The organism is Aeromonas sp. R2-4, from assembly GCF_040908365.1.
GTDB classification, from domain to species: Bacteria; Pseudomonadota; Gammaproteobacteria; order Enterobacterales; family Aeromonadaceae; genus Aeromonas; species Aeromonas veronii.
Map to the genome: position 1 here is coordinate 1 of NZ_JBFODO010000042.1, position 44,403 is coordinate 44,403.

Annotated in this window: 40 protein-coding genes and 1 pseudogene; 17 read left to right on the plus strand and 24 right to left on the minus strand. The window is 57.0% G+C overall.

Going from position 1 to position 44,403, the window contains the following annotated elements:
- Positions 1–112: PT domain-containing protein (locus AB5Z05_RS16165; protein ID WP_368152224.1), on the minus strand; the 112-nt coding region annotated here is incomplete at its 3' end.
- A 92-nt stretch (positions 113–204) separates the two neighbouring features.
- On the minus strand, positions 205–2,871 hold the full coding sequence (gene adhE, locus AB5Z05_RS16170) for a bifunctional acetaldehyde-CoA/alcohol dehydrogenase (RefSeq protein ID WP_368152207.1): 2,667 nt from the start codon (positions 2,869–2,871) through the stop codon (positions 205–207).
- A gap of 840 nt (positions 2,872–3,711) precedes the next feature.
- On the opposite strand from adhE, the gene AB5Z05_RS16175 reads away from it, so the two are divergent.
- The 7 genes from AB5Z05_RS16175 (at position 3,712) to AB5Z05_RS16205 (ending at position 11,469) form a co-directional block, all read left to right on the plus strand.
- Positions 3,712–4,347, plus strand: coding sequence for a YchE family NAAT transporter (locus tag AB5Z05_RS16175; RefSeq protein WP_005337678.1), 636 nt, complete (start codon positions 3,712–3,714; stop codon positions 4,345–4,347).
- A gap of 279 nt (positions 4,348–4,626) precedes the next feature.
- Complete coding sequence (locus tag AB5Z05_RS16180; protein ID WP_042083894.1) at positions 4,627–6,246, plus strand: ABC transporter substrate-binding protein; 1,620 nt, start codon at positions 4,627–4,629, stop codon at positions 6,244–6,246.
- Between the two features lie 98 nt (positions 6,247–6,344).
- A complete protein-coding gene (oppB, locus tag AB5Z05_RS16185; RefSeq protein WP_005337672.1) occupies positions 6,345–7,265 on the plus strand; it encodes an oligopeptide ABC transporter permease OppB in 921 nt (306 codons plus the stop codon).
- A 14-nt stretch (positions 7,266–7,279) separates the two neighbouring features.
- A complete protein-coding gene (oppC, locus tag AB5Z05_RS16190; RefSeq protein WP_219264117.1) occupies positions 7,280–8,191 on the plus strand; it encodes an oligopeptide ABC transporter permease OppC in 912 nt (303 codons plus the stop codon).
- A gap of 54 nt (positions 8,192–8,245) precedes the next feature.
- Complete coding sequence (locus tag AB5Z05_RS16195) at positions 8,246–9,226, plus strand: ABC transporter ATP-binding protein (RefSeq protein WP_005337668.1); 981 nt, start codon at positions 8,246–8,248, stop codon at positions 9,224–9,226.
- Positions 9,227–10,222, plus strand: coding sequence for a murein tripeptide/oligopeptide ABC transporter ATP binding protein OppF (oppF, locus tag AB5Z05_RS16200; RefSeq protein WP_005337666.1), 996 nt, complete (start codon positions 9,227–9,229; stop codon positions 10,220–10,222).
- Positions 10,223–10,524: 302 nt separating this feature from the next.
- Complete coding sequence (locus AB5Z05_RS16205) at positions 10,525–11,469, plus strand: TerC family protein (RefSeq protein ID WP_368152208.1); 945 nt, start codon at positions 10,525–10,527, stop codon at positions 11,467–11,469.
- A 65-nt stretch (positions 11,470–11,534) separates the two neighbouring features.
- Here the strand turns inward: AB5Z05_RS16205 and alr are convergent, their stop codons facing one another.
- Entirely contained in the window at positions 11,535–12,761 is a 1,227-nt protein-coding gene (gene alr, locus AB5Z05_RS16210; protein WP_021230622.1) for an alanine racemase, read from the minus strand.
- Positions 12,762–12,934: 173 nt separating this feature from the next.
- On the opposite strand from alr, the gene AB5Z05_RS16215 reads away from it, so the two are divergent.
- A complete protein-coding gene (locus tag AB5Z05_RS16215) occupies positions 12,935–13,384 on the plus strand; it encodes an isoprenylcysteine carboxylmethyltransferase family protein (RefSeq protein WP_042056515.1) in 450 nt (149 codons plus the stop codon).
- A gap of 94 nt (positions 13,385–13,478) precedes the next feature.
- Here AB5Z05_RS16215 and tapW read toward each other — a convergent pair whose 3' ends face one another.
- Both tapW and AB5Z05_RS16225 read right to left on the minus strand, forming a co-directional pair.
- Positions 13,479–14,618, minus strand: coding sequence for a type IVa pilus ATPase TapW (gene tapW / locus AB5Z05_RS16220; RefSeq protein WP_368152210.1), 1,140 nt, complete (start codon positions 14,616–14,618; stop codon positions 13,479–13,481).
- A 58-nt stretch (positions 14,619–14,676) separates the two neighbouring features.
- Complete coding sequence (locus tag AB5Z05_RS16225; RefSeq protein ID WP_005337656.1) at positions 14,677–15,033, minus strand: DMT family protein; 357 nt, start codon at positions 15,031–15,033, stop codon at positions 14,677–14,679.
- 112 nt (positions 15,034–15,145) lie between these two features.
- Here AB5Z05_RS16225 and AB5Z05_RS16230 point away from each other — a divergent pair, with 112 nt between their 5' ends.
- From AB5Z05_RS16230 to AB5Z05_RS16240, 3 genes are all read left to right on the plus strand, one after another.
- A complete protein-coding gene (locus tag AB5Z05_RS16230) occupies positions 15,146–15,877 on the plus strand; it encodes an ABC transporter substrate-binding protein (RefSeq protein WP_043825634.1) in 732 nt (243 codons plus the stop codon).
- 97 nt (positions 15,878–15,974) lie between these two features.
- The gene (btuC, locus tag AB5Z05_RS16235) at positions 15,975–16,982 is read left to right on the plus strand and encodes a vitamin B12 ABC transporter permease BtuC (protein ID WP_368152211.1); all 1,008 of its coding nucleotides are present in this window, start codon (positions 15,975–15,977) and stop codon (positions 16,980–16,982) included.
- A 65-nt stretch (positions 16,983–17,047) separates the two neighbouring features.
- On the plus strand, positions 17,048–17,845 hold the full coding sequence (locus AB5Z05_RS16240; protein ID WP_368152225.1) for an ATP-binding cassette domain-containing protein: 798 nt from the start codon (positions 17,048–17,050) through the stop codon (positions 17,843–17,845).
- A 116-nt stretch (positions 17,846–17,961) separates the two neighbouring features.
- Here AB5Z05_RS16240 and AB5Z05_RS16245 read toward each other — a convergent pair whose 3' ends face one another.
- On the minus strand, positions 17,962–19,023 hold the full coding sequence (locus AB5Z05_RS16245; protein ID WP_064336455.1) for a 3-deoxy-7-phosphoheptulonate synthase: 1,062 nt from the start codon (positions 19,021–19,023) through the stop codon (positions 17,962–17,964).
- 144 nt (positions 19,024–19,167) lie between these two features.
- Between AB5Z05_RS16245 and AB5Z05_RS16250 the strand changes: the two genes are divergently transcribed.
- Positions 19,168–19,548 (plus strand): diacylglycerol kinase, encoded by a 381-nt coding sequence (locus AB5Z05_RS16250; protein WP_005337641.1) that lies wholly within the window; start codon positions 19,168–19,170, stop codon positions 19,546–19,548.
- An 83-nt stretch (positions 19,549–19,631) separates the two neighbouring features.
- On the opposite strand, the gene serA is transcribed toward AB5Z05_RS16250, so the two are convergent.
- The 5 genes from serA to AB5Z05_RS16275 form a co-directional block, all read right to left on the minus strand.
- The gene (gene serA, locus AB5Z05_RS16255; protein ID WP_005337639.1) at positions 19,632–20,864 is read right to left on the minus strand and encodes a phosphoglycerate dehydrogenase; all 1,233 of its coding nucleotides are present in this window, start codon (positions 20,862–20,864) and stop codon (positions 19,632–19,634) included.
- A gap of 324 nt (positions 20,865–21,188) precedes the next feature.
- Entirely contained in the window at positions 21,189–21,842 is a 654-nt protein-coding gene (rpiA, locus tag AB5Z05_RS16260; RefSeq protein ID WP_257123296.1) for a ribose-5-phosphate isomerase RpiA, read from the minus strand.
- A gap of 161 nt (positions 21,843–22,003) precedes the next feature.
- Positions 22,004–22,600 (minus strand): 5-formyltetrahydrofolate cyclo-ligase, encoded by a 597-nt coding sequence (locus AB5Z05_RS16265; protein WP_058059524.1) that lies wholly within the window; start codon positions 22,598–22,600, stop codon positions 22,004–22,006.
- A 212-nt stretch (positions 22,601–22,812) separates the two neighbouring features.
- Positions 22,813–24,147, minus strand: a complete 1,335-nt coding sequence (locus tag AB5Z05_RS16270; RefSeq protein ID WP_368152214.1) for a Na+/H+ antiporter NhaC family protein — start codon at positions 24,145–24,147, stop codon at positions 22,813–22,815.
- Between the two features lie 423 nt (positions 24,148–24,570).
- Positions 24,571–25,551, minus strand: a complete 981-nt coding sequence (locus AB5Z05_RS16275; RefSeq protein WP_368152215.1) for an alpha/beta hydrolase — start codon at positions 25,549–25,551, stop codon at positions 24,571–24,573.
- Positions 25,552–25,824: 273 nt separating this feature from the next.
- Between AB5Z05_RS16275 and dapB the strand changes: the two genes are divergently transcribed.
- Positions 25,825–26,637 (plus strand): 4-hydroxy-tetrahydrodipicolinate reductase, encoded by an 813-nt coding sequence (dapB, locus tag AB5Z05_RS16280; RefSeq protein ID WP_005347132.1) that lies wholly within the window; start codon positions 25,825–25,827, stop codon positions 26,635–26,637.
- A gap of 325 nt (positions 26,638–26,962) precedes the next feature.
- Here dapB and AB5Z05_RS16285 read toward each other — a convergent pair whose 3' ends face one another.
- A complete protein-coding gene (locus AB5Z05_RS16285; RefSeq protein WP_182963593.1) occupies positions 26,963–27,316 on the minus strand; it encodes a hypothetical protein in 354 nt (117 codons plus the stop codon).
- Between AB5Z05_RS16285 and carA the strand changes: the two genes are divergently transcribed.
- The 3 genes from carA (at position 27,308) to AB5Z05_RS16300 (ending at position 33,142) form a co-directional block, all read left to right on the plus strand.
- Positions 27,308–28,444, plus strand: coding sequence for a glutamine-hydrolyzing carbamoyl-phosphate synthase small subunit (gene carA / locus AB5Z05_RS16290; protein WP_368152216.1), 1,137 nt, complete (start codon positions 27,308–27,310; stop codon positions 28,442–28,444). The genes AB5Z05_RS16285 and carA overlap by 9 nt on opposite strands.
- Before the next feature lie 20 nt (positions 28,445–28,464).
- Positions 28,465–31,689, plus strand: coding sequence for a carbamoyl-phosphate synthase large subunit (gene carB, locus AB5Z05_RS16295; protein WP_005337626.1), 3,225 nt, complete (start codon positions 28,465–28,467; stop codon positions 31,687–31,689).
- A 301-nt stretch (positions 31,690–31,990) separates the two neighbouring features.
- The gene (locus AB5Z05_RS16300) at positions 31,991–33,142 is read left to right on the plus strand and encodes a DUF1615 domain-containing protein (protein WP_368152217.1); all 1,152 of its coding nucleotides are present in this window, start codon (positions 31,991–31,993) and stop codon (positions 33,140–33,142) included.
- A 99-nt stretch (positions 33,143–33,241) separates the two neighbouring features.
- On the opposite strand, the gene AB5Z05_RS16305 is transcribed toward AB5Z05_RS16300, so the two are convergent.
- The 6 genes from AB5Z05_RS16305 to AB5Z05_RS16330 all read right to left on the minus strand — a co-directional run bounded on the left by AB5Z05_RS16305 (position 33,242) and on the right by AB5Z05_RS16330 (position 39,043).
- Positions 33,242–34,054: a hypothetical protein gene (locus AB5Z05_RS16305; protein WP_368152218.1), complete on the minus strand. Its 813-nt coding sequence runs from the start codon at positions 34,052–34,054 to the stop codon at positions 33,242–33,244.
- A complete protein-coding gene (locus AB5Z05_RS16310; RefSeq protein ID WP_368152219.1) occupies positions 34,030–34,923 on the minus strand; it encodes a hypothetical protein in 894 nt (297 codons plus the stop codon). The genes AB5Z05_RS16305 and AB5Z05_RS16310 overlap by 25 nt, the downstream gene beginning before the upstream one ends.
- 42 nt (positions 34,924–34,965) lie before the next feature.
- The gene (locus tag AB5Z05_RS16315) at positions 34,966–35,829 is read right to left on the minus strand and encodes an NERD domain-containing protein (protein ID WP_368152220.1); all 864 of its coding nucleotides are present in this window, start codon (positions 35,827–35,829) and stop codon (positions 34,966–34,968) included.
- A 611-nt stretch (positions 35,830–36,440) separates the two neighbouring features.
- Positions 36,441–36,824, minus strand: a complete 384-nt coding sequence (locus tag AB5Z05_RS16320) for a hypothetical protein (RefSeq protein ID WP_123173323.1) — start codon at positions 36,822–36,824, stop codon at positions 36,441–36,443.
- 90 nt (positions 36,825–36,914) lie between these two features.
- Positions 36,915–37,454, minus strand: a complete 540-nt coding sequence (locus tag AB5Z05_RS16325) for a hypothetical protein (protein ID WP_005337614.1) — start codon at positions 37,452–37,454, stop codon at positions 36,915–36,917.
- Between the two features lie 623 nt (positions 37,455–38,077).
- Positions 38,078–39,043, minus strand: coding sequence for an autotransporter domain-containing protein (locus AB5Z05_RS16330; RefSeq protein ID WP_323936021.1), 966 nt, complete (start codon positions 39,041–39,043; stop codon positions 38,078–38,080).
- Positions 39,044–39,250: 207 nt separating this feature from the next.
- Here AB5Z05_RS16330 and AB5Z05_RS16335 point away from each other — a divergent pair, with 207 nt between their 5' ends.
- On the plus strand, positions 39,251–40,126 hold the full coding sequence (locus tag AB5Z05_RS16335) for an OmpA family protein (protein WP_005337611.1): 876 nt from the start codon (positions 39,251–39,253) through the stop codon (positions 40,124–40,126).
- 84 nt (positions 40,127–40,210) lie between these two features.
- Here AB5Z05_RS16335 and gloA read toward each other — a convergent pair whose 3' ends face one another.
- The 6 genes and pseudogenes from gloA to AB5Z05_RS16365 all read right to left on the minus strand — a co-directional run.
- Positions 40,211–40,624 carry a lactoylglutathione lyase gene (gene gloA / locus AB5Z05_RS16340; RefSeq protein WP_005347113.1) on the minus strand — a complete coding sequence of 138 codons (414 nt, stop codon included), beginning with the start codon at positions 40,622–40,624 and terminating at the stop codon, positions 40,211–40,213.
- A 56-nt stretch (positions 40,625–40,680) separates the two neighbouring features.
- The gene (gene nth / locus AB5Z05_RS16345) at positions 40,681–41,322 is read right to left on the minus strand and encodes an endonuclease III (protein WP_368152222.1); all 642 of its coding nucleotides are present in this window, start codon (positions 41,320–41,322) and stop codon (positions 40,681–40,683) included.
- A 13-nt stretch (positions 41,323–41,335) separates the two neighbouring features.
- Positions 41,336–42,088: an electron transport complex subunit E gene (locus AB5Z05_RS16350; protein WP_041202329.1), complete on the minus strand. Its 753-nt coding sequence runs from the start codon at positions 42,086–42,088 to the stop codon at positions 41,336–41,338.
- A 24-nt stretch (positions 42,089–42,112) separates the two neighbouring features.
- Positions 42,113–42,745, minus strand: a complete 633-nt coding sequence (gene rsxG / locus AB5Z05_RS16355) for an electron transport complex subunit RsxG (protein WP_005359614.1) — start codon at positions 42,743–42,745, stop codon at positions 42,113–42,115.
- A gap of 153 nt (positions 42,746–42,898) precedes the next feature.
- A complete protein-coding gene (gene rsxD / locus AB5Z05_RS16360; protein WP_368152223.1) occupies positions 42,899–43,951 on the minus strand; it encodes an electron transport complex subunit RsxD in 1,053 nt (350 codons plus the stop codon).
- 11 nt (positions 43,952–43,962) lie between these two features.
- Positions 43,963–44,403: pseudogene (locus tag AB5Z05_RS16365) on the minus strand (electron transport complex subunit RsxC); the annotation flags it as partial.

Genomic DNA, 44,403 nt, shown 5'->3' on the forward strand with positions numbered 1-44,403 from the left:
TGGTTGGTTGGTTGGTTGGTTGGTTGGTTGGTTGGTTGGTTGGTTGGTTGGTTGGTTGGTTGGTTGGTTGGTTGGTTGGTTGGTTGGTTGGTTGGGAAGTTAGGCGCTGCACTACCGCAATCGGCTGGAGTGAGGAGCGCTGTGATAAGTGGCAGATAAAAAAAGCCCGCGCAGTGCGCGGGCTTGTTATCTCAGGACTGGTTATCAGGCCTTGGATTTCTTCTTGCCTTCAACCTTGGCTTCAAACGGGGCAGCAGTTACCGGAGCGGCTTCGGTGAACGGACGACCGTAGTAGGAGTCCAGCAGAACCTGCTTCAGCTCGCTGATCAGCGGGTAGCGCGGGTTGGCGCCGGTGCACTGGTCATCGAAGGCTTCGATAGCCAGCTGGTCAACCTTGGCCAGGAAGTCAGCTTCAGTCACGCCAGCTTCGCGGATAGAGGCCGGGATACCCAGGGTAGCCTTCAGCTCGTCCAGCCAGGTCAGCAGCTTCTCGATCTTGGCGGCGGTGCGGTCACCGGCAGCAGTCAGACCCAGGTGGTCAGCGACTTCGGCGTAACGACGACGAGCCTGCGGACGGTCGTACTGGGAGAACGCAGTCTGCTTGGTCGGGTTGTCGTTCGCGTTGTAGCGGATGACGTTGCTGATCAGCAGGGCGTTAGCCAGACCGTGCGGAATGTGGAACTCGGCACCCAGTTTGTGAGCCATGGAGTGGCACACACCCAGGAAGGCGTTGGCGAACGCGATACCGGCGATGGTGGCTGCATTGTGCACTTTCTCACGAGCGATCGGGTCGTTGGCACCGTTCTGGTAGCTGGACGGCAGGTACTCTTTCAGCATTTTCAGGGCTTGCAGCGCCTGGCCGTCGGAGTACTCGTTGGCCAGTACGGAAACATAGGCTTCCATGGCGTGAGTCACGGCATCGATACCGCCGAAGGCACACAGGGACTTCGGCATACCCATGACCAGGTTGGCATCAACGATGGCCATGTTCGGGGTCAGCTCGTAGTCAGCCAGCGGATACTTCTGACCAGACACTTCATCGGTTACTACTGCAAACGGAGTGACTTCAGAGCCGGTACCGGAAGTGGTGGTGATACAGACCAGTTCGGCCTTCACGCCCATTTTCGGGAACTTGTAGATACGCTTGCGGATGTCCATGAAGCGCATGGCCAGGTCTTCGAACGCAGTGTTCGGGTGCTCGTACATCACCCACATGATCTTGGCTGCATCCATCGGTGAACCACCGCCCAGTGCCAGGATAACGTCCGGTTTGAAGGAGTTGGCCATCTCGGCACCCTTGCGAACCACAGCCAGGGTCGGGTCAGCTTCTACTTCGTAGAACACTTCCACTTCCATATTCTGTGCTTTCAGCAGGCTGACCAGCTCATCGGCGTAGCCGTTGTTGAACAGGAAGCGGTCAGTTACGACCATGGCACGCTTTTTACCTTCCAGGTCGCTCAGAGCGATCGGCAGGGAACCACGACGGAAGTAGATGGATTTCGGAAGTTTGTGCCACAGCATGTTTTCTGCCCGTTTTGCGACTGTCTTCTTGTTGATCAGGTGCTTCGGACCCACGTTTTCGGAGATGGAGTTACCGCTCCAGGAGCCGCAACCCAGGGTCAGGGACGGTGCCATTGCGAAGTTGTACAGGTCACCGATACCGCCTTGGGTAGACGGAGTGTTGATCAGGATACGCGCGGTCTTCATCTTGTCGCCGAAGTACTTGATGCGGTCAGCGTTGCGGTCCTGGTCGGTGTACAGACCTGAGGTGTGGCCGATACCACCGATGTTGACCATGTCACAGGCCATATCAACGGCGTTTTCGAAGCTGCTTGCACGGAACATACCGAGCAGCGGGGACAATTTCTCGTGAGCAAACTCATCTTCTGCACACAGCTTGACGCCTTCACCGATCAGGATCTTGGTATCAGCCGGTACAGTCACGCCTGCCATCTCGGCAATCTTGGTGGCTGGCTGACCGACGATGTTGGCATTCAGGGCACCGTTGATCAGGATGACTTTACGTACCTTGTCAGCATCTTCTTTGGAGAGCACGTGGCCCTTGTGGGATGCAAAGCGCTCTTTAACCTGGTCGTAGATGGCATCAACAACGATGACTGCCTGCTCGGAAGCACAGACCACGCCGTTATCGAAAGTCTTGGACATCAGGATGGAGGCAACGGCACGCTTCACGTCGGCGGTTTCGTCGATAACGATAGGTACGTTACCGGCACCCACACCGATAGCAGGCTTACCGGAGGAGTAGGCTGCTTTCACCATGCCCGGGCCACCGGTGGCCAGGATCAGGTTGATGTCTTCGTGCTTCATCAGGGCGTTGGAGAGCTCAACAGACGGTTGGTCGATCCAGCCGATGATGTCTTTCGGTGCACCAGCGGCAACAGCGGCATCCAGTACCAGCTTGGCAGCGGTATTGGTGGAGTTCTTGGCACGGGGGTGCGGGGAGAAGATGATGGCGTTGCGGGTCTTGAGCGCGATCATGGATTTGAAGATCGCAGTAGAGGTCGGGTTGGTGGTCGGAACGATACCACAGATGATACCTACCGGCTCGGCGATGGTGATGGTACCCATCTGATCATCTTCGCTCAGAATGCCGCAGGTCTTCTCGTCTTTGTACTTGTTGTAGATGTATTCGGAGGCGAAGTGGTTCTTGATAACCTTGTCTTCGATGATACCCATACCGGATTCTTCCACGGCCATCTGGGCCAGGGGGATACGGGCGTTGTTGGCGGCCAGGGCGGCGGCACGGAAGATCTTGTCTACCTGCTCTTGAGAGAAGCTGGCGAATTCACGCTGGGCTTCCTTAACGCGGGCGACCAGTGCATCCAGTTCAGCCAAATTGGTTACTGCCATGTTTATCTCCTGATTATTTGAAAACTGTTTAGTAAGACGTTGGCAATGCCCGGCAATTATAGTCGCCCTGTCAAGACGGTATCGTTGCAACAGCTTTTTCACATGCCTTACTAAATCGCTTTCTGAGTCGATTATAGAGCGGGGCTGACTCAGAAAAACTTGATCTGGATCATGTGTAACAAAAGAACAAAAGAAATTTTATTTCACAATCCTTGTTTGACTGATGTTATCGGAATGTGCATCAAAGGGAAAGATGAGAGACTTGTTAATGCAGGGTAATAAACCACATTTATCAAGTGGTTAATTGCACGCAGCCATAGTATTACAGAGCTATTTTGGCGGTATAGGTTAGCGAATATGAGTGAATTGGTTTCAAAATCACCGACAAACGCACTTTATTCCAGCGTTTGTTGCAAAAATGATTGTTGTTTTAATCCATGACTAATCCGCTTTATTCCCCAAGGGGGCCATTTCTGCCCCCTTTCCCGGTTTTTGCATTGTGGCTATCTTGCCGAGTCAATGAAGTGATGTCTGGCCTGAAATAGTAGGAAGGCAAAGCTTGGATTCTCTCGAGTCGCTTGGTCATTCGGTCAGTCATCGTCGGACTCTCTGGTCATGATTAAGCAGGCTTGCGCTCACTTTTCTGGCGCGTGTCGGGCGGTAGAAAGGGCTTTTGGCATCGGTTTATGCCAGTTAGCGCGGATGCATTAGATGAACTAACTAAAAAACCCTCAAAATGGTGAGATTATTTGATTGGTACCCACTCTGGCTATGATGTAAATTTACGCACGAAATTAATGGACTGGCCCGCTGGGCCCGAAACTCTATTGGAAGGCGCCTATGGCAGCAATTGACGTCTCGTTGTATCTGAAGTTTTTTGTCGGTTTGTTCGCAATTATCAACCCGCTTGGTTTGTTGCCGGTGTTTGTCAGCCTGACCAGCCACCATACCCAGGCCGAGCGGATGAAAACCAATACCACCGCCAATATCGCGGTGATGGTGATCCTGCTGGTCTCCATGTATATGGGGCAACTGATCCTCGATGGGTTTGGCATCTCGCTGGCATCGTTCCGGATCGCCGGTGGGTCGCTGATTACCCTGATTGCCTGGTCGATGCTGCAGGGCAAGCTGGGCGAGGTAAAGCACAACAAACAGGAAAAGGGCGAACTGGCGGTGCGCGAGTCTATCGCCGTGGTACCGCTGGCGCTGCCGCTGATGGCGGGCCCCGGTGCCATCTCCTCGGTGATTGTCTATGCCAGCCAGAGCCACTGGCAGCAGCTGCTCGGCATGTCAGTTGTTGTCGTGGTCTTCTCCTTCTGCTCCTGGCTCATCTTTCGCGCCGCGCCGCTGCTGTTCAAGATCATGGGCAACACAGGCATCAACGTGGTGACCCGTATCATGGGTCTTATCATGATGTCGCTGGGTATCGAGATCATGGTGGCCGGCATCAAGGGGGTTTTCCCCAGCCTGATGTGAGCCAGCTCCGCTTTATGAAAGCCGGTCCTCGTGACCGGCTTTTTATTGGTTGCTTTTTGCCCGGTCTTTTCTAGAATCGGTCGTTTGTGTGAAAAACGAGCGCTTTGCCGGTGTTTTAATACTGAAAAAGCGCACGTCAGCTGATTTTTTGACCAGAAAATGACGATTACCCTGACAATATCTGTTGCATTATCGGAATTGGCAGGGAATTATGCTGGGAGCGGGTTTTAACCCCGTCACTTTAAAAAATGCATGGAATGTTCTTGTTGGAGTAGGGAAATGACTCATAAAAAAACAATGATTAACACATTGCTGGTGGCTGCACTGTTTGGTGGCGTCAATGTGGCTCAGGCTGCCGATGTCCCGGCGGGAACCAAGCTGGCTGAAGTCCAGCAACTGGTAAAAGGCAACGGCTCCGAGCCTGCGACCCTTGACCCGCACAAGACCGAAGGAACGGTCGAATCCAATATCCTGCGCGACCTGTTCGAAGGTCTCGTTGCATCCGGCCCGAAAGGGGAAATTCTCCCAGCGGTGGCTGAATCCTGGGAAACCAAGGATAACAAGCACTACGTCTTCCACCTGCGCAAAGATGCCAAGTGGTCCAACGGTGACCCAGTCACTGCCCACGATTTCGTTTTTGCTTTCCAGCGTGCCGTTGATCCGAAAACCGCCTCTCCTTACTCCTGGTATCTGGAGATCCCGACCATTGCCAATGCCTCCGAGATCATCGCAGGTAAAAAGCCGGCTGATACGCTGGGCGTGAAGGCGACCGACGACTACACCTTCGAAGTGCAGCTCGAGAAAGCGATCCCTTACTTCGTCAGCATGCTCTCCCACACCACCACCTATCCGGTACCGAAGAAGGTGATCGAGAAGTTCGGTGACAAGTGGACCCAGCCGGAAAATATGGTATCCAACGGTGCCTATACCCTGAAGAACTGGGTGGTGAACGAGCGCGTCGAAGTGGAGCGCAATAAGCACTACTGGAACGATGGCAAGACCGTTATCAACAAGGTGGTCTATCTGCCCATCCAGTCTACCAACGCCGACCTGAGCCGCTATCTGGCGGGCGAAGTGGACATCACCTATCAGATGCCCATCGAGCGCTTCAAGCAGATGAAGAAAGAGAAGCCGGACGAGCTGAAAGTGACCGGTTATGTTGGTACTTACTACTACCAGTACAACGTCAAGAAGAAGCCGTTTGACGATGTGCGCGTCCGTACTGCGCTCTCCTATGCCATCGATCGCAACGTGATCGCCGACAAGGTGATGGGTCAGGGTCAGACGCCGGGTTACACCCTGGTGCCGGACTTCGTCGATGGCTTCAAGCCGGTAGCGCCCGAGTGGTCGAAGATGACCCAGGCCGAGCGTGATGCCAAGGCCAAGGCGCTGCTGCAAGAGGCCGGTTTCGATGCCAGCAAGCCGCTGAAGTTCGAGCTGCTCTACAACACCGACGACAACCACAAGAAAGTGGCTGTGGCCGTGGCCTCCATGTGGAAGAAGCTGGGCGTGCAGGTGAGCCTGGTCAACCAGGAGTGGAAAACTTACCTGGAAACCAAGAAACAGGGTCAGTTTGACGTAGGTCGTGCCGGCTGGATCGCCGACTACAACGAAGCCTCCTCCATGCTGGATCTGATGCAGACCACCCACGGTAACAACGACGGCAAGTACTCCAATCCGGAGTTCGACAAGCTGATGGATTCATCCCGTGATCAGGTCGATGTGGCGGCCCGTAACAAGCTCTACGTCCAGGCTGAAGAGATCCTGGCCAAAGACATGCCGATCGCCCCCATCTACCAGTACGTGACTGCCCGTATGGTCAAACCCTATGTAGGCGGCTACCCGGCCAACCCGCTGGATAACCTCTACAGCAAAGATATGTACATCATTGCTCACTGATTTAAAGCAACAAGTCGCATAACAAGCAGGGCCCGCCGGACGGCGGGCCTTTATTACAACCGCGACCATTTGGAAGCAGTACAGGACAGGAAATGTCTATGTTGAAATTCATTTTTAAACGGCTATTGGAAGCGATCCCGACTCTGCTGGTCTTGATCACCGTCTCTTTCTTCATGATGCGTTTCGCCCCGGGTAACCCCTTTACCAGCGAGCGTTCACTGCCCCCCGAAGTCATCGCCAATATCGAGGCCAAATACGGGCTCGACAAACCCATTGGCATGCAATATCTCACCTACCTGGGCAACCTGGTGCAGGGTGATTTGGGCCCCTCTTTCAAATACAAGGATTTCACCGTCAATGATCTGGTGAGTCAGGCGCTGCCTGTTTCCGCCAAGATCGGGACCACGGCCTTCTTCTTCGCCGTGCTGCTGGGGGTCACCTTCGGCACCATAGCGGCACTGAAACAGAACACCATCATCGACTATCTGCTGATGTCGTCGGCCATGGCCGGGGTGGTGATCCCGGGCTTTGTGCTGGCGCCCTTGCTGGTGCTGTTTTTCAGTATTCATCTGGGTTGGTTCCCTGCTGGTGGCTGGCAGGGCGGTGGCATCCAGTTTATGGTGCTGCCGGTGTTCGGCATGATGATGTACTACATCTCTGCCATCTCGCGGATCATGCGGGGCAGCATGATCGAGACCATGAACTCCAACTTCATCCGTACCGCCCGTGCCAAGGGCTTGCCGCTGCGCCACATCATCCTGAAACACGCGCTGCGTCCGGCTATGCTGCCAGTGGTCTCCTATCTGGGCCCGGCCTTTGTCGGCATCATCACAGGTTCCGTGGTGATCGAGACCATCTTCGGCCTGCCGGGGATCGGTCAGCTGTTCGTCAACGGTGCCCTTAACCGTGATTACTCCATGGTGCTCGGTCTGACCATTCTGGTCGGCGCCCTCACCATCACCTTTAACGCTGTGGTCGATATTCTCTACGCCTTTATCGATCCCAAGATCCGTTACTAATTCGGGAGTTCATCATGGTTGTTTCAACTGAAAAACGCGATGCCATCGAGGCGTTCGCGCAAAAAGTGGAAGTGGTGGAGGGACGCTCCCTGTGGAAGGATGCCCGTCGCCGTTTCCTGCGCAACAAGGCGGCACTGACCAGCCTGATCATTCTGACCATCATCGGTCTGGCGGTCATCTTTGGCCCCCATTTGTCCCAATACACCTTTGACGATCCGGACTGGGGCGCCATGCAGTCGCCGCCCGATATGGAAGCGGGTCACTACTTCGGTACCGACAGCCTGGGGCGCGATCTGTTCGTGCGCACCCTGCTGGGCGGTCGCATCTCCCTGATGGTCGGCATCATGGGCGCCATGGTGGCGGTCATCATCGGTACTTTGTATGGCGCTGCCTCCGGTTTTATCGGCGGGCGGGTCGACAGCCTGATGATGCGGGTACTGGAGATCCTCAACGCTTTCCCCTTCATGTTCTTTGTCATCATGCTGGTCACCTTCTTTGGCCGCAATCTGGCACTCATCTTTATCGCCATCGGGGCGGTGAGCTGGCTCGACATGGCGCGGATCGTGCGCGGCCAGACTCTCAGCCTCAAGAGCAAGGAGTTTATCGAGGCGGCCCACGTCTGTGGCGTCTCCAAGTGGAAGATCATCACCCGTCACATCGTACCGAACGTACTCGGTATCGTGGCCGTCTACGCCACCTTGCTGGTGCCGGGGATGATCATGTTTGAATCCTTCCTGAGTTTCCTGGGCCTTGGGGTTCAGGAACCGATGACCAGCTGGGGTGCCCTGCTGGATGAAGGCTCCAAGTCGATGGAAGTGGCCATCTGGCAACTGCTGTTCCCCGCCAGCTTTATGGTGGTGACCCTGTTTTGCTTCAACTTCCTCGGGGATGGTCTGCGTGACGCCCTCGATCCGAAAGATCGTTAATCGAGCATCGGGTCGACAGGAAAGCATCACGAAAGATCGATAAGGAGTTTTTATATGAAGTTACTGGATGTGAAAGATCTGCGGGTCGAGTTCAAGACCCCGGACGGCAATGTGGTGGCGGTCAACGACCTCAACTTTTCTCTCTCTGCGGGTGAAACTCTGGGGATCGTCGGCGAGTCCGGCTCCGGCAAATCCCAGACGGCCTTTGCCATCATGGGGCTGTTGGCCAAAAACGGCATTATTACCGGTTCCGCCAAGTTTCAGGGTGAGGAGATCCTCAACCTGCCGGAGTCCAAGCTCAACAAGATCCGCTCCGAGAAGATCGCCATGATCTTCCAGGACCCCATGACCTCGCTCAACCCCTACATGAAGGTGCAGGATCAGCTGATGGAAGTGCTGATGTTGCATAAGGGCGTCAGCAAGGCGGAAGCGTTCGAAGAGTCGGTACGGATGCTTGATGCGGTGAAGATCCCCGAAGCACGCAAGCGGATGGGCATGTATCCCCACGAGTTTTCCGGCGGCATGCGCCAGCGGGTGATGATCGCCATGGCGCTGCTCTGCCGGCCGCAACTGCTGATCGCTGACGAACCGACTACCGCACTCGACGTGACCGTACAGGCCCAGATCATGACCCTGATGAACGAGCTCAAGCGCGAGTTCAACACCGCCATCATCATGATCACCCATGACCTTGGCGTGGTCGCCGGTATCTGCAACAAGGTGCTGGTGATGTATGCCGGTCGTACCATGGAGTACGGCAAGGTAGACGATATCTTCTATCGCCCGAGCCACCCCTACACCGAAGGCCTGCTGCGCGCCATTCCTCGTCTCGATACCGAAGGGGAAGTGCTGCCCACCATCCCGGGCAATCCGCCCAACCTGCTGCGTCTGCCGACCGGCTGCCCCTTCCAGGAGCGTTGCCACCGGGTCAGCGAGATTTGCGGCCAGCAGTCACCGATCCTGACTCCGTTCAACGACGGTCGGGAGCGTGCTTGTCACTGGGTTTCGGATGCCATGAACAAGGGGGCCAACTAAATGGGTGCCGACAAAAAATTGCTGTTGGAAGTGTCTGACCTCAAGGTCCACTTCAGTATCAAGAGTGGCAAGGCGTGGCCTTGGGCCAAGCCATCCGATTTGAAGGCGGTCGATGGCGTTACCCTGCGCCTCTACGAAGGGGAAACCCTCGGCGTGGTGGGTGAATCCGGCTGCGGCAAATCGACCTTTGCCCGCGCCATCATCGGTCTGGTACCGGCCACCGATGGCAAGGTGGTGTGGCTGGGTGACGATCTCACCAAGCTCGACCAGAATGCCCTGCGCGAGAAGCGCAAAGAGATCCAGATGATCTTCCAGGACCCGCTGGCTTCTCTGAACCCGCGCATGACCATTGGCGACATCATCGCCGAGCCGCTCATCACCTTCTACCCCAACCTGCCGCGGGAAGAGGTGAAGGAGAAGGTGCGCGCCATGATGAGCAAGGTGGGGTTGTTGCCCAACCTGGTCAACCGCTATCCGCACGAGTTCTCCGGTGGCCAGTGCCAGCGGATCGGGATTGCCCGGGCGCTGATCCTCGAGCCCAAGATGATCATCTGCGACGAGCCGGTGTCGGCGCTCGACGTCTCTATCCAGGCGCAGGTGGTCAACCTGCTCAAATCCCTGCAAAAGGAGATGGGGCTGTCGCTCATCTTCATCGCCCACGACCTGTCGGTGGTCAAGCATATCTCCGATCGGGTGCTGGTGATGTATCTGGGCAACGCCGTTGAGCTGGGGACCCGCAAGGAGATCTTTGCCAACCCGTTGCATCCCTACACCAAGGCGCTGATGTCAGCGGTGCCAATCCCGGACCCTGAGCTGGAGCGCAACAAGGTGATCCAGATCCTGGAGGGGGACTTGCCATCGCCGATGAATCCACCGTCAGGCTGCGTGTTCCGCACCCGCTGCCCGGTGGCTGGCCCCGAGTGTGCCAAGACCCGCCCAGTGCTGGAGGGGAACTTCGATCACGCCGTCTCCTGCCTCAAGGTCGACCCGCTCTGATGGGGATGTGTTGAACCTGCTTGCGGGGCTCCTTGATGGGGCCCCGATTTATTTTTGACGGCAGTGAAGATGCCTCTTGGCGTTATCATTTACCGCTGCTACTATCCGCGCAACAAGGGGAGTAACTTCTCGCCGGTTTGTCGTCATTACGGTGCACCCATATCCTGCAGTGCACCCGGCAGCCGGGCAGTCGATGCAAATCAGCTGTAAGTGAGACCTTGCCGAGAGGCAAGGTGTATCTGCTCCAAACGCAAACCCACGCCTCTCGGTCGTGGGTTTTGTCGTTTTTGGGAGAAGTGAACATGGGTGAATGGTGGATGTGGGCCGGTTTCTTCAGCATAGTGCTGGTCCTGTTATGGATAGACATACGCTTTGTCGGTGGCGGCAAGTCACACAAGGTGTCCCTCAAAGAGGCGGGCGTCTGGTCCCTCATCTGGGTCAGCGTGGCGCTGCTCTTCAACCTGGCTATCTGGCTCTGGCTGGATCACAGCGCGGGCCGTGAAATCGCCAATCAGAAGGGGCTGGAGTTCCTTACCGGCTACCTCATCGAGAAAGCGCTGGCAGTGGACAACGTCTTCGTCTGGCTGATGCTGTTCGGCTACTTTGCCATTCCAGCCGAGCTGCAGCGCCGGGTGCTGCTGTACGGGGTACTGGGTGCCATCGTGATGCGTGCCGGTATGGTGTTCGCGGGCAGCTGGCTCATCGAGCAGTTCCACTGGATCCTCTATCTGTTTGGCGCTTTCCTGCTGCTGACCGGTGCCAAGATGCTGTGGGCGGCCGACAAGGAGCCTGATCTCGCCAACAACCCGCTGCTGGGCTGGATGCGCCGTCGCTTCAAGGTGACCGAGACCCTGGAAGGGGAGAAGTTCTTCGTCTTGCGTGACGGTGTGCGCTATGCCACCCCGCTGCTGTTGATCCTGGTGCTGGTGGAGGTGAGCGATCTTATCTTTGCGGTGGACAGTATCCCGGCCATCTTCGCGGTGACCACGGATCCCTTCATCGTGCTGACCTCCAACATCTTCGCCATCATGGGCCTGCGTGCCATGTACTTCCTGCTGGCGGGTGTGGCTGATCGCTTCGCCCTGCTCAAATACGGTCTGGCGCTGATCCTGATGTTTATCGGGGTCAAGATGCTGCTGCTGGATATCTTCAAGATCCCGACCGGCATAGCACTGGGCGTAGTCGCGTTGATCCTGCTGGCATCCATGGGGTTGAGTCTGTTTGTGACCCGTAAAAAGGCCGCTTGAGCGCGGCAGACAATTAAGCAATAACAACAAGGGCTCCCGCGGGAGCCCTTTATCATATCGCGTGATCAGCGTTTGATCTTCTTGGGGTTGGTGTAGCCCCAGATGGTGTACATGTCCGCCAGCAGGGCGCCGTTGTACTCCTCCAGATCCGCCTGTTTCACTTCGGCTTCACCCTGACGGCCAAACAGCACCACCTCGTCGCCGGGTTTCACCCCTTTCAGATCAGTCACATCCACCATGATGGTGTTCATGGAAGTCTTGCCGACCACCGGCACCTTCTGACCCTGGATCAGCACATAGGCCTTGTTGCTCAGGGAGCGGCGATAACCATCGGAGTAGCCCAGCGGCAGGTTGGCGAGCCAGGAGTCACGCTTGAGAGTAAAGGTGCGGTCATAACCGACGGTGTTACCCGCTGCATAGTGGTTGACCGAGGCGACCTGGGTCTTGAATGCCATCACCCGCTTGTATTCGGTGTGGGAGGGGATGGAGTCACCGTAGAGCAGGCCGCCCGGGCGCACCATGTCGAAGTAGGCGTCCGGCACGGCCAGAGTGGCGAAGGAGTTGGCGGCGTGGATGGTGATCTTGCTGCGATCCAGCTTGCCCGCTTCCAGCAGCCACTGGGAGTCCAGTTTGAACTGGGCCAGCCCCATCTTGACGTCCTCTTTCTCCTCAACCGGGAAGTGGGTCATGATGCCGACCGGGGTGATCCCCTTTAGCTTGAGCATGGCCAGCGCATCCTGCTTGGCATCGGCCAGACGCAGATCGATGCCGTTGCGGCTCATGCCGGCGGAGTTGAGTGCAATATGCACCGGAATGGTGGTGTGGTGGCGCTGGGCGATATCGGCGATACCCTGGGCACTCACCAGACTGCCGATCAGCTCCTCCATCTTGTAGGGCAGGGCCTGCTCAACTTCATCCGGGGTGGCAGCACGCACCCGCATCAGACGGCCGGTAAAGCCCTTCTCGCGGGCGACGCGCGCCTCTTCGTTGCTGGCGATGCCGATGCAGGGGATATTGGCCTTGACCACGGAGGGAACCAGCAGGTCGATGCCATGACCATAAGCGTCGGCCTTCATGATGGCGCAGATCTGCGGGCCTTTGTCGCCGAGGCGATCCTTGAGGGTCTGGATATTGTGTTCAAAGGCGCCCAGATCCACTTCCAACCAGGCGTTGCTGGCGGTTTGCTCCTGGCCGTTGCGATGATCCGTCGCAAGGGGCAGATAGGGAGCCGCAACGGCTTGGCCCGCGAGCAGGCCGAAGATCAGGGTAGCCAGCAGAGTTTTCTTGTGCATGGTGATTCCTTTTTGTTGTTCGCGTTGGATAGTTTGGACGGGGTCGGCCACATTGGTGGTGGTTTAACCACAACTTGTTGTTATTATTATGATCTTTGTCACTCTCAACAGGCGCTGACTGGTTGGGAGTCTACCGCAACACGGGTTCGGCCGACACTCGTCAGGGGAAGAAAATGGTCAATCTTGAGTTACGTTTGCCACCACCGCTGATCTTCCTGCTCTGTGCCGGGGCCATGTGGTGGCTAAGAGGGGAGAGTCAGCCCGGCATCTGGGCAATGGCGCTGATGGCTGTGCTGGTCGTGGCGGGGGCCATCATGGGATTTGGTGCCCTGCAACGGTTTCGTCACCACCAGACCACGGTCAGCCCCACCAAACCTCAGCACACCAGTCGTCTGGTAACCTGCGGCGTTTATCGTGTCAGTCGCAATCCCATGTATCTGGGACTGCTCTGCTGGCTGGTCGCCTGGGGCTGTTATCTCGGTGGAAGTTGGGTCTGGGTTGGGCCAATCGTGCTGGTGGCCTGGCTGACCCGCTTTCAGATCATGCCGGAGGAGCGGTTGCTGCGCGCCCGTTTCGGCGACGAGTATGTGGCGTATTGCCAGCGCGTGCGCCGTTGGTGCTGACTGGCAGTGACCTGCGTGGGCTGAGCGGATAATTCGGGTCAGCCGTGCTGGATAAAGAGAACCCCGGGCGGGCCCGGGGTTCTCGAGGGACAGGTTAGAAAAAATCGCCCTTCTCGTCCTTGGTGGGTTCGAGGCTCCAGCCGGTGGCATCGCTGCTGCTGGCAATCTGTCCCTTCTCCTTCCACAGCTTGATCTTGAGGCGCAGGTTGTTGGCCGAGTCGGCGTTCTTTACCGCCTCTTCTTCCTCAATTACCCCTTCCACCACCAGATCAAACAGGGCACTGTCGAAGGTGATCATGCCGAGGGCCTTGGATTTCTCCATCACCTCCTTGAGGCCGCCAAATTCGCCGCGCTTGATCATGTCGCGGATGGTGTGGGTGCCGAGCATGATCTCCACTGCGGCCCGGCGGCCGCCATCGGTGGTTTTCACCAGCCGCTGGGAGACAAAAGCCTTGAGGTTGTTGCCCAGATCGTTGAGCAGCTGGGGGCGGCGCTCCTCGGGGAAGAAGTTGATAATGCGATCCAGCGCCTGGTTGGCGTTGTTGGCGTGCAGGGTCGAAATGGCAAGGTGGCCGGTTTCGGAGAAGGCCAGCGCATGCTCCATGGTCTCGCGATCGCGGATCTCGCCGATAAGAATGACGTCCGGCGCCTGACGCAGGGTGTTTTTCAGGGCGGCGTGGAAGCTGCGGGTATCCACGCCAACCTCCCGCTGGTTGATGATGCTCTTGCGGTGACGATGAACGAACTCTACCGGATCCTCGATGGTGATGATGTGGCCACCGCTGTTGCGGTTGCGATGGTCGATAAGCGCCGCCAGCGAAGTGGATTTACCCGAGCCGGTACCGCCGACAAACAGTACCAGACCGCGTTTCTCCATGATGGTGTCGAGCAACACCGGCGGGAGTTTGAGATCTTCAAAGCGGGGGATGTCGGTCTTGATGTTGCGGGCCACCAGAGAGACTTCGTTGCGCTGCTTGAAGATGTTGACCCGAAAGCGGCCGATCTGGGGCAGGGAGATGGCGAGGTTCATCTCCAGCTCCTTCTCGAACTGCTGCTTCTGCTCGCCATCCATGATCTCGGCGGCGATCCGCGCCACTTCACCCGGCTCCAGCGGCGTTTCGTTGAGGGGGCGCAGGCCGCCGTTAAACTTGGCGCAGGGGGGCGCGCCGGTCGACAGATAGAGGTCTGAGCCATCCTGCTTGGCCAGGATCTGTAACATGTCTCGCAATTCCATTTTTTTGCCTCGTCGATCAATGAGATGCCATGAGCGGGATGATATTGAGTGTACAGCCTCAGGCGCCGGTCAGTTTCTCGCGAAAGACAAAAAAGACCGCACCGAGAATGCAGAGCCCTGCCCAGAGATAGTCCCATTTCAGATCTTCCTTGAGATAGAAGATAGAGAAGGGGACGAATACGGTGAGTGTGATCACTTCTTGCAGGATTTTAAGTTGGCCCACGCTCATCACCGTATGGCCGATGCGGTTGGCGGGCACTTGCAGCAGGTATTCGAACAGGGCGATACCCCAGCTCACCAGGGCGGCAATGATCCAGGGTTTATGGTTCATGCTCTTGAGGTGAGCGTACCAGGCGAAGGTCATAAAGACGTTGCTGCAGAGCAGCAGACCGATACTGGTGAAAATCGGGTTCATAGGGTTCTCCTTGAAAATCCGGCGCATTTTATCCCTGAACCACGGGTTTTCATACGTGGTGCGGGAGGGTATTTTTAACCAACAGGATAAGCCGTGCGAGGTATGCGACGGGATGGGCAAGTTATGCGGGATTGTGTTGTTACTGTTATTTGCCATGCCGGTGCGAGCGACCCCGACGCTGACGGTGGCCACCGATCTGTGGCCGCCATTTCGCATCCTGCAAGCGGATGGCCGGTTGCAGGGGCTCGACATGGACATCCTGCGCCGTTTGCAACAGGCGAGCGGCATTGAGTTGCAGGTACGGCGGATGCCGTGGGGCAGGGCGCTCAAGCAGATGCAGACCGGTCAGGTCGATCTGATGATTGGCCTCGCCTATACCGCCGAGCGGGCGCAGTTCATCGACTATCTGCAGCCTGCCTACTATCAGTGTTGGCCCGCGTTTTATGGTCAGCCGGTCAATGTGGCCCGGATCCACCAATACCGCGATCTGCAGGGGGTGAAGGTGGGCTATGTGCTCAACTCCGCCTACTTTGAGCCCTTCAACAGTGACAGCCGCCTCGACAAGCACGGAGTACCCACCGAAGATCAACTGCTGCGCATGGTGCAGCGCGGTCACCTGCCGCTGATGATTGGCACCGACTGTCAGGTGGATTACGCCCTGAGTCAGGGAAATGCCAGCCGGATAGGCAAGGCGGACTACCGCCCCGCCACGCCGGTGACCCTCTATCTGGGGATGAGCAAGCACTCACCTCACCAGTCGCTGCGCCAGCCCTTGCTGGTGGCGCTGCAAAATCTGGTGGCCAGCGGCGAGATAAGGGTGATGGCAAAGCGTTACCAGCCTTGACCTTGGGTGGCAAGCCACTGTTATCATGCCCTTTTCCTGCTTCTCCCCGGCGCTGCGACAGGGCCGGGGATGAAGCCTTGTTATTCGGGGATCATCCTTGTACCTCTCCCTTATCGCCCGCCAGCAGCGCTGGCAGCGGCGCTGGCTCTGTGGCCTGACGCTGCTGACCCTGCTGCTGTTTCTCTTCTCCCTCGTCTGGGGCGAGTTTGTGCTGCTGCCCTGGCATCCCCTTGGCGATCTCGAACTGCGCATCCTGCTGGAGCTGCGTCTGCCGCGTGCCTTGCTGGCCCTCTTGGCTGGCGCAGCCCTTGCCTGTGGCGGCGCCGTGTTGCAGGTGATGCTGCACAACCCGGTGGCCGAACCCGGGCTGCTTGGTGTCTCGAGCGGGGCAGGCTTTGCCGCCATGGTGGCGATGGCGCTGGCCAAATCCCTCGGCCTCTATCTGCCCGGCTGGGGGCTGTCGCTGGCGGCCTTTGGTGGCGCCTTGCTGGTAACCATGCTGCTCATTCGGCTGGCTCGCCGGGCGCGTCTCGGTCATGCTCGCTTGCTGTTGTTTGGCGTCGCCATCGGTATTCTTACCAATGCGGCCATGACCTGGTTGATGTACTTTGCCGACGACGGCTCCTTGCGTGAATTCATGTTCTGGATGATGGGCAGCCTCTCTTACGGTAGCCAGCAGTTTGCCTGGTGGTGGCTGGTGCTGCCGCTCACCCTGGGCTGGCTCTGCTGGCAGGGCAAGGCGCTGCAACAGTTGTTGTTGGGGGAGACCCAGGCCCGCCTGATGGGGATGGATGTCGACAAGATGCGGGTGCGGCTGGTGCTGGCGGTCTGTCTGCTGACCGGTGTGGCGGTGTCGCTGTGCGGCGTGATCGGTTTTGTCGGGTTGGTGGTGCCCCATCTGCTGCGGCTCTGCGGAGGTAGTGATCAGCGCTTTCTGCTGCCTGCCTCGGGGCTTGGCGGCGGGGCCCTGCTGCTGGCGGCCGATCTGGTTGCTCGATCCACCCTGAGCGCAGGGGAGTTGCCTATCGGCGTCATCACCGCCTCGGTGGGGGCGCCGCTCTTTATCTACCTGCTATTGAGGCAAACTGCCGATGGTGCTGCATGAATATCTGCATGATTTGGTCGGGGCGTGCAGTCTCCTTATTTACCCTTTGTTGAGGCAAGATGCCGATGTCACCCGCTGATCCCATGCCGGTTTCTTCTCGTGCTGCTGCGCCGCTGCTGGAGGCGCGCGCACTCGCCATTGCTGGACGGCTCTCTCCCCTGGATATCCGCTGGCATGGCGGCCAGCTGGTGGCGCTGCTTGGCCCCAATGGCAGTGGCAAGTCGACCCTGCTCGGGGCGTTGGCGGGGATTTTACCCGCCGATGGCACAGTGCTGCTGGGGGGGGGAGTGCTTACTGACATGAGTTGGCCCGAGCTTGCCAAACGGCGCGCCATGCTGCCCCAGCGTCAGCCCCAGCTGTTTCATATTCCGGTGTTTCAGGTGTTGAGCCTGGGGCTCGATGAGATGGTTGCACCTGCCAGACAGAACGAGGCGATAAATGCATTGTGCGAGGCACTGGAACTGGAAGCCTTGTTGGCTCGTGATTTCAGCCGCTTGTCGGGCGGTGAACAGCAGCGAGTGCTGATTGCCCGCACCCTGCTGCAGGTGTGGCCGAGCCTCAATCCGACCGGCAAGGTGCTGCTGCTGGACGAGCCGCTGGCGGGGCTCGACCTGCATCACCAGCTGGCGCTATTGCGGTTGCTGAAAACCCTGGCCGGGCAGGGGTTGCTGGTGGTGATCGCCATCCACGATATCAATCTGGCCATCGACTGGGCCGACCGCATTCTCTGCCTGCAACAGGGCGCGGTGGTGCGCGAAGGGGGTGTCGAGCTGGTGGATGAGGCGCTGTTGGCACAGGTATTCCAGATCCGCACCGATCGCATCGAAGCGGCAGGGCGCGTGTGGTTTATGCCCAGTTTATAAGTAGGGTGTACAGGAAAGAGGGCGCATGTAGGGCCGATTAGCGAAGCGTAATCGGCTGACAGCAAGAAGAAGGGGCCGGTATCAAAAATACCGGCCCCTTTGGTTTTATTCGCAGTTCAAGCCTGTTTGCTCAGGCGCACCTGTGCGGCTTCGGCCAGCATTGCCAGCAGGGTTTCGGTGTCGCTCCATGACAGGCAGGCATCGGTGATGCTCTGGCCAAAGGTGGCGGCGCAGCCGTTCTCCACATCCTGACGCCCTTCCACCAAGAAGCTCTCGGCCATGATGCCGGCGATGCCGGTACGGCCGCGGCGCAGCTGATCGCAGATATCTTGCGCCACCAGCAGCTGACGGCGGTGATCCTTCATGCTGTTGCCGTGGCTGAAATCGACCACCAGACGCTCCGGCAGGCCCACATCGGCCAACGCTTCACACGCTTCATCGACACTGGCGGTGTCGTAGTTGGGTCGGTGGCCGCCACGCAGGATCACATGACCAAAGGGGTTACCGGCGGTGCGGTAGATGGTCATCTTGCCGTCTTTGTCCGGCGAATAGAAGATGTGGCTGTGACGGGCGGCGCGCACCGCATCGATGGCGATGCGGGTATTGCCGTCGGTGCCGTTCTTGAAGCCGACCGGGCAGGAGAGAGCAGAAGCCATCTCGCGGTGTACCTGGGATTCGGTGGTACGAGCGCCGATGGCGCCCCAGGTGATGAGGTCGGCAATATACTGGCCAGTCACCATATCGAGGAATTCGGTGGCGGTTGGCATGCCGATCTCGTTGATGTCGACCAGCAGTTTGCGCGCCAGTTTCAGCCCTTCGTTGACGTCGAAACTGCCATCGAGGCGCGGATCATTGATCAGCCCTTTCCAGCCGACGATGGTGCGCGGCTTCTCGAAATAGGTGCGCATCACGATGCAGAGGCTCTCTTTATACTGCTCGCGCAGGGCGTTGAGGCGCTGGGCATACTCGCGAGCAGCAGCGGGATCATGGATAGAGCAGGGGCCGACAATGACCAGCAGGCGCTGATCGTCTCCGGCCAGAATGGCTTCCACTTCGCGACGGGCATCCAGCAGATTCTGGGCAATGGTATCGGTGATCGGAAACGCGTGGGCAAGCTCGCTCGGAGTGATCAGTGACTCCAGGCGACGGGTGCGCAATTCATCTGTGTGAATGGACATACAACTCAAGTCTCGAGTGGGTGGTGTCAGCCGCAAGGGGCGAAAAAGCAAAGGGATAAAATAAAGCAAAAGTCCCCTGATTGAAACCTTGGGGGGCTCTGATAGGATGTGAGGCCAAAATCGATTCCAAATGAGGTAGATAGCGTGGCAAAGCCAGGGGCAACCGGGGTCACCCGCATCATCAACGCAACCGGTTACAGCATGAAGGGGCTCAAGTCAGCCTGGATTAATGAGGCGGCTTTTCGGCAGGAGCTGATGCTGATCCTGTTGCTGATGCCACTGGCCTTCTGGCTGGGGGATTCTCTCAACCAGATCCTGCTGCTTATCGTCATCAGTTGGCTGGTGGTGATCGTCGAGATCCTCAACTCCGCCATTGAAGCTGTGGTAGACAGGGTTGGCTCCGAGCATCATGAGCTCTCCGGTCGCGCCAAGGATTTGGGGTCCGCCGCCGTCTTTATCGCGCTAGCCCTGAACGCCCTGGTATGGGGGGCGCTGGTGGGCCGCAACCTGTTGGGGTGGTGGTAAGCCATCACGCAGCTATCAGGTTCCACAACGTAATAAAGCCCGTCATCATGACGGGCTTTTTGCTGCTTGGATACACGGATCTATCAGTGGAGGATACGGGCGCGGATGGTGCCGTTGATCTCCTTGAGCTTGGCGAGCGCCTTCTCGCTGTGCTCTGTCTCCACGTCGATCACCACGTAACCGATATGGCTGCTGGTCTGCAGGTACTGACCGGCGATGTTGATCCCCTCTTCGGCGAAGATCTGGTTGATCTGGTTCATCACGCCCGGCTGGTTGCGGTGAATGTGCAGCAGGCGGCTGGAGCCCTTGTGGCCCGGCAGCGACACTTCCGGGAAGTTGACGGCGGAGAGGGTGGAGCCGTTGTCGGAGTATTTGACCAGCTTGTTGGCCACTTCCAGCCCGATGTTCTCCTGCGCTTCGTGGGTGGTGCCACCAATGTGCGGGGTCAGGATGACGTTCTCCAGCCCACGCAGCGGGCTTTGGAACTCTTCGTCATTGGACTTGGGCTCGACCGGGAAGACGTCGATGGCGGCGCCGGCGATATGGCCGCTCTTGATGACGTCAGCCAGCGCATCGATATCCACCACGGTACCGCGGGCGGCGTTGATGAAGATGGCGCCCGGTTTCATCATCCGCAGCTGTTCGGCACCGATCATGTTCTTGGTGGAGGCGGTCTCCGGTACGTGCAGGCTGATGACGTCAGACATATTAAGCAGCTCGACCATGCTTGGCACCTGAATGGCGTTGCCCAGCGAGAGCTTGTTCTCGATATCGTAGTAATAAACCTTCATGCCGATGCTCTCGGCGATGATGCCAAGCTGGGTACCGATATGGCCGTAGCCGATGATGCCGAGCTTCTTGCCGCGCGCTTCCACCGAGCGGTTGGCCAGTTTTTCCCACACGCCGCGATGGCACTTGGCGTTCTTCTCGGGGATGCCGCGCAGCAGCAGCAGGATCTCGCCCAGAACCAGCTCGGCGACCGAACGGGTGTTGGAGAAGGGGGCGTTGAAGACCGGAATACCGCGGATCTGGGCCGCTTCCAGCTCGACCTGGTTGGTACCGATGCAGAAGCAGCCGATGGCGACCAGCTTGTTGGCGGCGTCGAGGACTTTCTCGGTGATCTGGGTGCGGGAGCGCAGCCCGATGAAATGGACGTCGCGGATCTGCTCGATCAGCTCCTCTTCGGAGAGCGAGGTCTTGAGATACTCCACACTGGTGTAACCTGCGGCACGAAAGGTCTCTACGGTGTTGGGGTGAACCCCCTCCAGCAGCAGAACCTTGATTTTATCCTTGTCCAACGAAAACTTGGCAGTCATGACGATCCCTCTGTATGTGCAAACGTAAGTGCAGATTTGGTGTGCGAAGAAAACCGTAAAGTAGCAAAAACGTTTGGGAGAGGGAATATTTGTGACGAAAGTCAAATTCTTTGAAGTTATCAACGAATGTTGTAAACATCCGTATGCAACTTGTTGAGGGATAAATAAAAACGGCGCCATCAGGCGCCGTCATTTATTCACAGTGCAATGTTTGGGTCATATCCCATCCCGGGGCTCAATCAACGCCGCTGCCGCGTCAGAGGTTGCAGAGTGGCGCTGGCGTGCGAGGGAGGATGCCGCTGCACTGTGCTGCCGGTGTCGGGATTACTGGGTAATCACGCCGTCCGGCGTACCGATCAGGACCACGTCGGCGCCGCGCGCGGCGAACAGGCCGTTGGTGACCACGCCAACAATGGCGTTCAGTCGCACTTCCAGCGCCTTGGCGTCGGTAATGGCCATGCCTTTCACATCCAGAATGTGGTTGCCGTTGTCGGTGACCACCCCTTCACGCCACACCGGGTTGCCACCCAGTTTGCGAATTTCGCGGGCCACGTATTCGCGGGCCATCGGGATCACTTCGACCGGCAGCGGGAACTTGCCCAGCACGTCGACGGTTTTGGTGTTGTCGATGATGCAGATGAACTTGTCAGCGACGGCGGCAACGATCTTCTCGCGGGTCAGGGCTGCGCCACCACCCTTGATCATGTCGCGGGTTGCGTTGATCTCGTCGGCGCCATCCACATAGATGGAGAGGGCCTCGATCTCGTTGAGATCATATACGGTGATGCCGAAGCCCTTGAGGCGCTCGGTAGAGGCCACGGAGCTGGATACCGCCCCCTTGATCTCGTCCTTCATGGTCGCCAGCGCGTCGATAAAGTGGTTGACGGTAGAGCCGGTGCCCACCCCGACGATGGTGCCGGGAACCACATACTTGAGCGCAGCCCAACCGGCCGCCTTCTTCATTTCATCTTGAGTCATGATCGTTCCTTAAGAAAAAAGCGGGCGCATTATATCCAACCCGGTACCCCGTCGCGACCTTGTTGCTCACGTTCCGGGGCAAAAAGAGGGACTTTGTAAATCGTTTGCCTGTTTATTCTGCGTTTGCGCGCACAAAGCAGGGGCTGCCTGCCAAAAACAGTCTATTCAAAGCGCCAGCAGTGGCTCGGGGTGATGATCTGGGGCAGCGGCACATCCCACTCCTCTTGCGGGACCGCATCCACCTGCTGGCAGTCGTGGGCAATACCGAGTGGCTTGGGGCCCAGCTTGTGCTCATGCCAGATGGCGAGAGTGCGATCGTAGTAGCCGCCCCCCATGCCAAGGCGATTACCTTGAGCATCGAAGGCGACCAGCGGGGTGCAGATAAGATCGAGCGTGCTGTGGGGCACCACCTGCAGGATATCCAGCTCCGGCTCTTCGATGCCGTAGCGGTTGCGCACCATGGGACTGGTAGCGGTATAGCGCAAAAAGAGCAGGTGACCCGGAGTAAAGGGGTGGAGCACCGGCAGGTAGACCTCTTTGTGCTGGGCCCACAGCCAATGGATGGTGGGCAAGGGGTTGATCTCCCCATCATTGGCCAGATAGAGGGCAATGCGTTTGGCGGCGAGGATCTCGGGGTGTTGCTTGAACTGGGCCAGCAGCTGTTGGGCCGCCAATTGCTGCTCGGCCGGACTCAGATTTTTGCGGCGTTGACGAACCAGTTGGCGCAGGGATTGACGTTCGGGTTGGGACTCATGCATGGGGAACCTCTGGTATAGCTGCGCATCGATGGCTTGAACGCGCTCTACCTTAGCACATTCACTCTTGACGTTAAGGGGGGCAGGGGAACTCCCGCCCCGGACGGCTGATGCCCGGGACGGTGGGATAAATGCTGGCGGATCCGTTAGTGAGCCAACAAAGGCCAGGATGTGGCCCCTGTTGATGGCATGTCGGCGCGCCAGCGTCTGGTCAGTTACTTCTCAGCCTTGCCGCGCATCTGGTGCTTCACAAACACTGCAATGAGTGCCGCTACAGCGAGCGCCATCGGGTAGAAACTCATGCTCACCACCGCCAACGGCGACAGGGCGAAGATGGATCCCAGCAGCAGCGCCTGTGCGCCCCAGGGGATCAGACCCTGTACCACGCAGGAGAAAATATCGAGCATGGAGGCGGCGCGGCGCGGGGTGACACCGTGGTGTTCGGCCAGATCTCGGGCTACCTTGCTGGCGACGATAATAGCCACCGTGTTGTTGGCGGTACAGAGGTTGGTGAGGCTCACCACCCCGGCGATGCCGAGCTCGGCGGCTTTTTCGCTCTGTTCACCATTGTGCTCGCGAGTGAAACGGGCAATCAGGGCGCTGATGCGCTCGCTGATCCATGCCAGTCCACCTTGACGCTCCATCAGGGCGCCGAGGCCGCCGATCAGCATGGAGAGCAGGAAGATCTCCTGCATGCCTGTAAAGCCCTGATAGATATCCTTGCTGAACTGACCGATGGCGTAGCCGTTGATCATGCCCACCACTCCGGCGGCCAGAATACCGATCCCCAATACCACAAACACATTCACTCCAGCGAGCGCCAGCCCAAGAATGAGCAGGTAGGGCATCACCTTGAACAGCTCGATGGCGCTGCCGCTGGCAGGGGATTCACCCACTGAGCCCAGGGTCAGATAGAGCAGGATCACTGCGATGGCGGCAGGGGCGGCAATCTTGAAGTTTTCGCGGAACTTGTCCTTCATCTCGCACCCCTGGCTGCGGGTTGCTGCTATGGTGGTGTCGGAGATGATGGAGAGGTTATCGCCAAACATGGCGCCGGAGAGAATGGTACCTGCCATCAGCACCGGATCGATACCGGCCGCCTGCGCCACGCCCAGCGCGACCGGCGCCACGGCACCTATGGTGCCCATGGAGGTGCCCATGGCGGTAGCAATAAAGGCAGAGATGAGGAACAGTCCGGGCAACAGCGCCCAGCCAGGGATGAGCGACAGGCCCAGCGCCACAGTAGCATCAACCCCGCCGGTGGCCTTGGCCACGCTGGCAAAGGCGCCCGCCAGCAGATAGATAAGGCACATCGCCATAATATTGCTGTGGCCAACCCCCTTGAAGAAGGTTTCCAGATTGCTGTTGAAGCTCTCTTTGCCAAGCAGCAGGGCCAGCATCACCGCAGGCAAGGCAGCAACCGGAGCGGGCAGCTGATAGAAGGCGAACTCGACCCCCTGCAGGGTCAGCCAGGTACCGGTACCGATAAAGAGTGCGAGAAAAACCAGAAGTGGCAGCAAGGCCCTGGCACTGGGTTGAGTCTGGATCATGTGTTCCTCTGAAATTGAACAATGACCTCCTGTCATGAACTGCTTTGTACCTGTATCGGATAGGGATAGGGGGAAAACAGGGCGGGCATCCTGCCGCATTGGGGTGCCCACAGTAGTGAGTCAACCTCGCTTGGTCAAGATAGACGTCCAGATGGATAGGTGTTTTTGTTTGATGATTCTGGTGTTGTTGAGATATCCAAAGAATATTCGGAAAAAAAAGTTAGCGCTGTTTATTGTTCATTGCTGTTCTGACGCAGTCAGCGGGTATCTGGGGGTATCGCGTGCCTTTAATAAGGAAAGAGGTAAACGATAAGATCTCTGCATGCCATCATGGGGATTTCTCCCGCAGCCCTCTCTCTATCTCTACGTGAGCATGATACGGATATTTCCAGAACGCGTGGACACAAGACCTGGGCTGTGTGGTTACTGTGTCAGTTTCTCCACCGCCTGAACGGCTGTCGCGAGAGCATCCTGTTCCAGCGTCAGCGGAATGTGGCCAATTCCGGGCAGCAGGGTGACAGGCCAGGAGATGCCGAGACGTCTTAACTCAGGTTCAAGTTGATCTGTTTGGAAGGCTTCGTCATTTGCACCCGCGATCACGGCGCAGGGGCGTTGCACATTGCGTAAATTCTGCTGATAGTCGCGCTCTGGCTGAAAGTTAGAGGCAAGGTTGAAGGAGTAGGAGGGGGTCAGCAGGGATTTCGCCTCATCATTAAGGGCAAAGTTCAGCACGGTCAGATGGTTGAGTGCGGAAATATGGAAACCGTTGAGGATGCTCAGGGCGATGAGGCGAGGCAAGCCGACACGCACCCAGCCACCGCTGTTGGGCCGGTAGTTGGCGGCGGTGGGGCCAAGATAGGGGGAGAGCAGCAGATAGCTCTCGAACAGGGTTTGTCGCGTGCTGCCAGCAACGCGCAGCACAAAGCCACCCCCTGACGAGAAGCCGACGAGTGTTGCAGGCTTGCCGGGGGCCACCGACTTGATGAAATCTTCCAGATCGTCTTCAAGCTGGCCGATGTAGGCAATGGTGCCTTTGTCGCCCGATGCGCCATGGCCGCGAATATCGAGGGCGTAGGCGTCATATCCCGCTTGCGAAAAGGCGTTCGCCATCTTGTGCATGCTTTGACTGCTGGCAGAAGAGCCGTGAACCAGTACCACGCTGCCCTTGACCTTGTTGTTCTTCGTATTGCCCTCTGCGCCATAGTGCCGATAGGCCAGCTGCGTGCCGTCACGCGCCGGGTATCTTGAGAGGGGTGGCATGTTGCTCCAGTCACTCCCCTTGAAAGGGTCGTTGATGCTGGCCATCGCCGGTGCCGGACTCGGCCCGCCAAACAGCAGAGCCGCGGCCAGCATGACCATGGTCAGTGATATCAACCCCACAGCAAACAGCAATCCTGCGCTCATCCTTGCACCTCATTTGATATCGACACGGGCGTTGCCCTGGTTCCGTGTATTCTGGCATTTCACTCGTTCGAACCTATCAGATGGCACCCGGTCTGCCAAATGATGGTGTGAAACGATGAAAAGCGGCCTGTGACCAAAAGGAAGTTCTTGGCCAGCCAGTGGGCGCTGCTGTTGGCGAGCGCAGCAAGGAGTGGTGGCATCATGGCTTTTCAAACCCGGCGCGGGCTGGTAAAACGGTCTCTTTCCATAATTAAAAGAGATGAGAGGGTGGAGATGGACAATCCGATCCGTGTGGCCGTGATGGGCTGTAATGGTCGTATGGGTAAGGTGCTGCTGGAGGCCATCACCAACACCGATGGAGTGGTGGTTGGTGCCGCGCTGGAGCGGCCGGGTTCGGCGGTGATCGGTCTTGATGCCGGTGAGCTCAATGGGCTGGGCCATCTGGGTGTGGCCATCAGCGACAGTCTGGACAAGGTGCGCGATGAGTTTGACCTCATCATCGACTTTACCCGCCCCGAGGTGACCCTTGCCAATCTGGCCTTTGCGCTGGCCCACCACAAGCAGATGGTGATCGGCACCACCGGTTTTGACGATGCAGGCAAGGCCGCCCTGAAAGAGGCGGGCAAGCAGATCGGTATCGTGTTCGCCTCCAACTACTCGGTCGGGGTCAACCTGGTTTTCAAGCTGCTGGAGCAGGCCGCCAAGGTGATGGGGGATTACACCGACATCGAGATCATCGAGGGCCACCATCGCCACAAGGTGGATGCGCCATCCGGTACTGCGCTCTCCATGGGGGAAGTGGTCGCCAAAACGCTGGGCCGGGATCTCAAGGAGTGCGCCGTCTATGGTCGCGAGGGGATCACTGGCGAGCGGGATCGCAACACTATCGGCTTTGCCACCATTCGCGCCGGCGATCTGGTGGGGGAGCATACCGTCATGTTTGCCGATATCGGCGAGCGGGTGGAGATCAGCCACAAGGCCTCCAGCCGCCTGACCTTCGCCAACGGTGCTGTGCGGGCGGGCAAGTGGCTTGGTCAGCAGGGTGCCGGTCTTTATGACATGCAGGATGTGCTCAATCTCAAGTGATGCCTCTGAGCGGCACTTTCGTACTACTGCTACCGCAGTGAAAAACCCCGGCTTGCCGGGGTTTTTGCTGTCAGTCAGCCAGAATTTGTGTAAAAAGACACGCTGCCTGCAATTTTTAACTGAATGCCTTATAAATCACACTATTGCGTTATCCGCCAGATTTCCCCTTCCTGAATGTCATCATCAGGTAACAAATTTGAGCATCTTTATGGCTGATGAAGCCATTTTTTTACACGGACTGGAAAAGACTAAAAATTCAAACGCAGAAAAACGTTTTCCATTTTTCATGTTCACTCTTGTCATCATAAAAGCGTTAAATTTGTCATTAATGTTTTTTGTGTAAAAATAAATGCCATTGTTTTAATTGGTTTTTTTGTTTGTTTTTGTCGCTATTGCTGGCTTGGTGGCATCTTTTGGTGGTGGTTTTTCCTTTTCTTTCATGGGAGGGGGTTGCAAAGCGATTGAGTGCATAGATAATGGGTAATGTTGCTTTTTTATTGAATTTAGATGCATTTCGTCTGAGAAAAGACGTTGAAATGCCACTTTTTTTAAGTAGAATGCGCCCAATTTGCCAGAAATCTGCCGGGTTCGAGTCCTGTCCAAGACCGGAACCGAGCCCGCAACACCCAGGTAAATTGCTGAATTTAAAGCTAAATAACTGGAGGTTGTCTTGAATCACACTGCATTGCTAGTGCTGGAAGATGGAACTGTGTTCAAAGGCGTGTCGATAGGCGCCGAGGGATGTTCCGTTGGTGAAGTGGTTTTCAATACGTCGATGACGGGCTATCAGGAAATCCTCACCGATCCCTCTTATTCCCGTCAGATAGTCACCCTCACTTATCCCCATATAGGCAACACCGGCACCAACAGCGAAGATGAAGAGTCCAGTCAAATCCATGCTCAGGGATTGATCATCCGGGACCTTCCGATACTTGCCTCCAATTTCCGCAATCAGCAATCCCTCTCCGAATACCTCAAGTCTCACAACATCGTTGGCATCGCCGACATCGACACCCGTAAACTGACCCGCATCCTGCGCGAGAAAGGCGCTCAGGCTGGCTGCATTCTGGCCGGGAAACAGGTCGATGAAGCCTATGCCCTCGAACAGGCCCGCGCCTTCCCCGGTCTGAAGGGGATGGATCTGGCCAAAGAGGTGACGGTGGGTGAGGCGTACAACTGGACCGAAGGGAGCTGGCAGCTTGGCAAGGGGCACGTCACCCCGGATGCCGACCAGCTGCAATACCACGTGGTAGCCTATGACTTTGGCGTCAAGCGCAATATCCTGCGGATGCTGGTTGACCGTGGCTGCCGCCTGACCGTGGTGCCGGCCAAGACCCCGGCCGCCGAGGTACTGGCGATGAACCCGGATGGCATCTTCCTCTCCAACGGCCCCGGCGACCCCGAGCCGTGCGACTACGCCATCGAGGCCATCAAGGCTTTCCTTAATACCAACACGCCGGTGTTCGGCATCTGTCTGGGTCACCAGCTGCTGGGTCTGGCCTCCGGTGCCAAGACCGTCAAGATGAAGTTTGGCCACCACGGCGCCAACCATCCGGTGAAGAGCCTCGATGACAACACTGTGATGATCACCGCTCAGAACCACGGCTTTGCGGTAGACGAGAACAGCCTGCCGGATTGCCTGCGCGCCACCCACGTCTCCCTGTTCGATGGTTCCCTGCAAGGTATCCATCGCACCGACCGGCCGGCCTTCAGCTTCCAGGGGCACCCCGAAGCGAGCCCGGGCCCGCACGACTGTGCCGGTCTTTTTGACCACTTTATTGAATTGATTAAGCAGTATCGCGCCTAAGAAATAGAGGAAAGAGTTTCATGCCAAAACGTAATGACCTTCAGAGCATCCTGATCCTCGGCGCCGGCCCCATCGTCATCGGCCAAGCCTGCGAATTTGACTACTCCGGCGCCCAGGCGTGCAAAGCCCTGCGCGAGGAGGGTTACCGCGTCATTCTGGTCAACTCCAATCCGGCCACCATCATGACCGACCCGGAGATGGCAGACGCCACCTACATCGAGCCCATCACCTGGGAAGTGGTGCGCGAAATCATCAAGAAAGAGCGCCCGGACGCGATCCTGCCCACCATGGGTGGCCAGACTGCGCTCAACTGCGCACTGGCACTGGAGAAGCATGGCGTGCTGGCCGAGTTCGGTGTCGAGATGATCGGTGCCACCGCCGACGCCATCGACAAGGCCGAAGACCGCTCCCGTTTTGACAAGGCGATGCGCAGCATTGGCCTGGAGTGCCCGCGTGCCGGCATCGCCCACAACATGGAAGAGGCATGGGGCGTGCAGCAGATGGTCGGCTTCCCCTGCATAATCCGTCCCTCCTTTACCATGGGTGGCTCGGGTGGCGGCATCGCCTACAACACCGAAGAGTTCGTCGAGATCTGCGAGCGTGGTCTGGATCTCTCCCCGACCAAAGAGCTGCTCATCGACGAGTCGCTGATCGGCTGGAAAGAGTACGAGATGGAAGTTGTGCGGGATCGCAACGACAACTGCATCATCGTCTGCGCCATCGAAAACTTCGACCCCATGGGTATCCACACCGGTGACTCCATCACGGTCGCGCCAGCCCAGACGCTGACCGACAAGGAGTACCAGCTGATGCGCAACGCCTCCATGGCGGTGCTGCGCGAGATCGGTGTCGAGACCGGCGGCTCCAACGTCCAGTTCGGTATCAACCCGAAAGATGGCCGCATGGTCATCATCGAGATGAACCCGCGGGTGTCGCGCTCTTCTGCGCTGGCTTCCAAGGCGACCGGTTTCCCCATCGCCAAGATCGCTGCCAAACTCGCCATCGGTTACACCCTCGACGAGCTGATGAACGACATCACCGGCGGTCGCACTCCGGCCTCCTTCGAGCCGGCCATCGACTACGTGGTCACCAAGGTGCCGCGCTTCAACTTCGAAAAATTCGCCGGTGCCAACGACCGTCTGACTACCCAGATGAAGTCGGTCGGCGAAGTGATGGCCATCGGCCGCAACTTCCAGGAGTCCCTGCACAAGGCGCTGCGCAGCCTCGAAACCGGCAAAACCGGCTTCGACCCCATGGTTGACCTCAATGCCCCGGACTCCCTGACCCGCATCCGTCACGAGCTGCAGGACGCCGGTAGCGACCGTATCTTCTACATCGCCGATGCATTCCGCGCCGGTCTCTCCATGGACGGCATCTTCAAGCTGACCAAGATTGACCCCTGGTTCCTGGTACAGATTGAAGATCTGGTGAAGCTGGAAGAAGAGGTGAAAGAGCGCGGCATGGCCGGTCTCGATGCCGACTTCCTGCGTGCCCTCAAGCGCAAAGGCTTTGCCGATGCCCGTCTGGCCAAGATCCTCGGTGTGGCCGAAGGGGAAGTGCGCAAACTGCGTGCCCGCCACAACATCTTCCCGGTCTACAAGCGGGTCGATACCTGCGCCGCCGAGTTCGCCACCAACACCGCCTACATGTACTCCAGCTATGACGAGGAGTGCGAAGCGGCCCCGAGCAACCGCGACAAGATCATGATCATCGGCGGCGGCCCGAACCGTATCGGTCAGGGTATCGAGTTTGACTACTGCTGTGTGCACGCGGCGCTGGCCCTGCGCGAAGATGGTTACGAGACCATCATGGTCAACTGCAACCCGGAGACCGTCTCTACCGATTACGACACCTCGGATCGTCTCTACTTCGAGCCGGTGACCCTGGAAGATGTGCTGGAAATCGTGCGCATCGAAAAACCCAAGGGCGTGATTGTTCAGTACGGTGGCCAGACCCCGCTGAAGCTTGCACGGGCGTTGGAAGCCAACGGTGTGCCGATTATCGGTACCAGCCCGGATGCCATCGACCGCGCCGAAGACCGCGAGCGCTTCCAGTCTGCTGTCGAGCGCCTCGGCCTCAAGCAGCCGGAAAATGGCACCGTCACCGCGCTGGAGCAGGCCGTGCTGCTGGCCGAGCGCATTACCTACCCGCTGGTGGTTCGCCCCTCCTACGTGCTGGGTGGCCGCGCCATGGAAATCGTCTATGACGAGCAGGATCTGCGTCGCTACTTCGCCGAGGCGGTGAGCGTCTCCAACGAATCGCCGGTACTGCTGGACCGCTTCCTGGACGATGCGACCGAGCTGGACGTGGATGCCATCTGCGACGGCACCGATGTGGTCATCGGCGGCATCATGGAGCACATCGAACAGGCCGGTATCCACTCCGGTGACTCCGGTTGCTCCCTGCCTCCCTATACCTTGTCCAAGAAGATTCAGGACGAGATCCGCGAGCAGGTGCGCAAGCTGGCGCTGGAGCTCGGCGTTATCGGCCTGATGAACGTGCAGTTCGCGGTCAAGGGCGATGACATCTACCTCATCGAGGTGAACCCGCGTGCCGCCCGTACCGTGCCGTTCGTCTCCAAGGCGACCGGCGCCCCGCTGGCCAAGATTGCCGCCCGTGTGATGGCCGGTCAGTCGCTGCAAGAACAGGGCTTCACCAAAGAGATCATCCCACCCTACTACTCGGTGAAAGAGGTGGTACTGCCGTTCGCCAAGTTCCCGGGAGTTGACCCGCTGCTGGGGCCGGAGATGCGCTCCACAGGTGAGGTAATGGGTGTGGGCAGCAGCTTTGCCGAGGCCTATGCCAAGGCGCAGCTGGGTGCCAACCACGCCGTACCGAAAGAGGGTCGTGCCCTCTTGTCAGTGCGTCACAGCGACAAGGCGCAGGTGGTCGACTTGGCCGCCAAGCTGCTGGAGCTGGGCTACGAGCTGGATGCCACTCACGGCACCGCGGTCGCGCTGGGTGAAGCGAGCATCAACCCGCGCCTGGTCAACAAGGTGCACGAAGGTCGCCCGCACATTCTCGACCGCATCAAAAATGGCGAGTACACCTACATCGTCAACACCGCCGAAGGGCGGGTGGCGATCCAGGACTCCAAGCAGCTGCGTCGCGCAGCCTTGCAGAACAAGGTGGCGTATACCACCACCATGAATGAGGCATTTGCCACCTGCATGGCCATCAGCGTGGATGCCACCGCCAATGTCAATTCGGTGCAGGAGCTGCACCAGAAGGTGAAAAACCGCTAAGAGTTTGCAGCGGGCATCAGCCCGACTTGCCAGACGCCCAACCCCCGCCAGCGATGGCGGGGGTTTCTTTTTATCTGTCGCTAAGCGTTCGGTTCGGGCCGGGTGAGTCATTGAGGAAGGTCATGAGTTCCGCATCGGAGACAACGGATGGCGCGTGGGGTGGCAAAAGCTGGCAAGGGGAGGGGACGCTGCGAGCGCGGGTTTCAACTGCAGCAGGCAATCCTCTACAATGGCCCCACTTTGCTTGTCAGTGCAGTGCCAGCGGCGCTGCCTGTCTGGCCAACAAAAAATGGACATGCTTATGACCGCTTTGCCTTCCTGTCGTCTTCTTGCCTTCTGCTCCGCCTTGCTGCTGGCTGGTTGTGCCAGTGATCCCGCCTCCGCGCCTGCCAAAGAGGTGAGCGTGAGCAACCCCAAAACGCCGCCTGCCATGCAGCCGCGCAAACCGGCGGATATGAAGAGCCGCATCGTGCGCTTCTTGCCCCGTCAGGTGCCTGACAAACAAGGGTGGGCCAACGACGTGGTGACGGCGCTCACCACCCAGGGGGTGACGGTGAATGATCACAATGTCTGTAGCGTGCTGGCGGTGGCGGAGCAGGAAGCCACTTATCAGGCCGACCCCGTGGTGCCGGGCCTTGGCAAGATCGCCTGGAAAGAGATCAACTCACGGGCAGCCAAGCTGCTGATCCCCGAATTTATGGTGCGGGCCGCGCTCTCCATCAACTCGCCCACCGGCAAGAGCTATGCCGAGCGTATCGACAAGTTGCGTACCGAACGGGAGATGAGTGAAATCTTCGAAGATATGATCAGCATGCTGCCGATGGGCAAGACGCTGTTTGGCAACCTCAACCCGGTGCATACCGGTGGCCCGATGCAGGTGAGCATCGCCTTTGCGGAGGCCAACGCCCGAGGCTACCCCTATCCAATCAAGGATTCCATCCGCCACGAAGTCTTTACCCGTCGCGGCGGCATCTGGTTTGGCACCAAACATATCTTCGGTTATCCCGCCGACTACCCGGATACCCTCTACCGCTTTGCCGATTTCAACGCCGGCTGGTACGCCAGTCGCAATGCCGCCTTTCAGGCAGCCGTCAGCCGTTTGAGTGGCAAAACTCTGGCGCTGGACGGGGATCTGATCCGCTATGACTCGGATCTGCCGGGCAATACCGAGCTTGCCGTCTACACCCTCGCCAACCGGGTCAATATGAGCAAGCAGGCTATTCACCAGAGCCTTCGCAAAGGGGATACCGCCGAATTTGCCGAGACCGATCTCTACCATAGCATCTTTACCCTGGCCGACAAGCAAGCGGGCAAGCGACTGCCCCGCGCCATCCTGCCCGGCATACAGCTAAAGAGCCCAAAAATCACCCGCAACCTCACCACCGCCTGGTTTGCCAAGCGGGTGGATGACAGAGAGCAGCGATGTGTGCGGCAGATGGCGACGATTCGGTAAAAAGCATCAAGGGCGGCCAATTGGCCGCCGAGTCTATAAATAGTGAGGAAATTAAGCTCGTATGGTGTATGGGATACTTACTCCAAAATGAATTACACGTTAGTTTACGTCATCATCAATAGGGTCAAATCTTGTGTGCCCATCAACATCAACATCTAGAGCTCGGTATAGCATCTTATGTATTTTTAGTTGTTGTGCTCTTTTAACCTCACCTCTTGATACTGAAGTTTGATCTAGGAAAGACCATATAAATGTACTAAGTGAACTCATTTTTATACCAATTGCCCCAACATGATAAAGGCAAATTAACATTCTATTTAGTACCTCGGTTAGTTTCGTTTCACCAGTAGTTTCTAAGTATTCCTTAGAAGAGATAACACATGGATCATTATTGTTTTGTGCGCATAAATCAGAAATTACATTATCCAAACGAGGGCCGCTCAGTACAGACCGAGTAAATGTATGTGGCAGGCCTCTCAATATTTCTACAGTGTCATCGAATGATGGGTATATTTCTCCCCATTCCTCTTTAAGTGATTTGAGGCGTTTTTCTGAGTATTGAGCCTCTGCGGCATAGATTGCTCGCCAAGAAACGCAATCTCTACCGTATGCTGATTTAAAACATTCATTTATAAATTGTAAAACATCCCTTGGTCTATAGAGAGTCCTTTCTAGAATGAAGTCTGCAGATGTTTGATCTTTACCCTTCTTTGCTGTTGGAAATATATCATCAAATGATATTTGTTCTTTGGTATATTGCTTACGGAAAACCTCATTAATTCTTCTTTCAATTAGCTCTCGTAGCTCACCCTTATCCCAGTGAATTTGTAGTATATAAGATTCATATTTCTCTTCTTGGAATCCAGGGCTTCTCGTCATATCAAAGACTAAATCAAGAAGATCTTTACGCACATAGCTGCGATAATTTTTACATTCTCTAATTTTCTAAAGGTTTTAATTTCCTCAATAAGTGCTCTTATGAATCTGCATCGAGTCTCAGTGTCGGCCCAGTGCTCATCCAGCTGATCTATAAGGATATAGAAGCGTTTTTGGGGGTCATTGAATGAATGAACAGATAAGAGCTCTAACATTTCATTAAGTTTTTTTATCTGTAGCCCGCTAACTATCTGACTTGCTCTTTGTTTTACTTCAATTTTTTCTTCATCACTTAATTTCTTGGCTCCTTGTAGACTTAAATTTACATTGTTGTACTTTGCGCCTAGAGTTGCCTTTGTATCATTCTCAAGTTTCTTTGTGATAACTTTTAAATGCTCATCAGTATCTAACCAAAATTTGTCCCCCCATTCTCTAAAATATGCAATCGCTTTGTTTTTAATTTCATCTTTTCTGAAAAAATTTGTTATATTGTCAAGGAAATTTCGATTATCCAAGTCATTCTTTATGTCATATCGAATTTTTAAGACCTCAACAATAAGAATGTGTCGCCATAGCAATCTATAAAAGAGATCTAGGTTTACACCAATTGCATTCATAAACTGAATAATGTCAGAGTATTCTAAAAATCTCACCGAGATGTCATTTGGGTCTATTTTTACATGTTTTTCTGTGGTTTGGGATATTTTATAAAGAATCGCGCTTTTACCTGCCCCAGTTCTACCTAAGATTATGGATTTAGGGCTGTGCACATCGCATAATTGTTCAATATATCCTTTATCTATAAAGCAAGAATCGAGAAGGTCTGTATCTGTTTCTGCATCTAAATCACCGATCTGTAGATTTTGTCTGATGATTATTTTATTGTTTATTTTCACTGTGTTCATCTTTTATACCTTGTATTAATAAACAATATTGCATGTAATATGTTAACTGGATGTTTTTGGTAAGATTTTTCTGCATTTAGGGTATCCACTGCATCCCCAAAACCGATTGCCTCGGTTATCCCCCCGTTTGGCGGTACGCAATACCATCGGGTTGCCGCATCTGGGGCATAGTGGATTTGCTTGGGTGAGCGATTCGGTGATGGTTGGCGCGGCGTTCACCACCTGATTGACGACAGGCATTGCAGCTACGGATAAAGGCGGGCGGGGAACCTCGCTGTGACGTGCTTTCAACTGCGCCACATGCTGTTTATGGGTCTGCCAATTGGCGGCCAGTCGTCCCCGCTGGATGGTGTCGATCACTCTGGTGACTTCGGCAGGGGTCAACACCTGCGTGGTTTTACTCTTGATATAGCGAATAAGCCCGCGGTTCATCACGTTATCCGGCATGGGGGTTTTAAAGGTGCAGTCGCCAATAAAGTAGATAATCGAATAGAGCTGATGATCAGCAAGACCCAGCAAGGATTTGAGCGTCATCAGGTGCAGATAGTTTTGGCGCAGGGGATTTTGAAAGGTATGTCTGCGGCGATAGAGCTGCTGGGTCCAGCTTTTGTGGGCCGGATTGCCAAATATCCACCCCTTGATGTTCTTGGTCTCGATCACAAACAGCCCGAAGCGCGAGACGATCACATGGTCGATCTGGGTAGTACCCTGCGGGGTCGGTAGGGTCACGTTCTTGAGCAGGTGGTACTCCCGCTTGTCGAGAAAAAGCCGGATGCCCAAGTTGATAAATGTCTCCCCAACCATCCCCTTGAACCAAGGCGTTTTGATCAGGGTGGCAATCAACAACAGGGGCAGCAGATACCAGAACTGGCCTAGTAGAACAGCAATAACGGGTGTGAAGTCCATTTCACATTTATCCAGTCAGTGAATTAGAGGGGATTCATGGCCTCTGGCCAGAGGAAATAGGGGCCAAATTTGGGGCTCATTCTAAACTCCCCTCCTTCCTCCTTGCCTTTGGCTGTGAGGTAATGCTTGCTGTCACGCAGCTCAAGCAAGCCGTGAGTCACCATTTTTTCCAACAACTCATTGGTTTTGATCCCCCACTTTTGCGCCAGTTTGGATGAGGTCAGTTTTTCAGTGGCTGACTCATTTTCGTTAGCAGAAGGCTGTTGGGTTTCGGCTTCACTGACAACCCGTTCAAGTGATATGCGGACTTCATCACTGACCCGAATAATTCGTTGGGCCTCATCATAGGCATCACGGTAAAGGTCATGATCTTCCGAGCGCAGTGATCACCCAGCCAGTGCGGCTGGCAATCGACATCATGGTTTCATGCGGACAATTGGGCGCCGAACTGAACCATCCTAACAATTTCATCAACAGGAATATGTGACAGATTGCACTAACTCTGTGACAAGGCTGGATTTTTCGGGGCGGGCTGTGGTTGATGGTAAATCGCAGGTGCAAAAAAGCCCCTTGGCGGGGCTTGGTGTCTGGCAAGGCCGGTGTCGGGATTATCAATCGAACAGGATGCGGCCGCTGGTGCCGGCATCGCTGTCTTTCCAGCTGGCACCGCTTTTGCGCAGGGTGTAAGTGATGGTCTCCTGCTTGAATTTCAGGTAGTCGCTGCCGCTGTGACTTGGTTTGACCTGATTGCCATCGATATAGGTCTCCCCTGTGGTATCGACGTGAATTTCGGCCACGGTGCGGCCATCGTCAGTGACCGCTTTATAGTTGCCAGCCCACGGGCTCTCGTCGCCATACTGCACGGCCCCTTCCTGAGCGTGCTCTTGGGCATGGGTCTTGTGCCCGTGATGGGTTTTGGCCACGGCACAGCCGGAGATACCGACCGCCAGCAGGCAACCGAGGGCGACATTGAGCAGAGTCTGTTTGGATTTCATCTTCATTATTTTCCTGTATCAAATAATTGCAATGGATAAGGGGTGGAGCCCCCACGGTCGGTGTGGGCCCCGCTGAGCCGTGGCTCGAAATCAGTCCTGATTGATGCCAGAAATATGGCCGCGGGCGTCGGTGAGGCAGTGCCAGAGCCGGTCATGGGGCCCTTTGATATCAATCATCATCCCCGCCTGAGAGTCTGCCACATAGTCGAGGGTCAGTTTGCTGCGGCTGACGCCTGCTTTTCTGGCGACGGCGTTCATGCAGGCGTTCTCGGCAACCTTGGTTTGCGCAGTGCTGCCGTTGTAGGCACTGCTGCTGGCGCTCTCATCATCGCCGTCGTCATCGTTCTCATCGTCATTGAGCTGGCAGGCGCCGCTGTCGCCATTTTTGACAAAATAGGTGATGCCCCAGTCGCCATTTTTCACCATGGAGAGGGTGGTGCGCCCCTTGCTCGCCTCGTAGAAATTTGAATTCACTTTTTTAAGTGGAACTTGCTGGTTATTGATATAAGCCGTGCCATCTTCGACGCGAAGATTAATATGTCCAGGACAGCTGGCGGATAAATCAGGCACCCCTGCATATGCGGTTCCGGTTATGACCAATACAGAGAGAGCAAGCAGCGTTTTTTTCATCAGATAACCTCAAATCAACAAGGATCAGCAAGTGTGATGTCGTCAAAATAACGGTTGCTATGCCTGAACGTTATTTCTGTGCTCATTGCACACCTGTTATCAGTAGCCCGCAGTCAGTCGTTTCAGTGCGCCTCGTCCTGCCGGGATGACGCCAAATTTAGCAGTCGGGTGATGTAAGTAAAATAAAACAGGATTAATTGGATTCATAAAATATGAAAAACTATAAATCATTTAAAACAATGAGTTAGGTGTGATTCAAGTCACTGTGCAAAAGATGGGGGATCATCCAAATGGTTCCTTATGGGTATTAATAAGGTTGGCCATCGGTCCGTGATGTCGGGCGTTTGGTATTTTTCCTGTTGCAAGCGGGCACAGGCTGGCGACATCACAGGACCAATCAGCCATTGCGCGCCGTAAATACACAGACAAAAAACTCCAATATTCGGTGTGCGAGGGGGAAATTAGCCTACCAGCAGGAAGATATTTTTACCTGATATGACTGGGTGGTGAGGCATATGAAAGGGGCAGGATAAATAAACCCTCCGTCAATAGGGCATGATTATATGGATTGTTAATGTGCTTTCCCTGAGGATTGCCCACTCGTGGCAGGAAAATATAACGACTTAGAAACTCATGGCCAACCCGATGGAATAACCGCTGGTGTTGTGGCTGAACATATAGCGGGCAACCAGCCGGGTACGGGTGACTATGATGTCGTATTTGCTGCTGTCCAGCTCCAGACCGGCGCCGATAGAGTTGAGGGAGTCAAAGCCAAGCAACCCCCGCTGCTCCCCCAGATATGCGGTATGGGCCCCCTCCAGTACATAGCGCACCGGTCTGTCGAGCAGTGTCCAGTCAAACAGCGGGGCCCGGCGGCGCAGATAGAGACCGAGGTTCTCCGCCTCGGCGTGACCACTGACGCTGGTCGAGGTACTGCCAAAGCTCTGCAGGTGTTGGTAGGAGTAGCGCACTTCGACATCGATATCCTGCGTCTTTGAAAAGAGCTCGTAGTCGAGCATTAGCGAGCCCCCCAGTCCGTACATATTGAGCTGTCCACCATCGAGAAAATCCAGCGAATAGCCCTTGGTGCGCTCCAGCAGCCAGTTGCCGATCCGCAGATCGCTGGCCATGGTACCGAGCGAGACGTTGGCGATGGGGCGCAGCACCCAGTGGCCACCGCGCGGGTCTTCATGGAGGGCGATATCCCAGCCGATCCCGCCAGAGGCGGTCAGGCTGTTCCATTTGGTCGGGAGGGTGCGGCTCTCTGTGCCGTTGCTCACCACAAACTGGGGATCGTAGCGGCTAAAGCCGATCGCCCCTTCCAGATAGATGGGCACGGCTTCACTCATGGTGGCGCCGCCGCCGAGCTGGGTCATGTTGAGGGCGGCAGATTGATTGGTGCCGCTGCCGATATCGAGGTTGCTGGCGGTGATGTCGGGCACCACGGTGAAGGTCATCAGCGAAAGCACCGCATTGGCGCGCTCCTGTGCCCACTCCTGATCCTGTGTTGCGGCCTTGACGGCGCTGCCGGATAGCGCCAGCAGCATTGGCAACAACATCTGCAATAAAGAGGAGCAAGAGCTGTGCATGAGTTTGGTTCCCGATAAGCGGCGTCTGATTGCCCTGATTTTACTGTAGCGAGCTTCCTGCCGGTTGGCACGGAGCAAAGAGGGGGAGAGTGAGCGCCGCTTGGGGGCAAGCCTTTGCCACACCAACGGCACGCCTTTGCAGTTTGTCGCTAAAGCTTGGCCTCTTGCCGCCGATATCTCTTGTGAGATCGTGTGGAGGACAAGCAATTGAACGCTTGGGTGTTGGGGTTGGTCAGCATATCCGTGAGTATGCAGTTACAGGCTGGGGTCACCGAATTTGGTGCCGGTCTGGATCAATCCGTCTGGCGTTTGACCTCCGATACCCAGATTGAGTGTCGCCTCGAGCATCCTATTCCCAACTGGGGAACGGGGGCTTTTGTCAGTCGTGCCGGTCGCAAGATCAACCTCGACTTCGAGCTCAAGGGGAAGCGGCCACAGGCCCAGACCCAGACGGTGAGCCTTGGCATCATGCCACCGGTATGGCGCCCGGGAATAGCCGGGCGAGAAGTGAGTCAACTGCGCTTCTATCAGCAGTTTGATGGACTGGTGGAGGGGCAGACTGCCTGGACCATGCTCGACGAGCTGGAGGGGGGGCGGATGCCGACCTTCCAGTATCGGGACTGGTATCGCCAGAACCGCGCGGTGCGGGTGTCCCTCTCGTCGGTCAACTTTCGGGTGAAATATCAGGCCTTTATCGACTGCCTGAGTGGGCTCTTGCCCTACAGCTTCAATGACATCGCCTTTAGCGTGCTTACCTACGACAAGAACAGTGATCAGCTCTCCATTCCCTCCAAGCGGCGGCTGGCGATGATCAGCGAGTTTATCAAGGCGGACAAGAGCATCGACGTGGTGGTGATCGACGCCTACAGCGACAGCTATGGCGGCCGCTGGCCGAACCTGAAACTTTCCGAGAAGCGGGCCGATGCCATCAAGAAGGTGTTTGTCGATCTGGGGATCGATCCCGGCAAGATCTCGGTGGAGGGGCATGGTGAGAAGCAGCACGTCGCCTCCAACGAAACCGAGCAGGGTCGTGCCAAGAACCGGCGGGTGGTGATCAGCATGGGGCGCAATGGCGAGATCTAGCGCCGTCCCCGGCAAAGAGGCATAAAAAAGAGCGCATCTGCGCTCTTTTTTGATCCTGCCATTAGGCTGTGGGATTAGGGCAGCTTAGAAGCTGTCACCCAGCCCTGTACCGGCATCTTTCTTGGCGATCAGTTCAATCTTGTAACCGTCCGGATCTTCGACGAAGGCGATGACGGTGGTGCCACCCTTGACCGGGCCCGGTTCACGGGTGATCTTGGCACCGGCGGCACGCAGGGCGTCGCAAGTGGCGTAGATGTCGTCCGCTTCCAGCGCGATGTGGCCATAGGCTGAGCCCAGCTCGTACTCGCTCACCCCCCAGTTGTAGGTCAGCTCGATCACCGCTTCATCCTTCTCGTCACCGTAGCCCACGAAGGCCAGGGTGTACTTGTACTCGCTGTTCTCGCTCTTGCGCAGCAGCTTCATGCCAAGGACACGGGTGTAGAAGTCGATGGAGCGTTGCAGATCGCCGACACGCAGCATGGTATGCAGAATTCTCATTGCTCAGTTCTCCGGGTTGGTGATGTGTACTGCTTTCAATCTCGGTTGCGAGGCTATCAGTTGTCGGGATAGACCTTCTCTTTGTACTCGCACAAGTCCTCGATGATACAGGAACCACAACGGGGCTTGCGAGCCAGACAGGTGTAACGTCCGTGCAGGATCAGCCAGTGGTGGACATTCAGCTTGAACTCGGCGGGCACTACCTTGAGCAGCTTCTCCTCCACCTGATCCACGTTCTTGCCCACCGCAAAACCGGTACGGTTCGAGACCCGGAAGATATGGGTATCGACGGCGATGGTGGGCCAGCCAAAGGCGGTGTTGAGTACCACGTTGGCGGTCTTGCGGCCGACGCCCGGCAGGGCTTCCAGCGCTTCGCGGTTCTCCGGTACCTCACCGCCGTGACGCTCCAGCAGGATGGCGCAGGTCTTGATGACGTTCTCGGCCTTGGTGTTGAAGAGGCCAATGGTCTTGATGTACTCCTTGAGTCCCTCCACCCCGAGATCCAGCATCCCCTGCGGGGTGTTGGCCACCGGATAGAGCTTGTCGGTCGCCTTGTTGACGCTGACATCGGTCGCCTGCGCCGAGAGCAGCACGGCGATCAACAGCTCGAACGGCGAGTTGAAGTTGAGCTCTGTGGTGGGGTGGGGGTTGTTTTCCCGCAGCCGCTCGAGGATCTCTCTGCGTTTCTGGTTGTTCATGCCTTGCGTCCGATCATAGTTCGGTCGCCCGGACGCGGGCCGGGGCAACGTTGCAGTGGGCTACGGTAGCGGCCTGTTTGCGGTCCCGCCAGTCGTTGATGGCGTTCTTGGCGGCGATCAGCAGCCCCAGCCCGATAAAGCCGCCCGGCGGCAAAATCGCCAGCAGCAGGCTGGCATCGGCGTGGAACAGCTCGATGCGCAGGGATTTGGCCCACTCGCCCAGCAGCAGCTCGGCGCCATCAAACAGGGTACCCATGCCGATGATCTCGCGCATGCCGCCCAGTACCAGCAGCACCAGGGTAAAGCCAAGGCCCATCATCAGGCCATCGAGGGCCGCCAGCAGCGGCGGGTTCTTGGAGGCATAGGCCTCGGCGCGGCCGATGATGACGCAGTTGGTGACGATGAGGGCGATAAAGATGCCGAGCGCCTGATAGAGGCCATAGGTGTAGGCGTTCATCAGCAGCTGCACGCTGGTTACCAGCGAGGCGATGATCATCACATAGACCGGGATGCGAATATCTTTCGGCACCCAGTTGCGCACCAGCGAGACCGCAAGGTTGGAGCAGACCAGCACCGCCATGGTGGCAAGGCCCAGCCCCAGCGCATTGGTAAAGGTGGAGGAGACGGCGAGGGTCGGGCAGAGCCCCAGCACCTGCACCAGCGAGGGGTTGTTCTTCCAGAGCCCCTGACTCATCAGCTCCTTGAGCTCGCCCTTGCGGCTTTCCAGCTCGGCAATCGGGGCTGCGCCCGTTTCAATCTGTTCCATCTGGTTCATGATGGCTCGACTCCGTTAGTTCGCCGCCGGACAAGCCGGGGCGTTGCTGAGCAGTTCGGGTTGCTCCTGCTGCAGTTTCAGCAGGTTCTTCACCGCCTTGACCACGGCACGCGGGGTGATGGTGGCGCCGGTAAAGGCATCGAATTCACCGCCATCTTTCTTCACCGCCCACTGGGGCTCGTTGTCATGAGTCAGGAATTTTCCGGCAAAGCTGTTGATCCAGTCCGATTTTTTCAGCTCGATCTTGTCACCGAGGCCCGGGGTCTCGTTGTGAGCGAGCACGCGCACGGCTGTGATGGTGCCCTTGGCATCAAAGCCCGCCACGATGCGGATCGCCCCGCTGTAACCATCCGGCGCGATCGCCTCCAGCGCATAGCCGGTTACCACGCCATTTTTGCTGGCGGTATAGAGGGCTTGCGGCTGATCGCTGCCGAGATACTTCCTGCTGGTCACCTGCTTGCAGCTGGCCACCAGATCGTTGTCATAGCTCCCCTCTGGCAGCAATACCGAGAGGGTCTGCTGTTTCTCCAGCTGCTGCTGGTGGGCGATTTTATCCTTGGTCAGCTCGTTGGTCAGTACCACCAGCGCGGTACAGCCGAGCGCGAACATCGCCAGAATAAGGCCGTTCTTGCGCATGCTCTTTAACATGTCCGGGCTCCGTCAGCTGTGATGGGGGAAAAGGGCAGAAACATCATTGGCGACGAGCTCCATACACTTTCGGGCGAGTCAGCGTGTCGATAAAAATGGGCAACGCAGAGGTTGGCCAGCAGCACTCGATACGTTTCGGCGTTATCGTCTTGGTCATTGGCGACGGGCTCCGTATACCTTCGGACGAGTCAGGCTGTCGATAAACGGCACACAAAGGTTGGCCAGCAGCACGGCGAAGGCGAACGCATCGGGATAGCCGCCAAAGCGGCGGATGATGTAGACCAGCACCCCGATCAGCACGCCATAGACCAGTCGGCCGCGCGGCGTGGTGCAGGCGCTGACCGGATCGGTGGCGATAAAGAAGGCTCCCAGCATAGTCGCGCCGCTGAATAGATGGAACATGGGCGTGGCGGTCGCATCCGGGCTCACCAGATAGCCGATGGTGGAGGCCGCCAGCAGGGCAACGAGAATGGCGGTAGGAATGCGCCAGTTGATCACCTTCTGCTGCAGCAGGAAGAGGCCGCCCAGCAGATAGCCGAGGTTGACCCAGCTCCAGCCGATTCCGCCCCAACCCTCAAACAGCGGGCCGCTCAGGATCTCGCCTGTGGTGAGTCCCTGAGTCAGGCCGGTTTTCAGGGTATCGAGGGGGGTCGCCATGGTGAGACCATCCACCCCCTGCTTGAGCTGGGCCATGCTGTAGCCGTCGAGACTAAAGCCGGTGAAGATCACCGACGCCGCATCACCAAAGCCGAGGCTGTAGGCGCGCACGCTCTCCGGCGGCAGCCAGCTGGTCATCTGCACCGGGAAGGAGACCAGCAGCAGCACATAGGCGACCATGGCCGGGTTGAACAGGTTCTGACCCAGTCCGCCGTAAAGGTGTTTGGCAACAATGATGGCAAAGGCCGTGCCCACCACCAGCATCCACCATGGCAGCAGCGGCGGCAGGGAGAGACCGATCAGCACGGCGGTGAGCGCCGCACTGCCATCCATCAGGGCAGGCTGGATGGCGCGGCCACGGAGCTTGAGCACCAGCGCCTCGCACAGCAGCGCAGTGACCAGCGCCAGCAGGATCTGGATAAAGGAGCCCCAGCCGAAGAACCAGGTCTGGGCCAGCAAGCCCGGCACGCAGGCCAGGATCACCAGCAGCATCAGGGTTCGGGTCTGTTTGCGGTTATGGGCAAACGGCGCAGTCGCAATATTGAACATGAGTCTGTCGATTACCTTGTGGTTGTTCGGTCGGCTGACGGGGCATCTTCAGCGGCGGTCTCTGCGGCTCTGGCTGCCTCGGCTGCCAGCTTCTTCGCCTTGGCGCGGGCCACCGCGGCTGCAATGGCCGCTTTTTTCGGATCAACCGGGGCATCAGCCGCAGGGGCGTTCGCTTCAGGCACGGCAGTGACGGCAAGTGGTTGCTCACTGCTGGCTGCATCGTTTTGCATCGGCTCAGCCGGTGCGCGCTCACCCTCAGCTCCGGCACTTTCGCCCTGCTGGGCCAGCTTTTTGGCCTTGGCCCGGGCGATGGCTGCGGCGATAGCGGCCTTCTTGGGATCGACCGCTTCGCTTGCAGCCGTATCGCTTTGGCTGGTGGTTACTTCGCTCTTGGCTACCGTCATGTCGCGGGTCTCCGCGCTGGCAGCTGGCTCACTCTGCGCACCTTCAGC

Coding starts and splice junctions, on each gene's coding strand:
- adhE (WP_368152207.1), bottom strand. CDS start 2,871: ATGGCAGTAACCAATTTGGCTGAACTGGATGCACTGGTCGCCCGCGTT.
- AB5Z05_RS16175 (WP_005337678.1), top strand. CDS start 3,712: ATGGCAGCAATTGACGTCTCGTTGTATCTGAAGTTTTTTGTCGGTTTG.
- AB5Z05_RS16180 (WP_042083894.1), top strand. CDS start 4,627: ATGACTCATAAAAAAACAATGATTAACACATTGCTGGTGGCTGCACTG.
- oppB (WP_005337672.1), top strand. CDS start 6,345: ATGTTGAAATTCATTTTTAAACGGCTATTGGAAGCGATCCCGACTCTG.
- oppC (WP_219264117.1), top strand. CDS start 7,280: ATGGTTGTTTCAACTGAAAAACGCGATGCCATCGAGGCGTTCGCGCAA.
- AB5Z05_RS16195 (WP_005337668.1), top strand. CDS start 8,246: ATGAAGTTACTGGATGTGAAAGATCTGCGGGTCGAGTTCAAGACCCCG.
- oppF (WP_005337666.1), top strand. CDS start 9,227: ATGGGTGCCGACAAAAAATTGCTGTTGGAAGTGTCTGACCTCAAGGTC.
- AB5Z05_RS16205 (WP_368152208.1), top strand. CDS start 10,525: ATGGGTGAATGGTGGATGTGGGCCGGTTTCTTCAGCATAGTGCTGGTC.
- alr (WP_021230622.1), bottom strand. CDS start 12,761: ATGCACAAGAAAACTCTGCTGGCTACCCTGATCTTCGGCCTGCTCGCG.
- AB5Z05_RS16215 (WP_042056515.1), top strand. CDS start 12,935: ATGGTCAATCTTGAGTTACGTTTGCCACCACCGCTGATCTTCCTGCTC.
- tapW (WP_368152210.1), bottom strand. CDS start 14,618: ATGGAATTGCGAGACATGTTACAGATCCTGGCCAAGCAGGATGGCTCA.
- AB5Z05_RS16225 (WP_005337656.1), bottom strand. CDS start 15,033: ATGAACCCGATTTTCACCAGTATCGGTCTGCTGCTCTGCAGCAACGTC.
- AB5Z05_RS16230 (WP_043825634.1), top strand. CDS start 15,146: ATGGGCAAGTTATGCGGGATTGTGTTGTTACTGTTATTTGCCATGCCG.
- AB5Z05_RS16240 (WP_368152225.1), top strand. CDS start 17,048: ATGTCACCCGCTGATCCCATGCCGGTTTCTTCTCGTGCTGCTGCGCCG.
- AB5Z05_RS16245 (WP_064336455.1), bottom strand. CDS start 19,023: ATGTCCATTCACACAGATGAATTGCGCACCCGTCGCCTGGAGTCACTG.
- serA (WP_005337639.1), bottom strand. CDS start 20,864: ATGACTGCCAAGTTTTCGTTGGACAAGGATAAAATCAAGGTTCTGCTG.
- rpiA (WP_257123296.1), bottom strand. CDS start 21,842: ATGACTCAAGATGAAATGAAGAAGGCGGCCGGTTGGGCTGCGCTCAAG.
- AB5Z05_RS16265 (WP_058059524.1), bottom strand. CDS start 22,600: ATGCATGAGTCCCAACCCGAACGTCAATCCCTGCGCCAACTGGTTCGT.
- AB5Z05_RS16270 (WP_368152214.1), bottom strand. CDS start 24,147: ATGATCCAGACTCAACCCAGTGCCAGGGCCTTGCTGCCACTTCTGGTT.
- AB5Z05_RS16275 (WP_368152215.1), bottom strand. CDS start 25,551: ATGAGCGCAGGATTGCTGTTTGCTGTGGGGTTGATATCACTGACCATG.
- dapB (WP_005347132.1), top strand. CDS start 25,825: ATGGACAATCCGATCCGTGTGGCCGTGATGGGCTGTAATGGTCGTATG.
- carB (WP_005337626.1), top strand. CDS start 28,465: ATGCCAAAACGTAATGACCTTCAGAGCATCCTGATCCTCGGCGCCGGC.
- AB5Z05_RS16300 (WP_368152217.1), top strand. CDS start 31,991: ATGACCGCTTTGCCTTCCTGTCGTCTTCTTGCCTTCTGCTCCGCCTTG.
- AB5Z05_RS16310 (WP_368152219.1), bottom strand. CDS start 34,923: ATGAACACAGTGAAAATAAACAATAAAATAATCATCAGACAAAATCTA.
- AB5Z05_RS16315 (WP_368152220.1), bottom strand. CDS start 35,829: ATGGACTTCACACCCGTTATTGCTGTTCTACTAGGCCAGTTCTGGTAT.
- AB5Z05_RS16320 (WP_123173323.1), bottom strand. CDS start 36,824: ATGAAATCCAAACAGACTCTGCTCAATGTCGCCCTCGGTTGCCTGCTG.
- AB5Z05_RS16325 (WP_005337614.1), bottom strand. CDS start 37,454: ATGAAAAAAACGCTGCTTGCTCTCTCTGTATTGGTCATAACCGGAACC.
- AB5Z05_RS16330 (WP_323936021.1), bottom strand. CDS start 39,043: ATGCACAGCTCTTGCTCCTCTTTATTGCAGATGTTGTTGCCAATGCTG.
- gloA (WP_005347113.1), bottom strand. CDS start 40,624: ATGAGAATTCTGCATACCATGCTGCGTGTCGGCGATCTGCAACGCTCC.
- nth (WP_368152222.1), bottom strand. CDS start 41,322: ATGAACAACCAGAAACGCAGAGAGATCCTCGAGCGGCTGCGGGAAAAC.
- AB5Z05_RS16350 (WP_041202329.1), bottom strand. CDS start 42,088: ATGGAACAGATTGAAACGGGCGCAGCCCCGATTGCCGAGCTGGAAAGC.
- rsxG (WP_005359614.1), bottom strand. CDS start 42,745: ATGTTAAAGAGCATGCGCAAGAACGGCCTTATTCTGGCGATGTTCGCG.
- rsxD (WP_368152223.1), bottom strand. CDS start 43,951: ATGTTCAATATTGCGACTGCGCCGTTTGCCCATAACCGCAAACAGACC.